Annotated in this window: 55 protein-coding genes (1 of these 55 only partly in view); 27 read left to right on the forward strand and 28 right to left on the reverse strand. The window is 41.0% G+C overall.

The genetic code is table 11. The features are described from left to right. Positions 1-40: 40 nt before the first annotated feature. Together MB09_RS12980 and MB09_RS12985 are read right to left on the reverse strand one after the other, a co-directional pair. Complete coding sequence (locus MB09_RS12980; protein ID WP_045081349.1) at positions 41-2,221, reverse strand: TonB-dependent receptor; 2,181 nt, start codon at positions 2,219-2,221, stop codon at positions 41-43. 132 nt (positions 2,222-2,353) lie between these two features. Continuing rightward, entirely contained in the window at positions 2,354-2,593 is a 240-nt protein-coding gene (locus MB09_RS12985) for a hypothetical protein (RefSeq protein ID WP_045081350.1), read from the reverse strand. 19 nt (positions 2,594-2,612) lie between these two features. Here MB09_RS12985 and MB09_RS12990 point away from each other — a divergent pair, with 19 nt between their 5' ends. Beyond that, entirely contained in the window at positions 2,613-5,093 is a 2,481-nt protein-coding gene (locus tag MB09_RS12990) for an ATP-binding protein (protein ID WP_045081351.1), read from the forward strand. A 2-nt stretch (positions 5,094-5,095) separates the two neighbouring features. Here the strand turns inward: MB09_RS12990 and MB09_RS12995 are convergent, their stop codons facing one another. The 9 genes from MB09_RS12995 to MB09_RS13035 all read right to left on the reverse strand — a co-directional run bounded on the left by MB09_RS12995 (position 5,096) and on the right by MB09_RS13035 (position 12,200). Beyond that, a complete protein-coding gene (locus tag MB09_RS12995) occupies positions 5,096-6,457 on the reverse strand; it encodes a sigma-54-dependent transcriptional regulator (protein ID WP_045081352.1) in 1,362 nt (453 codons plus the stop codon). Positions 6,458-6,581: 124 nt separating this feature from the next. Further along, the gene (locus tag MB09_RS13000) at positions 6,582-7,016 is read right to left on the reverse strand and encodes a hypothetical protein (protein WP_052671396.1); all 435 of its coding nucleotides are present in this window, start codon (positions 7,014-7,016) and stop codon (positions 6,582-6,584) included. 214 nt (positions 7,017-7,230) lie between these two features. Continuing rightward, positions 7,231-7,635, reverse strand: coding sequence for an alternative ribosome rescue aminoacyl-tRNA hydrolase ArfB (gene arfB / locus MB09_RS13005; RefSeq protein ID WP_045081353.1), 405 nt, complete (start codon positions 7,633-7,635; stop codon positions 7,231-7,233). After that, entirely contained in the window at positions 7,632-9,176 is a 1,545-nt protein-coding gene (locus MB09_RS13010) for a DUF4301 family protein (RefSeq protein WP_045081354.1), read from the reverse strand. The genes arfB and MB09_RS13010 overlap by 4 nt, the downstream gene beginning before the upstream one ends. 101 nt (positions 9,177-9,277) lie before the next feature. After that, positions 9,278-9,808, reverse strand: coding sequence for an AAA family ATPase (locus MB09_RS13015; protein ID WP_084709128.1), 531 nt, complete (start codon positions 9,806-9,808; stop codon positions 9,278-9,280). Beyond that, the gene (gene pnuC, locus MB09_RS13020) at positions 9,805-10,443 is read right to left on the reverse strand and encodes a nicotinamide riboside transporter PnuC (RefSeq protein ID WP_045081356.1); all 639 of its coding nucleotides are present in this window, start codon (positions 10,441-10,443) and stop codon (positions 9,805-9,807) included. The genes MB09_RS13015 and pnuC overlap by 4 nt, the downstream gene beginning before the upstream one ends. Next, positions 10,427-10,687 carry a thiamine-binding protein gene (locus tag MB09_RS13025; RefSeq protein ID WP_045081418.1) on the reverse strand — a complete coding sequence of 87 codons (261 nt, stop codon included), beginning with the start codon at positions 10,685-10,687 and terminating at the stop codon, positions 10,427-10,429. Before MB09_RS13025 ends, pnuC begins: the two co-directional genes overlap by 17 nt. Before the next feature lie 157 nt (positions 10,688-10,844). Next, entirely contained in the window at positions 10,845-11,561 is a 717-nt protein-coding gene (locus tag MB09_RS13030) for a phosphoglycerol geranylgeranyltransferase (RefSeq protein WP_045081357.1), read from the reverse strand. 3 nt (positions 11,562-11,564) lie between these two features. Next, entirely contained in the window at positions 11,565-12,200 is a 636-nt protein-coding gene (locus MB09_RS13035) for a 4'-phosphopantetheinyl transferase family protein (protein WP_045081358.1), read from the reverse strand. Between the two features lie 93 nt (positions 12,201-12,293). Between MB09_RS13035 and ahcY the strand changes: the two genes are divergently transcribed. The 4 genes from ahcY (at position 12,294) to MB09_RS13055 (ending at position 16,149) form a co-directional block, all read left to right on the forward strand. Continuing rightward, positions 12,294-13,610: an adenosylhomocysteinase gene (gene ahcY, locus MB09_RS13040; protein ID WP_045081419.1), complete on the forward strand. Its 1,317-nt coding sequence runs from the start codon at positions 12,294-12,296 to the stop codon at positions 13,608-13,610. Between the two features lie 107 nt (positions 13,611-13,717). Further along, entirely contained in the window at positions 13,718-14,188 is a 471-nt protein-coding gene (locus MB09_RS13045; protein ID WP_045081359.1) for a very short patch repair endonuclease, read from the forward strand. Further along, complete coding sequence (locus tag MB09_RS13050; protein ID WP_045081360.1) at positions 14,181-15,320, forward strand: methionine aminotransferase; 1,140 nt, start codon at positions 14,181-14,183, stop codon at positions 15,318-15,320. The genes MB09_RS13045 and MB09_RS13050 overlap by 8 nt, the downstream gene beginning before the upstream one ends. Positions 15,321-15,372: 52 nt before the next feature. Beyond that, a complete protein-coding gene (locus tag MB09_RS13055) occupies positions 15,373-16,149 on the forward strand; it encodes an amidohydrolase (protein ID WP_045081361.1) in 777 nt (258 codons plus the stop codon). On the opposite strand, the gene MB09_RS13060 is transcribed toward MB09_RS13055, so the two are convergent. Further along, complete coding sequence (locus MB09_RS13060) at positions 16,136-17,740, reverse strand: Ig-like domain-containing protein (protein WP_052671397.1); 1,605 nt, start codon at positions 17,738-17,740, stop codon at positions 16,136-16,138. The genes MB09_RS13055 and MB09_RS13060 overlap by 14 nt on opposite strands. Before the next feature lie 79 nt (positions 17,741-17,819). Further along, positions 17,820-18,482: a ComF family protein gene (locus tag MB09_RS13065; protein ID WP_045081362.1), complete on the reverse strand. Its 663-nt coding sequence runs from the start codon at positions 18,480-18,482 to the stop codon at positions 17,820-17,822. Between the two features lie 83 nt (positions 18,483-18,565). On the opposite strand from MB09_RS13065, the gene MB09_RS13070 reads away from it, so the two are divergent. Both MB09_RS13070 and MB09_RS13075 read left to right on the forward strand, forming a co-directional pair. Next, positions 18,566-19,453 (forward strand): hypothetical protein, encoded by an 888-nt coding sequence (locus MB09_RS13070; RefSeq protein WP_045081363.1) that lies wholly within the window; start codon positions 18,566-18,568, stop codon positions 19,451-19,453. Positions 19,454-19,594: 141 nt separating this feature from the next. After that, positions 19,595-21,133, forward strand: coding sequence for a glycine--tRNA ligase (locus tag MB09_RS13075; protein WP_045081364.1), 1,539 nt, complete (start codon positions 19,595-19,597; stop codon positions 21,131-21,133). 47 nt (positions 21,134-21,180) lie between these two features. On the opposite strand, the gene MB09_RS13080 is transcribed toward MB09_RS13075, so the two are convergent. Both MB09_RS13080 and MB09_RS13085 read right to left on the reverse strand, forming a co-directional pair. Next, the gene (locus MB09_RS13080; RefSeq protein WP_045081365.1) at positions 21,181-21,549 is read right to left on the reverse strand and encodes a hypothetical protein; all 369 of its coding nucleotides are present in this window, start codon (positions 21,547-21,549) and stop codon (positions 21,181-21,183) included. Between the two features lie 36 nt (positions 21,550-21,585). Continuing rightward, positions 21,586-25,050: a hypothetical protein gene (locus MB09_RS13085; RefSeq protein WP_045081366.1), complete on the reverse strand. Its 3,465-nt coding sequence runs from the start codon at positions 25,048-25,050 to the stop codon at positions 21,586-21,588. A 194-nt stretch (positions 25,051-25,244) separates the two neighbouring features. Here MB09_RS13085 and MB09_RS13090 point away from each other — a divergent pair, with 194 nt between their 5' ends. Then, positions 25,245-26,048: an exodeoxyribonuclease III gene (locus MB09_RS13090; RefSeq protein WP_045081367.1), complete on the forward strand. Its 804-nt coding sequence runs from the start codon at positions 25,245-25,247 to the stop codon at positions 26,046-26,048. Positions 26,049-26,092: 44 nt separating this feature from the next. Next, the gene (locus MB09_RS13095) at positions 26,093-27,130 is read left to right on the forward strand and encodes an NADP(H)-dependent aldo-keto reductase (protein ID WP_045081368.1); all 1,038 of its coding nucleotides are present in this window, start codon (positions 26,093-26,095) and stop codon (positions 27,128-27,130) included. Between the two features lie 69 nt (positions 27,131-27,199). Here the strand turns inward: MB09_RS13095 and MB09_RS13100 are convergent, their stop codons facing one another. The 3 genes from MB09_RS13100 to radA form a co-directional block, all read right to left on the reverse strand. Beyond that, positions 27,200-28,564: an acyl-CoA dehydrogenase family protein gene (locus MB09_RS13100; RefSeq protein WP_045081369.1), complete on the reverse strand. Its 1,365-nt coding sequence runs from the start codon at positions 28,562-28,564 to the stop codon at positions 27,200-27,202. Positions 28,565-28,630: 66 nt separating this feature from the next. Continuing rightward, positions 28,631-29,764 (reverse strand): M23 family metallopeptidase, encoded by a 1,134-nt coding sequence (locus MB09_RS13105; protein WP_045081370.1) that lies wholly within the window; start codon positions 29,762-29,764, stop codon positions 28,631-28,633. 111 nt (positions 29,765-29,875) lie between these two features. Further along, positions 29,876-31,237 carry a DNA repair protein RadA gene (gene radA, locus MB09_RS13110; protein ID WP_045081371.1) on the reverse strand — a complete coding sequence of 454 codons (1,362 nt, stop codon included), beginning with the start codon at positions 31,235-31,237 and terminating at the stop codon, positions 29,876-29,878. A 47-nt stretch (positions 31,238-31,284) separates the two neighbouring features. Here radA and MB09_RS13115 point away from each other — a divergent pair, with 47 nt between their 5' ends. Continuing rightward, the gene (locus MB09_RS13115; RefSeq protein ID WP_045081372.1) at positions 31,285-34,146 is read left to right on the forward strand and encodes a sensor histidine kinase; all 2,862 of its coding nucleotides are present in this window, start codon (positions 31,285-31,287) and stop codon (positions 34,144-34,146) included. Further along, entirely contained in the window at positions 34,146-34,799 is a 654-nt protein-coding gene (locus tag MB09_RS13120; RefSeq protein WP_045081373.1) for a response regulator, read from the forward strand. Before MB09_RS13115 ends, MB09_RS13120 begins: the two co-directional genes overlap by 1 nt. A 2-nt stretch (positions 34,800-34,801) precedes the next feature. Here MB09_RS13120 and MB09_RS13125 read toward each other — a convergent pair whose 3' ends face one another. The 4 genes from MB09_RS13125 to panC all read right to left on the reverse strand — a co-directional run bounded on the left by MB09_RS13125 (position 34,802) and on the right by panC (position 38,210). Next, the gene (locus MB09_RS13125; RefSeq protein WP_045081374.1) at positions 34,802-35,950 is read right to left on the reverse strand and encodes an alpha/beta hydrolase; all 1,149 of its coding nucleotides are present in this window, start codon (positions 35,948-35,950) and stop codon (positions 34,802-34,804) included. 78 nt (positions 35,951-36,028) lie between these two features. Further along, entirely contained in the window at positions 36,029-37,000 is a 972-nt protein-coding gene (locus MB09_RS13130; protein ID WP_045081375.1) for a lysylphosphatidylglycerol synthase transmembrane domain-containing protein, read from the reverse strand. A gap of 1 nt (position 37,001) precedes the next feature. After that, positions 37,002-37,352 carry an aspartate 1-decarboxylase gene (gene panD, locus MB09_RS13135; protein ID WP_045081376.1) on the reverse strand — a complete coding sequence of 117 codons (351 nt, stop codon included), beginning with the start codon at positions 37,350-37,352 and terminating at the stop codon, positions 37,002-37,004. 12 nt (positions 37,353-37,364) lie between these two features. Then, on the reverse strand, positions 37,365-38,210 hold the full coding sequence (gene panC / locus MB09_RS13140) for a pantoate--beta-alanine ligase (protein ID WP_045081377.1): 846 nt from the start codon (positions 38,208-38,210) through the stop codon (positions 37,365-37,367). A 129-nt stretch (positions 38,211-38,339) separates the two neighbouring features. Here panC and MB09_RS13145 point away from each other — a divergent pair, with 129 nt between their 5' ends. The 4 genes from MB09_RS13145 to MB09_RS13160 all read left to right on the forward strand — a co-directional run bounded on the left by MB09_RS13145 (position 38,340) and on the right by MB09_RS13160 (position 43,330). Continuing rightward, a complete protein-coding gene (locus tag MB09_RS13145) occupies positions 38,340-39,149 on the forward strand; it encodes a glycogen/starch synthase (protein ID WP_045081378.1) in 810 nt (269 codons plus the stop codon). A 176-nt stretch (positions 39,150-39,325) separates the two neighbouring features. Beyond that, complete coding sequence (locus MB09_RS13150; RefSeq protein ID WP_052671398.1) at positions 39,326-40,870, forward strand: DUF4270 domain-containing protein; 1,545 nt, start codon at positions 39,326-39,328, stop codon at positions 40,868-40,870. Between the two features lie 9 nt (positions 40,871-40,879). After that, the gene (gene glmS, locus MB09_RS13155; protein ID WP_045081379.1) at positions 40,880-42,727 is read left to right on the forward strand and encodes a glutamine--fructose-6-phosphate transaminase (isomerizing); all 1,848 of its coding nucleotides are present in this window, start codon (positions 40,880-40,882) and stop codon (positions 42,725-42,727) included. A 27-nt stretch (positions 42,728-42,754) separates the two neighbouring features. Next, positions 42,755-43,330, forward strand: coding sequence for a hypothetical protein (locus MB09_RS13160; protein WP_165586710.1), 576 nt, complete (start codon positions 42,755-42,757; stop codon positions 43,328-43,330). 116 nt (positions 43,331-43,446) lie between these two features. Here the strand turns inward: MB09_RS13160 and MB09_RS16220 are convergent, their stop codons facing one another. Further along, positions 43,447-43,623, reverse strand: a complete 177-nt coding sequence (locus MB09_RS16220; RefSeq protein ID WP_165586711.1) for a hypothetical protein — start codon at positions 43,621-43,623, stop codon at positions 43,447-43,449. A gap of 138 nt (positions 43,624-43,761) precedes the next feature. Between MB09_RS16220 and MB09_RS13165 the strand changes: the two genes are divergently transcribed. The 4 genes from MB09_RS13165 (at position 43,762) to MB09_RS13180 (ending at position 47,532) form a co-directional block, all read left to right on the forward strand. Further along, on the forward strand, positions 43,762-44,478 hold the full coding sequence (locus tag MB09_RS13165) for a sulfotransferase-like domain-containing protein (RefSeq protein ID WP_045081381.1): 717 nt from the start codon (positions 43,762-43,764) through the stop codon (positions 44,476-44,478). Positions 44,479-44,535: 57 nt separating this feature from the next. Beyond that, a complete protein-coding gene (locus MB09_RS13170) occupies positions 44,536-45,432 on the forward strand; it encodes an aminotransferase class IV (RefSeq protein WP_045081382.1) in 897 nt (298 codons plus the stop codon). Between the two features lie 242 nt (positions 45,433-45,674). After that, positions 45,675-47,180, forward strand: a complete 1,506-nt coding sequence (atpD, locus tag MB09_RS13175; protein WP_045081383.1) for a F0F1 ATP synthase subunit beta — start codon at positions 45,675-45,677, stop codon at positions 47,178-47,180. Between the two features lie 76 nt (positions 47,181-47,256). Then, on the forward strand, positions 47,257-47,532 hold the full coding sequence (locus MB09_RS13180; protein WP_045081384.1) for a FoF1 ATP synthase subunit delta/epsilon: 276 nt from the start codon (positions 47,257-47,259) through the stop codon (positions 47,530-47,532). Positions 47,533-47,626: 94 nt separating this feature from the next. On the opposite strand, the gene MB09_RS13185 is transcribed toward MB09_RS13180, so the two are convergent. Beyond that, positions 47,627-47,935 carry a type II toxin-antitoxin system RelE/ParE family toxin gene (locus tag MB09_RS13185; RefSeq protein ID WP_045081385.1) on the reverse strand — a complete coding sequence of 103 codons (309 nt, stop codon included), beginning with the start codon at positions 47,933-47,935 and terminating at the stop codon, positions 47,627-47,629. Next, positions 47,928-48,164, reverse strand: a complete 237-nt coding sequence (locus MB09_RS13190; RefSeq protein ID WP_045081386.1) for a type II toxin-antitoxin system ParD family antitoxin — start codon at positions 48,162-48,164, stop codon at positions 47,928-47,930. The genes MB09_RS13185 and MB09_RS13190 overlap by 8 nt, the downstream gene beginning before the upstream one ends. A gap of 162 nt (positions 48,165-48,326) precedes the next feature. On the opposite strand from MB09_RS13190, the gene MB09_RS13195 reads away from it, so the two are divergent. Together MB09_RS13195 and MB09_RS13200 are read left to right on the forward strand one after the other, a co-directional pair. Beyond that, positions 48,327-49,181: a cupin-like domain-containing protein gene (locus MB09_RS13195; protein ID WP_407637648.1), complete on the forward strand. Its 855-nt coding sequence runs from the start codon at positions 48,327-48,329 to the stop codon at positions 49,179-49,181. Between the two features lie 38 nt (positions 49,182-49,219). Beyond that, on the forward strand, positions 49,220-49,738 hold the full coding sequence (locus MB09_RS13200) for a DUF6646 family protein (RefSeq protein ID WP_407637649.1): 519 nt from the start codon (positions 49,220-49,222) through the stop codon (positions 49,736-49,738). 66 nt (positions 49,739-49,804) lie between these two features. Here MB09_RS13200 and MB09_RS13205 read toward each other — a convergent pair whose 3' ends face one another. The 3 genes from MB09_RS13205 to MB09_RS13215 form a co-directional block, all read right to left on the reverse strand. Next, positions 49,805-50,281 carry a regulatory protein RecX gene (locus MB09_RS13205; protein WP_045081389.1) on the reverse strand — a complete coding sequence of 159 codons (477 nt, stop codon included), beginning with the start codon at positions 50,279-50,281 and terminating at the stop codon, positions 49,805-49,807. A 208-nt stretch (positions 50,282-50,489) separates the two neighbouring features. Beyond that, positions 50,490-52,034 (reverse strand): Rne/Rng family ribonuclease, encoded by a 1,545-nt coding sequence (locus MB09_RS13210; protein ID WP_045081390.1) that lies wholly within the window; start codon positions 52,032-52,034, stop codon positions 50,490-50,492. Positions 52,035-52,388: 354 nt separating this feature from the next. Continuing rightward, on the reverse strand, positions 52,389-52,679 hold the full coding sequence (locus MB09_RS13215) for an HU family DNA-binding protein (RefSeq protein ID WP_014782104.1): 291 nt from the start codon (positions 52,677-52,679) through the stop codon (positions 52,389-52,391). Between the two features lie 129 nt (positions 52,680-52,808). Here MB09_RS13215 and mutY point away from each other — a divergent pair, with 129 nt between their 5' ends. The 6 genes from mutY to MB09_RS13245 all read left to right on the forward strand — a co-directional run. Continuing rightward, positions 52,809-53,873 (forward strand): A/G-specific adenine glycosylase, encoded by a 1,065-nt coding sequence (mutY, locus tag MB09_RS13220; RefSeq protein WP_045081391.1) that lies wholly within the window; start codon positions 52,809-52,811, stop codon positions 53,871-53,873. A gap of 59 nt (positions 53,874-53,932) precedes the next feature. Then, complete coding sequence (locus MB09_RS13225; RefSeq protein WP_045081392.1) at positions 53,933-54,892, forward strand: hypothetical protein; 960 nt, start codon at positions 53,933-53,935, stop codon at positions 54,890-54,892. Positions 54,893-54,996: 104 nt separating this feature from the next. Then, positions 54,997-55,452 (forward strand): single-stranded DNA-binding protein, encoded by a 456-nt coding sequence (locus MB09_RS13230; protein ID WP_045081393.1) that lies wholly within the window; start codon positions 54,997-54,999, stop codon positions 55,450-55,452. A gap of 21 nt (positions 55,453-55,473) precedes the next feature. After that, positions 55,474-56,796: a gliding motility-associated protein GldE gene (locus MB09_RS13235; protein ID WP_045081394.1), complete on the forward strand. Its 1,323-nt coding sequence runs from the start codon at positions 55,474-55,476 to the stop codon at positions 56,794-56,796. Then, the gene (gene gldD, locus MB09_RS13240) at positions 56,783-57,346 is read left to right on the forward strand and encodes a gliding motility lipoprotein GldD (protein ID WP_045081395.1); all 564 of its coding nucleotides are present in this window, start codon (positions 56,783-56,785) and stop codon (positions 57,344-57,346) included. Before MB09_RS13235 ends, gldD begins: the two co-directional genes overlap by 14 nt. A gap of 91 nt (positions 57,347-57,437) precedes the next feature. Further along, positions 57,438-57,671: the 5' portion of a DUF4199 domain-containing protein gene (locus MB09_RS13245; RefSeq protein WP_045081396.1), read on the forward strand. It continues 222 nt past the right edge of the window; only the first 234 of its 456 coding nucleotides appear in the window; its start codon is at positions 57,438-57,440; its stop codon lies beyond the right edge, outside the window.

Genomic DNA, 57,671 nt, shown 5'->3' on the forward strand with positions numbered 1-57,671 from the left:
CGCGCGCCTCGGCAGACAGACGGAGCCGAAAAAACAGCAGTTAAAACTTCACTGTAGCTCCCACTAAAAAGTTAATCGTCGCCTGCGGATAATATCCCGCGCCTTCAACGGTAGTAACGGTTCCGGGATTGCTGAAATCATCATCATAAGTATAAAAGTAGCCGTTGGAAATATATTCCACGTTAAAAATATTGTTCACCAAGGCTGAAAAAACTACTTCCTTTACCCACGGAAGCGAGTCCAAAGTGTAAACAATGTTAAAGTCATTCACGAAATAACTGTCCAATTTTGAAGCTTCGCTGTCAATATTGCCCATATATTGTTCGCCCACAAATTTTGAAAGAAAGCCCAATTGCAAGTTCTGGATTGGCGAATATTCCAGCATATTTCCTGCGACTACCGAAGGCGAAAAGGAAATATTTGTATTGCCAAGATTTACCAAATCCCCATCGCGGGATGTGACGAAATCCACATTTTTATTGGTGCTCAACGCGATATTTGGCAGGGTTCTCAAATTTTTAAGAAGCTGTATTTCAGCATCCACTTCCAGTCCCAAACGGTAGCTTTTTCCGCTGCTGGTTCGTAAGGGCGCGCCCACATCGTTCAGTTCGCCGGAGAGTACCAATTGGTCTTTGTAATTCATATAATAAATATTGGTGTTGACCTTTGCCTTTTCGGTGGCGAATCGCCATCCAAGTTCAAAATCGTCCAACTTTTCGGGCGTAACAATTCCCTGTTCGTAATCATTTCGTGAAGGCTCGCGGTGCGCCTTTCCATAGGAGAAATAGAACTGGTTTGAAGGATTTAATTTATAGGTCAATCCCGCTTTTGGGTTGAAAAAGGAATAGTCTTCATCTACGGTCAAAGCTTCCAAATCTGAAGTAATCCCCGAAATATTATAGTTCAAAAACCGTCCCTGCAAATCGCCGAACACGCTCCACTTTTCATTGATTCGATACGTTGCTTTTGAAAAAACGGTGAATTCACTTTTTTCGCCATTCCCTTCGTAATAACGGTCCCGTATTTCAGAATCGCTGGCGTAGCGCGCCCAAATTACTTCGCCAAAATGGTCGCCGGTGTAATAGCTGTAAAACGCCCCGCCCGTAAAATCAATTTTGTTGTTTTTGTAATTCACGTTCGCATTCGCCGCGTAAAAATCGTTATCGAGCCAGCGGCGGCGGATTAAATCGGTTGTATTTATGGTATCACCGCCAATTTCTATGGGTTCAAAACCGTAGGTTTCAAAATCTTCATTCTCTTTGTATTGTTCAAAATACCCTTCACCTTTTGTATAATTTAAAGAAACATTGGTGCTCCAATTATTGCTGAAACGCTGGTTCCAAAGCAATTGATAATGGTCTTGGGCATAATTATCTACTTCGTTGTCATAAAACTGAATATTTCCATCTTCATCGGTGTACATTCCGGCAGAATTAAAGGTGCGGTCGTTTTCAAGCTTTTCGGGGTCTTCCAAACCGTTCCACGATTGGTAAGTTTCTTCCCTGCCGCCGAAAACCAAGGCTTTTATCAAAGTATTTCTATTTACAAAAGCACCTTGCAGAAAGTATGATTTCAAGTCGGAACTGGCCCGGTCAATATATCCGTCGGATTGAATGGTTGACAACCTTCCCGCTAATTCAAAATGCTCGGAAAGCAAGCCAGTACTGAACTTTATATTGTGCTTGTGTGTATTATAACTTCCGAAGGAGTTGGCAATTTCGCCATAGGCTTCCTCCGAAACGGCATCGCTCAACAAATTCAAGCTCGCGCCAAAAGCGCCCGAACCGTTGGTGGAAGTTCCCACGCCGCGTTGCAACTGCAGGCTTTGCACCGAGGAAGTAAAATCGGGTAGATTGACCCAAAACGTGCCTTGGCTTTCGGAATCGTTATACGGAATTCCATTCAGCGTAACATTTACGCGCGAAGCATCGCTCCCACGAACACGAATGTAGGTATAGCCAACGCCAGCGCCGGCATCGCTCGTGGTAACCACCGACGGAAGATAGTTGAGCATATACGGAATATCCTGCCCGAGGTTTCGTTTTTCGAGCTCCTCTTTATCGAGGTTTGAGTGGGTAATTGGCGAATCGGCATCTACGCGGACGGCCTGTACCAAAACTTCGTCCAAGGCTTCAATTTTTGTGGAATCCTGTGTTTTTTCCTGCGCGGAAACGGTAATAAAAAGAGAAGTAAAAACTGTGGTAATCAATAACTTTTTCATTCGTAAAAAATAATTTTATACGAATAAAAGGGGCGTTATTCTTGGTTTGTTAAATGGTTTATATAAAAAAACCCTGAAAACATTGCGTCGTGCAATATTACAGGGGGTTCCTATTTGTATCCCTTGGCGGCATTACCCGCCCAGGTTCTTTGGGTATAATCTCAGCCTTTTGAAGTTGGAATTTTGAGCGACGAGCAACGAAATAGTTTCGTAACTCGTATCTTCAATTTCGTACTTCCAAAAGCACCCCTTTGAGATGTTCGGCAAAAGTACATTTCTTTTTTCAATTTCTCCAAATACTTCCGCATCGTTTTCGATTTCGGTTTCGATTTCGATTTTTTTTACTATATTCTTAATACTTCCCCGTTTCATTACTATTTACATTTGAACGATGGCCACTTCAAAAAACAAATTCACCTTTAAAATCATCCTCAGCTACCTTGTTTTGGGGGCTTTGGCTGTGTTGGTAGGCTTTTTTTTATATTCTGAATTCAAAAATTTCACTGCTGAATCAAGCGAAACCACAGGTGAAAAAAAGTTTATTGAAACCGGAACACTCATCAATTTGGTTTACGAGACCGACGGATTTTCGAGGCTCGCGCTTTTAACCGAAAGCGATGAAGATTTTGAAAAATATATGGCGAAAACCGATTCGCTTTTCAGAAAAATAGACGAGATAAAATCGCTTACCACCAACGATTTTCAGCTAAAACAATTGGACAGTGTAAAAACGTTGCTCAAGGAAAAGAACCGAAACATTGAACAGTTGCGAATTCTTCGTTTGACGAACCAAAAAGATACTTCGCTGGACGATATTATGCGCGAGGTGCGTAAACTGGAAGCTTCCGTAGGCTTGAATTCGGTGGAGTCGTTAATCAGAAATCCGTCAAAATTGAAACCGCGCGAACGCAGGATTTGGCAGAAATATGCCGATTATCTCAACAGTGATGCCGCACGCGACACATCCACTGTCAAGTCGAAAACCGTAGATTCCATGCTTGTCGCCGCACGGTATATTGTTGCCGAGGCGAAAAAGGAAAATTCTCGAATTCGCGAATCGTTGATACAAAAAGAGAACGAATTGATTCGCAACGATCTCAATATTTCGGAACGTTTGCGCGAGATTATCGCCAGTTTTGACCGTGAAATTACAAAAAACAACAATCTGGAAAAGCAGCAGCGGGCAAAATCCATGGAACGCACCAAGAAAATCCTGAAGTTTGCCGGAATTTTGGGCGGTATCGTGGTTTTGCTGTTTTCGTATTTTATTCTTTCAGATTTTTTTAGGGCGGAACGGTTTAAAAAGAATTTGGAAGAATCCAAAAATTATGCGGAATCGCTTTTGAAAAGCCGCGAACAGCTCATTTCCACCGTAAGCCATGATTTAAAAACGCCTTTAAATACCATCAGCGGCTATTCCGAATTGTTTGAAAATTCAAACCTTTCCGAAAAGCAGAAATACTATTTAGGGCAAATCACTTCCAGCTCGCATTTCATTTCACATTTGGTGGATGATTTGCTGGATTTCTCCAAATTGGAAGCGGGAAAATTGCCCATTGAAAGCGTTCCCTTTTCTTTGGAAAATATTATCGTTGAAGCCGGAAATGCCGTAAAACAGCAGTTTCCGCAGAAAGCTGTCGATTTGAAGTTTTCCATTTCGCAGGAAATTAAAAGCAAAATTTTTGAAAGCGACCCGCTGCGGATTCGGCAGATCATAAATAATCTCGTCGGCAATGCTTTTAAATTTACCGAAAACGGAAGCGTTGAAATTAAGGTTGAAGAACTTGACACTTCGACTGCGCTCAGTGTTCCAAAAATTTCCAAAATAAAAATCTCCGTAATCGATACTGGAATTGGCATTTCCGAAGAAAAACAGCAGCTTATTTTCAATGAATTTACGCAGGCCGAAACCGAGATTGCCCACAAATTTGGCGGCAGCGGTTTGGGGCTTGCCATTTCAAAAAAACTCACCGAGCTTTTGGGAGGAAGCCTAAAGGTGGAAAGTGTTTTGGGGGAAGGAAGCAACTTTATTTTAACCCTTCCGCTGAAAAATTCAGATAGGATTTTGACGAAAACCATTCCGAAGGAAAACATTTCTTTTGAAGGTCTGAAAGCCGTAATTATTGACGATGACCAGTCGATTCGCGCACTTTTACAGGAAATTTTTGAGCAGTTGGGCATTGCTTCGGAAGCATTTGAAAGTTACGAACAACTAAAAACCTCAAATTTTGGTTCCCGAGCTGAATCACGTCCCGACTTCATTTTAACCGACATCCAAATGCCAAAAACCGACGGTTTTACAGTTTTGGAAAAACTGAAAAATGGCGAAATAAATTCCTATAAAAATCAGCCCGTAATAGCAATGACAGGAAGTAGGGAGCACAGCCGCGATTTCTACCTCAAAAAAGGGTTTTCTGAAATGCTGCCGAAACCCTTTTCAAAACAGGAACTCGTTGCAGTTTTGGAGCGCATTTTCCCAAACCGCAGGAATTTTTCGGAAGAAAATATTGTGGATGAAATTTTCAAATCAAATTCCGCAGACAATGAAAAATTCGACCTTTCCCTTTTAAAATCCTTTTTAAATACGCCCGAAGCCTTGGAAGAAGTGCTAAAAGTTTTCAACGCTCAAACCGAAAAAGATCTGCAGCAAATCAAAAATTCAATTGTTGAAAATGACACAAAAACTATTTCTGAAATTGCCCACAGAATGCTCACGATGTTCCGCCAAATAAGGGCAAAGGAAGTAATTCCCATTCTCGAAAAAATGGAGGATTACACTGCCGAAACAGTTGAACCTGTGGAAATGAAGATGGATTTTGAAAAGCTTATTTTGAACATTCGGGATTTACAAAATGCGCTTTCTAATAGCTGATTTTACAAATCTATTTGATAATGCTCCAGTTTGTTATAAAGCGTTTTGCGGGTAATGTTCAGCAGTTTTGCGGCTTTGGTTTTATTGAAATCGGCTTCCTTTAAAGCGTTCAAAATAAGTTGTTTTTCATTGCTTTCCTTTGAAAAATCTACGGTTTCCTTTTTCGTATTTTCAGCAAACAAAACTTCCCGCGGAATCACTTCCAACGGAATCAATCGGGAATTGGTCAACAAAACGGAACGCTTGATTACGTTTTTCAATTCACGCAAATTGCCCGGCCAAGCGTAGTTTTTAAAGGCTTCTTTCACTTCTTTCGAAAGTCCGATTACTTCCTTTCCCAAAGATTTATTTGCTTCATTTAAAAAGTATTCAATAAACAGAAAAAGATCCTCTTTCCGTTCGTGCAGCGATGGAATGTGGATTGAAAATTCATTCAAACGATGGTACAAATCTTCCCTAAATTTCCCCTCGGAAACGGCTTTCAGCAAATCTTCGTTGGTTGCGGAAAGGATGCGCACATCCACTTCAATTTCGGTATTGCTGCCCACGGGTTTTATGCGGCGTTCCTGCAAAGCGCGAAGTAATTGAATTTGATTTTCGTATGAAAGATTACCGACTTCATCCAAAAATAATGTGCCGCCGTCTGCCGCTTCAAAATGTCCTTTTTTGTCATTTACCGCGCCGGTAAAACTTCCCTTTACGTGGCCGAAAAATTCGCTGGCAGCAATCTCTTTCGGAATGGCACCGCAGTCCACGGCCACAAAATTTTTATCTTTTCGGGAACTATAATTGTGGATTGCCTTTGCGGCAACTTCCTTTCCAGTTCCGCTTTCACCTTGAATAAGAACGCACATATCCGTTGGCCCGACCAGCTTTAAATATTCGTTGAATTTTTTGGATGCTTCGCTGATGCCGATGACAAATTTGGGCTTTTCAGAAGTTGGTTGGGAAGCAGGTTGTTTCGGCTCAACAGTTTCTGAAACGGGCTCTTCCGAAGATTCCGTATTTTGAGAATCCGCTTCAATAATCATCAGCAATTCCTCGGGCCGGAACGGTTTCGAAATATAGTCCAAAGCCCCTTTTTTTATGGCTTTTACCGCGGTATCCACTTCGGCATAGCCCGTCATTAAAATCACTTTGGTGTTTGGGGAATTTTTTTGGGAAAATTCAAGCAAGTCAAGACCCGAATCGTCCGGCAGCTTTAAATCGGTTATCAGCAAATCGAACTTGTTTTCAGAAATGATTTTTCGGGCATTTTCGCCTGAAAGCGAAACAGAGACATTAAAACCTTTTCGTTCCAAAAAAGAGGTGAGCATCTTTCCAAAAGCTACATCGTCTTCAACTATATGTATTTGCTGCGCCATTATATTTTGTGAGACCGTAAAAATAGTGAGTATATGGCTGGGCAAACTTTAAATTTATCATAAAAAAAGGCGCCCAATTTATGGACGCCTTTCCCAGAAGTATTGAATCTAAAATACCTGCAGCTTACTGCTTCTTTAATTCATTTTTAATCCACTCGCCTTTTGCGTTTGCATACACCGTTGCTTTTTTGGCATCGGCAGTGGCAAGTTCGATTTTATAGTCTCCCTGTGCATTCACATAAGCCTTAGAAATAGTGGCACCGCTAAAATCCTTAGCTACGGCATCTTGAACGGTTTGTGGCACTTCAGAAGCCTTTACTTCTTTATAGTCTTGGGCAACATCAGCTGCTGCGATTTCAGCAGTTTCGGCATCTGTTGCAACTGTAGCTTCGGTTTCAACAACAGCATCGACATCTTGGGCAGCTTCAATTCTGCTTTCCACTTGCGCTTCAACGGCAGTTTGTTTTTGCTCGTTCATAGCAGTTGGCTCTTTATCTTGCGCGGTTGCTGCGGTTAAACCTCCCAATACGATTGCTGTGCTTAAAATTAACTTTTTCATTGTTTTTTGTTTTTAAAAAATTATTTATTCGTTTCTAAGTTTGTTTGTTGCCTTGTATATAGAAAAAGTAGTGCCATAGAAAATATGGAACAGAAAAAACCAGCAAATAACTACAAAACAGCTGTTTAAGGAATATTCTATTGTTTTGAATTTTAAGAAAAGTGTGTAACGGAAAGAACAGTTGTATAAAAATTACACAGTTTTTGTATAAGCACTATTCAATTTTTGGTGGTTTGCGATTGGATTTTTTTAAAGCGTTCTCTTTTTTGGATTTCAAACGTCTTTCAATCGCGCCTTTTGAAGGTTTTGTTTTTTTTCGCGGTTTTGCGACTTTAAGGTTTTTTTGAAGCAATTCAACAAGCCTTTCAATAACGATTGCTTTGTTGCGGTACTGGCTTCGGGTTTTGCCACATTGCAGGGTAATTATCCCTTCGGAAGAAATTTTTGTGGAAAGTTTGTTGTGGATTCGTTCCTTTTCAGTTTCCGAAAGTGCTTCGGAAGTTTCCAAATTAAAGGACACCTCAACTTTTGAAGCCGTTTTGTTCACGTGCTGCCCGCCCGGCCCACTGCTGCGGATGGCTTTAAAGGAAAGTTCAGAAATTAATTGCTCCGTGTTCATTGCGGTTGGTGTACAGGGTTCAAAAGGTCGTTTACCGTTTTTACGGGATTGAAGGTGATGAGCGGTATTTCCACGAAAACCGTGTTCCAGTTTGCCATCGCGCCGTTCCAAAGTCCGGGCAACTCCAGTGCTTTTATGGGTTTGCCATTATAAGATTTATTCGAAATAAAACCCGCATCGGGGTCAGAAAACTGAAGCAAATCATACTTTTCGCCTTTATAATTTCGCAGGCCGCAGACCAAATCCACCGGATTGAAATGTGTGGCCTTTTCAACCAATTCCCTTTGTTGCGGATTATTGGTATCAATCTGGCTCATTTCCACGATTTGATAGGAAAGGTGTCCGTTCTTGTCTTTTATAAGAAATGGGCCGCCGCCGGGAGCACCCGTATTTTCAACCACACCGCAAACGCGGATGGGCCGTTCGAGGGCTTTTAAAATTTCCTCTTTATATATAGGAGTGTTTTTTATGAAAAGTTCTCGGGAAATAAAGTCCGAAGCGTTTTTCAAAACTTCTTCCGCCCCGGCGGACAGGTCAGAAGGATTTGCAGCGTGAAGTTTTTCCACAAAACCGAAGATTTTTTGCTGCAATGAAAGCAATTTTCCGGCGAGCACTTTTTTCTGAAAAGCGATGGTTTCCACATAATTTTGCGAAACCACGTTGTCAATATTTTTTATGAAAACGATGTCGGCATCCACTTCATTCAAATTTTCCAAAAGCGCGCCGTGCCCGGACGGACGAAAAACCAAATCGCCATTTTCATCTAAAAAAGGTTTGTTTTCAAGGGTTGCGGCAACTGTATCGGTTTCCTTTTTCTGAAAGGAATATGAAATATTGAACTTTACGCCTGTTTTATTTTCAATGGTTTCCTGAATTTCATGGTATCGTTTTTTAAACTTTTCCTCGTGTTCCGCGGAAACCGTAAAATGTAAATTGGCTATACCGTTCGCGCTTGCATAAAATGCTGCTTCATACAATTGCTCGCCAAAAGCGGTAACATAATTTTCACCGTATTTGTGAAAAGGAACGAGACCTTTGGGCGTGTTGCTGAAATTCAGCCCGTTTTCTTCCAGCATTTCCTTTACAAAGAAATAGTAGCGTTTTCCTTTTTCGAAATTTTTAAAATCGGGGAATTTCGCTTCCAATTTATCTTTCACCAAAGGAGAAAAAGCAAATTGTTCGATTGAATCAAAAAAGATTTTTAAGTTCTTGTTTTCTCCCTTTTGAAGAAACGCATCGATGTCTTCATTTTCAAAATCATAAATCTCCAAAAACTGATGCAAAAACTTAAACATTCGCGTAGCAGCGCCCGAAGCTGGCACAAATTTCAGCAAATCAAGTTTGTCTTTTTCAGCTTCAAAAAGCGCTACAAAATGGTTTTGTTCCGTTTCTGAAAATACCGCAATGCCATTATCCGCTGAAGCTGGTTCAACTACATTTGCGAAGGGGATTCCTTCCATAAAAATTTCGAGTTGTCGCGTTACCTTAGCTTCGGAAAGCCCATGATTCTTTATTTGTTGTATGTTTTTTTCTGTAAACATTTTTGAATCCTAATTTTTTCTTTGTGTTCTCTGTGTCCCCGCATGCTGCGGGCAGGTTTGTGGTGATAAAACCACAGAGGCACAAAGGACACGGAGATTTTCTATCTATCCAATAAAGCGTCAATTATTTGAACTGCTTTTTTAAACCTCTGCTCCTCGTTTCCCTTTAAAATTTTATACGGGAAACCTTGTTTTTTCAATTCGGCCTCGAAAATACGAAACATTTCCTCGCGGTTGTTTGGACGGTCGCGCAAAATATCCGGCTCCCAAGGCGTGTCAACATAGGTCAAAAGATAGATGCTGTAATTGGCTTTGGTTGCTTCGGTTTTTATTTCCGAAGGACAAAATCCGTCGTAATAATATTCCGAATAGACCTTTAGTTCGAGCAAATTCGTATCGCAAATCAGCAGATTTTCAGCCTTTTGCGAAGCTTCTTTTTCAAGTTGCAATTGCCCTTTTGCAATGGGAATTAAATCTTCCTTTTCAACCAATTTCTTTTCGGAATCCCACTTTTTTTGAAGGTATTCCCGCATATATTCCGGCACCCAAAGCGTTTTGTAATGCGCCGCCAATTGTTTTGCCAAGGTAGTTTTGCCAGTAGATTCGGGACCGTATAAAACTACTTTAATCAATTCAGCAGACTGGTTTCGGGTATGTTTAGGTTTCTTTTCCACGCGCGGTATCCGTATATTGAAATAACGACAAAAAGCATAAATTGGAAGGACGTAAAAATCAATCCCTTATAAAAATATAGGGGTATCGAAATTACATTTCCCACCAGTAAAAAAAGCCAATTTTCTAATTTTTTACGAGCCAATAGCCACATTGCCACAAAAAAGAGCGCGGTAGTTAGCGTGTCCACATAAGCAGTCCAACTGGTCCATTTCTCGAAAATTTCATAAATAATATAAATAAAAAGCAAAGTAGCCACAAAAATCAAAAGGCTGATTTTCTTTTCTTTTGGAGTTGTAATGGTTATTGGCGTATAATGTTCGGCATCAACTTTTCGGGTCCAGATGTACCAACCGTAAATACTCATTGAAAAGTAGTACGCATTTATTATCAAATCGCCCAAAAGTCCGTAATAGGCTAATATATAGACAAAAATGGCGGTGCTCAAAATTCCGGTTGGATAAATAAGAATATTGTCCATTTTGGAAAACCAAGCACTGGCCAAGGCCAGTATTACCGCAATGATTTCAAGGATTACGATATGCCTTGGCACCGCTTCGTATTGCTGAAATAGCCAATCAAAAATGGGGCTCATAGTCGCTGCGGTCTGATTTTACTATTTTGATGTAAAGCAAACCTCTTTCCACGGCTTCCAATGCGACTTTCATTTCCTTTTGCAGCAAATTCATCACCGCATCATAATCGCCGTAAACCTGTGTGCTTAGCGGATTTTCCAATACTGTAAGACCAGAGTTTCGAAGGCTTTTTATAAAATTGATTATTGCGGGTTCGTAATCGTCCTGTAACGGAGTTAGTGTGAGTTCTACTGAGATTTTCATTTTTTCATTTTTTTTCAAAACTACGATTTTAAAAAGTTTTCAGTCGCAGTCACAGTTTGCAGTTTTTGGAATTTGGTTTTTTAAGATTTGGAATTTATTCAAATGCCGTTCCCATCACAATCTCGTGGCTTCGGCTCCGCTCAGCCACCGAGACCGGTCATTGAGCGGAGTCGAAATGACTTTTTTCAAACGCCGTTCCCATCACAACCATATCCGCTCCAGCTTCGTAAGCGGTATTGTTTTGTGCTTCGGTTTTTATTCCGCCGCCAACTATTAAAGGGATGTTGATAGCTTTTTTTACTTCGGAAATAATTTCGGGTTTTACGGGAAATTTTGCGCCGCTACCCGCTTCCAAATAAATAATTTTTGCCCCTATAAATTGGCCTGCCAATGCCGTATGCACAATGTTTTCAATATTTTCCTGCGGAAGGGGTTCAGTATTCGTCACTTTTGAAACTGCCGAACCATTGCCGCCATCAATCAAAATGTAACCTGTGGAAATAATTTCCAATGAACTATTTTTCAATTTTGAAATGGACTTTATCTGTTGTCCCACCAAATACTCCGCGTTCCGCCCAGAAAGCAACGTTAAAAACAAAAGCGCATCGGCAAAGTGCGTAATATGCGACCAGTCGCCGGGAAATAGAAAGATTGGCAATTTTGTTGCGACTTTCAACGCTTTTACGGTTGCTTCGGTTTCGCCATTTGCAACGGTGCTTCCACCCACAAAAAGATGGGTGGTTTGCTTCGGTATTTTTTTCAGAAAAGAATCGGTTTCAGAACTATTGAATTTATCTGGGTCAATCAAAATGGCGAGCTGCCTTTCCTTTTCGGCTATCGATTTCAGAAGATTTTTATAAAAAATGTCTTCCATCTGCTATTTTTCAGAAATAAGGGCATAGGCACAAGTGAATTCCTCAAACTCCAGAAAATCTACATCGTATGTTTGTTCCTTGTCCTCGTAAGTCACCGTAGCAGTGGTTTTGGTGTCATCGAGTCTAAAGTCTTCCACATAAATATGTTCCAAAAAGCTCACGCCTTTTTCGGCAAAACTTTTATAAAGTGATTCCTTCGCACACCAAACGATTGTCAGTTTTCGCATTAGGGCGTCTTCATTGGCGATGGTTCGGTATTCTTCGATTGGAGTGAATTTATGCGCTATTTTTAGGATTTTGTTGCGCTGCTTTTCAATGTCTATTCCCACTTCAATATCGCTAATGATTATCGCCGCAAAATTGAAGGAATGGGTAATGGAAATATGCTTATCGCCCGTTAAATGGGGCTTTCCGTTTTCGTCATAATACAAATCCTGGTCCGTATATCCTTCCAGAGCCATCAAATGCCGAATGCTCATAAACCCGCGACGGTGCAGGTCGCTTTTCATATTGTTTACTCGGTTTGCACAATTTTGGGTCAATTGGATTCCTTCGGAAAGTGCTTCAAAAGACTCTTCAATCTTCCAAATGAAGACTTTAGTGTGGGGATTTACTGTTATAGTTTTGTAAAGTGGCATAAACTTTTAAAGGATATTGTGTACTTTTGCGGACTGAAAAACAGAAATTATTTTTAACAAATGCCCGCTTTTAAGGGTATAAATATAACAAATATGTCAACGAAAACTGTGCCTTACACGGCGTTTAAAGTAAAAGATATTTCCCTGGCAGACTGGGGAAGAAAAGAAATTGAGCTTGCCGAAGCGGAAATGCCGGGGCTTATGAGTTTGCGTGAAGAATACGGAGACGAGCAGCCTTTGAAAGGTGCGCGCATTGCGGGATGTCTTCACATGACCATTCAAACCGCGGTGCTTATTGAAACTTTAGTTGCATTGGGGGCCGAAGTTACTTGGAGCTCCTGCAACATTTTCTCTACACAAGATCACGCTGCCGCTGCAATTGCTGCCGCTGGAATTCCGGTCTATGCTTGGAAAGGGATGACCGAGGAGGAATTTGACTGGTGCATTGAGCAAACGCTTTTCTTTGGCGAGGACCGCAAGCCGTTGAATATGATTCTTGACGATGGTGGCGATTTAACCAATATGGTCTTGGACAAATATCCAGAGCTTGCCGCTGGCGTAAAAGGTATTTCTGAAGAAACTACCACCGGTGTTCACCGTCTTTACGAGCGCGTGAAAAAAAGAACCTTGCCAATGCCGGCTATAAACATTAACGATAGCGTTACCAAAAGTAAATTCGACAACAAATACGGTTGCCGCGAAAGTGCCGTTGATGCCATCCGCCGTGCTACTGACATTATGATGGCAGGAAAACGTGTGGTTGTTTGCGGTTATGGCGATGTGGGCAAAGGAACTGCCGCTTCGTTTAAAGGTGCGGGAAGTATCGTTACCGTTACCGAAATTGACCCCATTTGTGCGCTACAAGCTGCAATGGACGGATTTGAAGTAAAAAAATTGGAAACCGTTGTTGGCAATGCTGATATTGTAATTACGACAACTGGAAACAAAGACATTGTTCGCGGAGAGCATTTTGAAGCGATGAAAGACAAAACCATCGTTTGTAACATTGGGCATTTTGACAATGAGATTGCTGTAGCTTGGTTGAAGAAAAACCACGGCAACACCCATGTTGAAATTAAGCCACAGGTGGATAAATACACCATCAACGGAAAGGACATTATCCTTCTGGCCGAGGGCCGTTTGGTAAACCTTGGTTGTGCTACGGGTCACCCAAGTTTTGTGATGAGCAACAGTTTTACCAACCAAACTTTGGCGCAAATCGAGCTTTGGAAAAATGGCGAAAACTATGAAAACGAAGTTTATATGCTTCCAAAGCATTTGGATGAAAAGGTTGCGAAACTTCACCTTGAGAAAATCGGGGTTGAACTTACCGAGCTTACTGAAGAACAAGCCGAATACATTGGCGTTACTGTTGAAGGGCCGTTTAAGCCTGAGTATTATAGATATTAGACGTTAGATTTTAGACCTTAGATTGAAACCCTTGCAACTGTGTGAGGGTTTTTTTATTGAAAAATATTTAACTTTTAAAAAGCCAAGATTATTCATACTTTAAGTGAATGATTTATGAAGAAGAAAAAATAAAAGTCCCAAGATTCAATGAAGAATCCGGCTTCTACACCACAAAAAAGCGCTCAAAAATGATGGGCAAAATTCGTGGGAAGAATACCAAGCCGGAACTGCTCTTTAGAAAAGCGCTTTGGAAAAAAGGTATCCGGTATCGCGTGGATAGCAAAATACTGCCAGGAAAACCCGATGTTTCCATCCAAAAATACAAACTTGCCATTTTTATTGACGGCGAGTTTTGGCACGGTTACAATTGGCCCGAAAGAAAGGAGACTTTAAAAAGCAACCGCGGTTTTTGGATTCCAAAAATAGAACGAAATATGCAGCGCGACCGCGAAGTGAACAAACAACTCGAAGAAATGGGCTATACCGTGTTTCGGTTTTGGACCAGCGAAATAAAGAACAACCTCAACAAATGCATCAACGATATTTTGGTGTATATAAATACTGGACAAAATGATTAACTCAAAATTACCCAATATTGAAACCTCCATCTTCGCCAAAATGAGCAAAATGGCGGCAGACCACAACGCCTTAAACCTCTCGCAGGGATTTCCAAATTTCCCCAGCGACCCCGCTTTAAATGCCCTGGTGGACCAAGCGATGAGCGACGGTTATAACCAATATGCCCCAATGCCCGGAGATTTTGGGCTGCGGATGGAAATTTCAAAGAAAATCGAAACTCTCCACGACCGTTTTTATAATCCCGAAACCGAAATCACGATTACTGCGGGAGCCACACAGGCTATTTTCACAATAATCGCGGCTACAATTAGCAAGGGGGATGAAGTGATTATTTTCACCCCAGCTTATGATTGTTACGCGCCAACAGTGGAATTGTTCGGCGGAAAGATTGTCCCAATTCAACTTAAACCTCCTTTTTATAGTGTGGATTGGCAGCAAGTTGCGGATATGATTTCTTCCAAAACGAAAATGATTATCATCAACTCGCCACACAATCCAAGTGGGATGCTGTTTTCAAAAGAAGATATGCTCGAATTACAAGATTTGGCAGAAAAAAATGATTTGTTGGTTTTAAGCGATGAAGTTTACGAACACATCATTTTCGATGGCAATGTGCATCAAAGTGCATCGAAATTTGAAGCTTTGGCGGAGCGAAGTTTTGTAACGGCTTCCTTCGGAAAAACATTCCACAATACGGGCTGGAAAATGGGCTATTGCGCCGCTCCTGAAAACTTGATGAAGGAATTTCAAAAAGTGCATCAATTCGTAGTTTTCTGCGTAAACCACCCCATCCAAAAAGCATTGGCAACTTACTTAAAAGACGAAAATCATTATTTGAAACTTTCGAATTTCTATCAGCAAAAGCGCGATTTTTTTCTGCATTTAATGGAAGGTTCCAATTTCAAAATTGTTCCTTCAAAAGGCACGTATTTCCAAATGCTCGATTTTTCGGAAATTTCAACTGAAAACGATATCGCTTTCGCGGAAAGACTTACGAAAAAACACAAGATTGCGACCATTCCCACTTCTGTTTTCAACGAAGGCAGAAAAGATTTTAAACAGATTCGGGTTTGCTTTGCCAAAACCGATGAAACGCTTGCGGAAGCTGCAAAAATCCTTCGCGAATTATAGGATTATTTTGTATGTTGGTATTAAAAGGAAACCGTACTTTTAAAAGAAAAAAATGAAAACCGATTTAAAAATAACGCTTGTTCAAAGTGAACTAATTTGGGAAAACGCATCGGCCAACAGGGAATTGTTTTCAAAAAAATTCCAAACCTTTGAAGGGGAAACGGATTTGATAGTCCTGCCCGAAATGTTCACTACCGGATTTTCGATGAATGCCAAAAAACTTGCCGAACCCAATGACGGCGAGAGTTTAAACTGGATGATTTCCGAAGCCCGGAAACACAACTGCGCCATTACCGGCAGCGTGATTATTTCAGAAAATGACAAATTCTATAATCGCCTCTTTTTCGTTTTGCCCGATGGCACTTATGAAAAATACGACAAAAAGCACACCTTCACCTTGGCGAAGGAAAATGAAACATACACCGCAGGTAACGAGCGTTTAATCGTAAATTTCAAAGGCTGGAAAATCTGCCCGCTTATTTGTTACGACCTGCGTTTTCCCGTGTGGTCCAGAAATACTGAGGATTATGACGTTTTAATTTATGTAGCCAACTGGCCAAAAGTGCGTACCGTTGCTTGGGATACGCTGCTTCGCGCACGCGCCATTGAAAATATGAGCTACTGCGTGGGCGTAAACCGCGTGGGTTTTGACGGCAATGATCACGAATATGTGGGCCATTCGGCGGTTTATGATGTTTTGGGAAAACAGGTTTCCCCTTCCGCTTTTGATGAGTTTATTGAAACCGTAACTTTATCCAAGGAGCACATTGAGAGCAACCGGAAGCATTTACAGTTTTTGAATGATCGCGATAAATTTACTTTAACCTAAAAGTTTCATTCAAGCTCCAATTGGCACGTATTTCGAGTTGCGTAGGGTAATAGATAATTCGCTCGGGCTCCCTGCGGTTTAGGAAGCTGCCGGGGTCCCACCTCCCGTTTTCATTGGTATCGTAAATAATTCTGAGGAAATATTTATTCGGCGAAAGCGCTTCGAAAAACACCTCCCTATTTTCCGAAAGATATTCTGAGGTTACCAAATTGTATTTGGCATCCAATAACTGCACAATTACGGGAAACCGTTCCACATTTTGCAAGCTAAGGTTCAAGGTGCCGTAATCGCTTTCCAATCGGGTGTTTACGTTAAAAGTGAGGGTGTCATTCGTCTTCTCAAAAAAATCTGTCAGCGCTCCTGGAAAGAGTTTTATCAGATAGCTTTGGTCTTCGGTTTTTGGAAAAGATACTTCGGCCCAGTTGTACTTTTTATTTAGTTTAACAGTCGTTTCAACAAAAGAAGAATCTTTCGCCATTACTTGAAATTGTTCGGCATCAAAGGTTACAAGCGGCGTATTGGCGCGCAGTTTAAAAGTATCCTTCAATTTTAAGGTTCCGGTTTTCAATGCAGAAATAGTCAATGAATCTTTAAATAGCTCGCGCATTCGCACGGTAGCGGTATCAATAAAACTTCCGTTAGTCACTTTAAAAATCAGTGAATCTGTTTCAATGGCAGGCTTAAACCAATAATGCAATGTGTCCTTTTTTTCATCTTTAAAAACTGCGGAAGTATACTCTTCTTGCATTTCAGAAAGCATTTCAATATTTAAAGTGTCCGCACGACCCTCATACCCGAAAACGATATGGTTTTTACCTACTTGGCTTGCCCTTCCAAACTTATATTCGGGTGTTTCCTTAAAAAGTGTGAGCGTATAAGTTGAATCTGTGGGGAGAGTAATCAGTTCTCTCTCAAAACCTATTTTGTCGTTTTGCGGCTGAAAGATATAATCGTTGTTCTTTTCCTTCAATGCCAAAAGCAGGTATTTTCCTTCCTTTAAATTGGTGAGTTCAAAAACTCCCGTACTGTCTTTGGTAACGGTTATGTAAGTTGGTTTTTCAGAATAAATAATGGAGTCGGTAAAAGTTTCATTTACTTCATAAAGCATTACAGTGGTTGGAATTTCCGGGGCAATAAACTCTGCATCCCTCACCCGTCCCGAAAGTTTTAGACTGTCAATATAACTCCCCGTGGAAAAAATGTATTTGTAGTAATCAAACTTGTTCTCCTCATTATTGTCCACAATACTGTTTCCAAAGTTGAAGGAATAGGTAGTGTTCGGCTTTAGCGTATCAAGTATCTTAATCTTTAGGGTTTTTGAGGTGCTCAGCGGCGTGATGATGGGCGCATACTTCATCGGTGGCGAAATGATGAGCTCTTTGTTTACATCCTTCAGTTTTATGTATTCATCAAACCTGATTTCTATTTCGTCGCCCGTAAAATTAGTGGTGTAATTCTCTGGACTGCTCCTTACAATTACTGGGGGAATGGTATCCCGCGGCCCGCCCGATGGAGATCCTTTTTTTGCACAGTCAACGAATGACAAAATCATCAAAAAAGCTATGGGAATGTAAAGCAGGCGGTGTTTCACTTAGTATTCTTTAAAATTTTGTGGCGCTGCGGCGCGGGTTCAAAATTAAACAATATGTAGCAACAATTTACAAATAACTTTAGGCTACTGCAATTGTGGCGATGCTTATACTTACATTTTCACCTTTCAGCAGTTGGAGCGCGCATTTTTCCAGTGTGGCGCCCGTGGTTATTATATCGTCAACCAATAAAACGTGCTTGTTATTTATTGCTTCCAGATTTTGGATTGAAAAAACCTCTTCGGCCTCAAAACGCAGTATTCGGGTTTTGAAAACCTGTGAGCCCGATTTTGAAATTTTTATCAAAACATCGTCGCGGTAGGGAACATCCAAGGCTTTTGCTATTTCATTTCCAAAACCTTCCACTTGGTTAAACCCACGCTTTTTCAATTTCTGTTTGTGGAGCGGGACCGGAATCACCAGATCTATTTCTTTATAGCAATCAATTTCAGATAATTCTGCTCCTAACCATTTTCCGAAGAAATAACTTATTTCCTTTCTGCCCCTGTATTTTAGGTTGTGCAGCAATTGCTGTGTCAAACCCCTTTTCTGAAAATACGCCAAGGCCGTGGCATTTTGCACCAGAAATCTTCCGTAGAATTTATCTTTTAGGCCGGAGTTTCCTGTTTTGTGAAATGAAGCGATGGGCAGCGAATGGACACATTCAGTACATAATACATCTTCCTGTTTCAGCAATTGTTGCTTACAGCCTGCGCAAACCTTCGGAAACAGTAGATTTAACATATTTTAAGAATTTTTACCATTTTGTAAACGTTTGTTAAAGAAATACCTACCTACTTTTACCACCTAAACTTAACTTATTAATTATGAGTACTGAAAACGAAAACAATAGTGGCAAATTCAAGATTCTGATTGGGGTTCTTTCAGTCTTGCTTATTGCGCTGGCCGTCTATACTGTTACCCTCTTTAACGATAGTAAAAATACGGTATCAAATCTAGAGATGCAAAAGGCAGACATTGAGCAGGAACTTGAAGGACTGATTGCCAATTATGATGAAGTTATCAAGGATAATGAATTGAAAGATAAAGACCTATTGGCTGCCCGAGAGCGAATTACCATTCTATTAGATTCAGTGAAAGATGCCCAAGCCAATGTGGCCCTTATTGCGAGATACAAAGCTGAAGTGGGAAGACTTAAGCAGGAACGTGCCATGCTTTTTAAACGTGCCGATAGTTTGATTGCCGCAAACCAACGACTGGCTATGGAACGCGACAGCACCTCGACCGAGCTTCAAAACACACGAATGGTGGTAGATTCGGTAAGCCAAGAAAATATGGCCATGAACGAAACCATTAAAAAAGGATCTATCGTAAAAGCAACCGACCTTCGCGGAGAAGCGGTAATCATTAGAAACAGCGGAAAAGTGGTTGATACCAAACGCGCCAGCCGAGCCGATAAGATTAGAGCCTGCTTTACTTTGGCGCCCAACGCAATCGCACAAAAAGGTGATAGAACTTTATATGTTCAGGTTATAAACCCCCGCAATAAAATGATGGGCGATGATGCTGTAAAGCAATTTGAAGAAAAAAACATCAACTATAGCAGCTCCACGAACGTATTTTATGAAAATGATGAACTGGACGTATGCATTTTGGTAAATTCCAAGGAATCCGATCTTATAGAAGGACGCTACACCATCAATCTTTTTGACGGTCCAAATTTAGTTGGAACCACTACCATGGAGCTTAAATAAAGGCTCGTTAATTTCCTTGAATAAGGAAGTTGATTTCAGAAATAGACTTTAAAACCATTGCTTTATGGGCAATGGTTTTTTCTTTGTAAAAAAACACGTTCCCATCTTCGGGAGTTAAGGGGCATTTCCTATTTTTGCGCTATGGCAAACAACGACGATCAATTTAAGAAAGTAGTCTCCCACGCAAAGGAATATGGCTATATTTTTGCATCCAGCGAAATCTACGACGGCCTCAGCGCGGTATATGATTATGCCCAAAATGGTGTAGAACTCAAGAAAAACATTCGCGAATACTGGTGGCGAAGCATGGTCTATATGCACCAGAATATTGTGGGAATTGATTCCGCAATCCTGATGCACCCCACAACCTGGAAGGCTTCCGGCCACGTTGATGCTTTCAACGACCCGTTGATTGACAACAAGGATTCCAAAAAACGCTACCGAGCCGATGTGCTTATTGAAGATTACGCCGAAAAGCTGAACCAAAAAGCCCAAAAGGAAATTGAAAAAGCCAAAGGCCGTTTTGGCGATAGCTTTGACGAAGCGCAATTTGTAGCTACAAATCCACGTGTTGTAAGATATCTTGAAGAACAGCGCACCGTTTTGGAACGCATGGCCCGTTCGCTTGAAAAGGAAGACTTGGCAGATGTAAAGGCTTTGATCGAAGAACTTGGAATTGCCGATCCCGAAACCGGTTCAAAAAACTGGACAGAGGTGCGACAGTTCAATTTAATGTTTGGCACCAAACTGGGCGCTTCCGCCGAAAACGCCATGGATCTTTACCTCCGCCCGGAAACCGCCCAAGGTATTTTCGTGAACTTTCTGAACGTGCAAAAAAGCGGAAGGATGAAAATTCCTTTCGGAATCGCACAAACGGGGAAAGCCTTCCGCAACGAAATTGTTGCGCGACAGTTTATCTTCCGTATGCGCGAGTTTGAACAGATGGAAATGCAATTTTTTGTACGCCCGGGCGAAGAGCTGAAATGGTATGAATACTGGAAAGAAACCCGATTAAAGTGGCACCTTTCGTTAGGTATGGGTGAAGAAAACTATCGTTTCCACGATCACGAAAAATTGGCGCATTACGCGAATGCCGCGGCAGATATTGAATTCAACTTTCCTTTCGGTTTCAAAGAATTGGAGGGAATCCATTCCCGCACCGATTTCGATTTAAAGGCACACGAAAAATTCTCTGGAAAAAAACTCCAATTCTTCGATCCGGAACTCAATGAAAGCTACGTACCCTACGTGGTTGAAACCTCAATAGGCCTTGACAGAATGTTCCTTGCCGTTTTGAGCAATTCGCTACAGGATGAAACTTTGGAGGATGGAAGCGTGAGAACCGTTTTGAAACTTCCGGCTATTTTGGCACCCGTAAAAGCTGCGGTTTTACCTTTGGTGAAAAAAGACGGTCTGCCCGAAATTGCCCAAGAAATAATTGACGAACTTCAGTGGGATTACAACGTAATCTATGACGAAAAAGATGCCGTGGGAAGACGCTACCGTCGCCAAGACGCAGCTGGAACGCCATTCTGCATTACCGTGGACCATCAAACTATTGAAGACAATACCGTAACGATTCGTTATCGCGACACTATGGAACAGGAACGAATCTCTATTGCAGAGATTTCAGAAAAAATGAAGGAAACCATTTCGTATAAAAACTGGCTTTCCGAATAATTTTTTTAAGTGGTTAATTCTATATTTTGAAGGAGGAGGATATTTGGTTATCCTCCTTTTTTTATGTCAACTATTTCTGCGGGGGTTGCTTTATCACATCGGTTCATTCTTCGTAAGCCGTTAAATTTTATCCATACTTTCTGTCCGTCCACTTTAAATTTTTCCTCCAAATTGATGGGATCCAAATAGTAAAATTCCATTTTATCGCCCGGCATCTGTATCGTGTACGGGCAGTCGCCTTCCTTGTCGGAATATACAATTGTCCCCAACATATAACCCTCCTCTATTAATTTTTGTGGATCAACAGTTTCTTCCGTGGAAGTTGTTTCCTCTGTTGAAGTATTCTGGGTTTGCTTTTTCGTGGAACCACAGGAAAGAATTATTGTCGAAAAGAATACAAGAATCGTTTTTAACATAAAATCGCTTTTAAATGATTTATGAAGATACAAAAATTAAAAATACGCCCGCAACTGAATACTGCCCGTATGGATCGTTTTGGTAGTTTCGCTTTTTCTGCCAAAATAGGAAAGATTGGCATCCAAATATTTCGTGATCCGTTTTTGAAAAAGCAAACGCCATGTAAAATTGGTGCCGGGTTGCAAGCCTTCCAACATTTGGTAGGCCACTGGCGAAAATGGACTGCCCTCAAACTTATTGGCGATATAATTGAATTCCCCATTTATCGAAATTTTTTCGGCATTGGTATATGCGAAAGAAAAACCTAATGTTTGCTGGTTCAACTTTTCCATCTCGCCCAATTGGTTGTCTTGGTTTGCAAATTCATAAAAAACATCAAATCGCGTTTGTTGGCTCAATAAATAGGAAATTTTTGGATTGAATTCATAGGAATCGAGACGGTAATTTCTATTCGCAAAATTTTCCGAAAGGCTTTCATTGCTGCCCGTTGCGCCCTTTAAATTCAACAGCCAGCTTTCCCAAAATTTATGGTTGAAGTTGAGTTGGTGACTTTTCAGATTATTTCGTTGTAAACCCACAGCGAGCAGATTATCTGCCGAAGTAGATATAAAAGTATAACTCGTAGTGAAATGCTGTTTTCCGCGGTTAAAAAATAGCGCATTTCGAAAATTAAGCGTCAATCCCAGTTGGTCATCGCCGCCATCTTCAAACGGATTGATGTTGAAACCGTCGTTTTTCCGCTTCACTTTTCGGTCCAAAACATAGGAAGTCTGATTGTAAAAATGTGAAAGTACCTTTTTGAACCCTTCTTTATTCGACCAGTTTTGCGGATTCAGCGTAAGGATTTGACTGAACTTATTCTGCCGGATTTTTATAAAAACCTGATTGGGAAGCAACACCCGAATATATTCGGCTTGGTCCTGAAACTGCGCCACTTCAAATTCCTCCAATTCCTGAATGCCGTTGTTGTTGTAATCAATCCAAGTGTAAACGCCCTGCCCCGGCTCGGTTTTTACATAGGTAAATTCCTGCTGCGGAATCACTCCGTTGTTGGACTCCAATGCGGTATTTAAACGAATTCCGCCGTCAAACAGTGCTTGGTTGTAAATAATGCGCGAGTTGAGCGAACGTTCGGTCTCCCGCTTGTCGATGGTTACGGGCAGCGTATCGTTTGGGTCAATACCCGTTCCCGAATTGGGTTCGTATTTCAGCGTTCTGTAATTTGCAAAGGCCGAAAGCTGCGTGTTTTCAGTATTTATTAGTCGCGATTTTAAATAATAGGTGTTCGATGAATTTACCTTTTGCAGCATATTGTTCCGAACGCTGTCATTCACCCGAAACTGATAGCCCGCCTCAACAAAAACCTTCGTACTGTCGCCAATGCCAGAAAAAGCCTCGAATGCCGCGAATTTCTGGCTGATGGGCGAAATGCTATCGCGGGAAACATCCTTAATCTGGTTGTCTTCCATAGCCACTTTGCCGCCCACCCATGCCTTTTCAAAAGAATAGGTAGTCGTGTTGTTCAGTCTGATAAATTTGGAGGAAATGGAATCGGCTTTGCTGTTCAGAAAACTGCCGTAGGTCTGCAATCGCAAGTTTTTAAGTTTTATTGCTGAAGAAATCACGTGCCGCGTACCGTTGAAATTTTCAGAATAATTCAAATTTTGGAATTCATAGCGCCCGCCGCCGATTTTCGGGTGTGAGACCTCCACGCCCGATATTACAAAACTTTGATTGCCCATCGGGTTGATAAGGTTCCAATCGCGGTTGAATTCAATATTATATAATCTTTCGATGGTCCTAAAGTCTTTTTGAACAAAATCCAACGAGCCGAAACCGTCAATTTTTAAAGTATCGGCCGTGGTCAACAAACGCTGTTTAAATGCCAACCTTCCCGCGAAACCATCATTATTGTTGTCGTCAATATCACTAAAAAGGTTGAGGTCGTTTTGGCTGCCCGCAACCTCAAAATCGATACGCGTCTTTTCCGAAGGGTGAAAGCTTCCGTTCACACCGCCCACCTGCAATTTTACGGGAGCGTTCAGCCGAATAACCGGCGCATAATTGCCCTGCGGAATACCGTTTTCAGGCGCTACATATTCAAAAATTCGGCTGATGGCGTTAGTCTCACTAATCACATAATCGCCGTTATTGGGTCCTACTAATGAAAACCGCACGCTGAAAAGTTCATCTTCGGGATTGCTTGAAAACACGAAAACTTCCTCTCCATTGATGATTTCCTTTTTATAGAGAATTTTGTTTTCGGAATACGTATCGGGCACGGCCGACGGGGCTGTCATCAAATCCTTATCATCGCCCGCGGCCTGTAAAATAGCCACCTGTTCTTCGGTGAGATTTTGTTGCAAAGGTTGGTTTTTTGCGTCGTTTTCAGAATAAACATATACGCCCAAATCAAGGTTTTCACTGGTATAATTCCCCCCGCCGTAGCCAATAAAACGCGTATAACTTCTATCAGTATATTGATATTCCACAGAAATGCGCATATTGCTGGTTATGGGATAGGTTGGGTTGAATTTTATCTCGCCCGCGTTGTAATCTATTACGTAATCCTCGTTTTCGCCGCGTTTCAAAAGGAGACCGTTCACATAAACCCTTTCACTACCAGAAACCACCAAAATGTAGAGTTCGCCATTGGGACCGACCAATTTGTACGGCCCTTGGTTTCCCTCTTGCCCAATAAATTCACTTTTCGCAAAAACACCGCGCACCAAGGCCCCGGAAGCATAGGCCGAGATTTTTGAACCATCTTCATTATTGAACGTTCCGCCAAGAGATATGCCCTGTACTTTTTTGGTAAATCTGCCGAAATAGCTATTGCTGTTCTGCAGATCGATATCGCCTGCGCGGATGTTCCAATTATCGCCAAAAAGTTCGATGAATATCTGGTCAAATTCATTCAGACTTTGGGAGTAGCCGCCTTCCTGCGTAGGAATATTGGCATCCTGAATCGATGCCCGAATGGAAACTTTCTCGCTCAACTTTCCTGTAATCTGAAGGTCAAGTTCGCTGTTCACCACTGCGTTTTGATTGTTCCCAATGGTAATGCCGCGCGAAATACTCCCCGAAGTATTCAACCCATCAAAAGGGGTAAATGTGCTTTTATTGGTGCTTTCGTCGAGCGAATACAACTTATCGATTTGCCCCGTGTTTTCAACAATAATTTTTGGGTCGATGGCGAAATATTCCCGCGTTAAAAATTCCGGATACTGCAAATATTGAATGGTAAGCGAATCCTGCTGTTGCTGCAATTCTTCGGTAAAAATTATGATTCCTTTTTTGAAGTCTATTCTATAACTGAAAGGGCTTGGCGAATTTCCATCTTTGTCAAGTATTGCGAACCGTTTCGGATTAATGCCCAAGCTGTCCAAAACCACGGTATCTTTCACCGCAACCTTCTTCTCTTTATAATTTGAAGTAATGTCCTGCGCATAGCCAGCGGCTATAAGAAAAAAGAAAAAGACTAACGGGTATAACTTCATCAACTATAAAACTAAACACTTGGGTTTTTATTTTGTCGGATATTTTTTGATAACCTTTTTGGAAATGGTTAGCGTAAAAATACAATCTTATTTACTTTAGCTACTCATATTATCTCGGTGTACTCTGTGCCTCTGTGGTAAAAATATTCCAACCACAAAGGCACAAAGAGCACAGAGAATTAATTCTTTAAGATTTGAAAATCATTTCATACAACGTAAACGGAATCCGCGCCGCGATGCGCAAAGGCTTTATCGATTGGTTGAAAGCCGCAAACCCGGATGTTATCTGCCTTCAGGAAACAAAAGCCAATTTCGACCAAGTGGAAATCGAGGAAATTGAAAAAGCAGGTTACCCCTATCATTATTGGTACAGTGCCATAAAAAAGGGTTACAGTGGAGTGGCGATCCTTTCAAAAATAAAACCGAACCATATAGAATACGGCACCGGCATTGAATATATGGACGCCGAAGGAAGAAACATCCGCGTAGATTTTGACGATGTTTCGGTGATGAGCCTGTATTTGCCAAGCGGCACAAATATTGACCGTTTGGAGCACAAACTTACCTATATGGCCGATTTTCAGAAATATATTGACAAGCTGAAAAAGGAAATTCCAAACTTGGTAATCTGTGGCGATTACAACATTTGCCACGAAGCGATTGATATTCACGATCCCGTCAGAAATAAAAATGTTTCCGGTTTTTTACCCGTTGAACGGAAATGGCTGGACGGATTTATGAAAAGTGGATTTATTGATAGTTTTCGTCATTTCAACAAAGAACCGCATAATTACACCTGGTGGAGCTACCGTGCCAACGCCAGAAACAACAACAAGGGTTGGCGAATAGATTACAATTTGGTCTCGAAACCGTTATTGGATAACCTAAAACGAGCCGTAATCCTGCCCGATGCAATGCACAGCGACCATTGCCCGCATTTGGTGGAACTCGAATTCCCGCGAAGGCGGGAATCCCGTGAACCAGAACTAAAAGATTAACCTTTTTACCAAATAAAAAGATTCCCGCCTGCGCGAGAAATGCTATGAAATACACAACCCTCCCAAATACAGATTTAAAAATTAGCAAACTCTGCCTTGGCACCATGACTTGGGGCCAGCAAAATACCGAAGCCGAAGCCCACGAACAGTTGGATTTCGCCATTGAAAAAGGCATCAATTTTATTGACTGTGCCGAAATGTATCCCGTGCCCGCAAATCCAAAAACACAGGGAAGAACGGAAACTTACATCGGCAATTGGTTTGCGAAACGGAAAAATAGGGAAGAGCTGGTTTTGGCCACCAAAATTGCAGGCCCGAGCCGTTCGATGGACCACATTCGCCAACCGTTGGATTTCAGCAAAAAATCTTTGGAGGATGCCATTAATAAAAGTCTGAAACGTTTGCAAACAGATTATATCGATTTGTACCAGTTGCATTGGCCGGAGCGCAACACCAATTATTTTGGGCAGCGTGATTATAACCATAAGGATGATGAAAGTTGGAGCGATAATTTTGCTGAAGTTTTAAATGATTTGGAAAGTTTTGTAAAAACGGGAAAAATCCGCCACATCGGACTTTCAAACGAAACGCCATTCGGTGTAATGCGTTGCCTGGAAGAATCTCGAAAAGGAAAGTTGAAAATTGTTTCAGTTCAAAATCCTTATAATTTGGTGAATCGGAAAGATGAAATAGGTTTGAGTGAAATACTTCAGCGGGAAAATATTGGTTATCTACCCTATTCGCCCTTAGGCTTTGGAACGCTCAGCGGAAAATATTTAAACGGAACCGCTGATGAAAATTCGCGTATAAATCAGTTTAAACAATATACCCGTTACAGCAGCAAACCCGCATTGGAGGCCACTGAAAAATATTATGAAATCGCCAAAAAACATAATTTGAGTTTTGCACAGATGGCGTTGGCTTTTATTCTTCAGATGAAATTTGTGACCGCGCCAATTATTGGCGCCACTTCCATCGAGCAACTTTCAGAAAATATTGGAAGCATCAACGTTTCGCTTTCCAAAGAAATTTTAAAGGAGATTGATGCCGTTCACAACCAAATTCCTAATCCGGCACCTTAGTCCCCCTGCCCCCCTAAGGGGGAACTCTTGCACTACTCCTCCCCTTCGGGGAGGTCGGGAGGGGCTTTTTTACACAAACGCACTATAACCAGTAATTGCTCGACCCACAATCAACGAATTGATTTCCTTGGTTCCCTCGTAACTGTAAATAGCTTCGGCATCGGCTACAAAACGGGCAACGTCATATTCCAAAAGTATTCCGTTGCCGCCCATAACTTCACGGGCCTGGCTTACCACATCACGGGTTCGCATACTGCAGAATACTTTAGCCAAGGATGCATGTTCATCGGTAAGTAATCCTTCATCCTGCAATTCTGAAAGACGGAAACACAGGGTCTGCATTGCCGTGAGATTGGAAACCATTTCCACTAAATGATTTTGCACCAATTGATAGGAGGCAATCGGTTTTCCGAACTGTTCACGTTTTTTTGTGTATTTCAGCGCGGCTTCATAAGCACCTCTTGCGCAGCCCACGGCCTGCCAAGCTACTCCGGCCCGCGTCATTCGCAATACTTTGGCCGTATCTTTAAAAGAATCGCATTTTTGAAGTCGGTCGCTCTCGGGAATTCGGCAATCCGTCATTGTAATCAAAGCGTTTTGCACCGTGCGGAGCGCCATTTTGTTTTCAATCTTTTCGGCCTTAAAACCCGGATTTCCTTTTCGAACCAAAAACCCTTTTACTTGGTCGGAAGCTTCGTCACGCGCCCAAATTATTGTAACGTCTGCGAATGTTGCATTGCCAATCCATTTTTTTTGTCCGTTTAAAACCCATTCATCGCCTTCTTTTCTGCAAGTAGTCCCCAGACCGCCTGCAACTGCGGAACCAACTTCGGGTTCCGTAAGTCCAAAAGCGCCAATAAGTTCCATTTTTGCCATTTTCGGGAGCCATTCCTGTTTTTGCTCCTCGCTGCCGCAGATGTAGATGGAACCCATAGCCAAACCACTGTGCACGCCAAAAAAGGTAGAAATGGAAACATCCACCCGCGCCAATTCCATTGCAATAATTCCTTCCATAACGTAGGTTTCATAAGGCGTTCCGTAGCCATCATAGGTAAGTCCGCAAATGTTCAATTCAGCCATTTTCGGAATAATCTGAAAAGGAAATTCGGCTTTGTTCCAATATTCATTGGCAATCGGCTTTATTTCATCCTCCATAAAATTGCGCACTTTTATTTGAAGTTCGCGCTGTTTAGGTGTGAGTTTTAGCGCCATATCATAAAAATCGCCATCGATGGGCGGCAATTTGTGCTGCCCTTTTTTTCCGCCTTTATGTTTCAACATTTTCATCAATCCCGCCAATTGACGATCATCGAGTTCACCGACGGTTTTCATAATTTCTGAAAGATCTACTTTTTGCGAAAGTTTCCCCAACGCGTCAAGATCAATTTCTTTCATTAAATGGAGGGTCTGTTTTATTTTCGAAAAGATGGACATAATGGTTTTTTTGAGAATTGAATTCTAAAGATACCATTATGCGGTTTTCTTAAGGCTAAAAAAAAGTTAATTTGGAGGAAGCGGTGTTATCACGGTTTCGTTTACATAGCCTTTTAGGCTATCTGCAGTTTGAATGTGAAACCATTTTTGGTTTTTCCCCAAAACAATTATGGTGTCGTTCTTTTTCAGGCTTCCGAATTGTTTAAAAACCGAAGCAGGTCCTTTTCGAACGTCAGCTCTATTTTTTAATGTAATGGCTTTTGTTATTGCTGAGGGCATCTCGCTGGTTTGAATCTCTGTTTTTTTAATAAAGGAAAGCGGATTTATTGCACCTTTAGTTTTATAAATCCCGAAATGAAGATGCGGTTCGGTGGTTTTTGCATTGCCCGTATTACCTACAAAGCCAAGGGTATCCCCCATTTTCACCTTTTTTCCTTCGACAACGGCGATGCTATCCAGATGTGCATAATATATAGTTTTTCCAAAAAGGCCGTCTTTCAACCAAACTTGTTTTCCTCCCAAACCTCGTTCACCAGTGGAAGAAATTATTCCGTCACTTACAGCAATTACAGGTGTTCCTCGGTCTGCAAAAATATCTACTCCTTCATGGGAACGACTACCGGTATCGCGCGGATCTGCCCAAAAACTTTGAATGCTTTTATTATTTGCGCCGCTCACTGGAAACGCATAGATAGGTTCCGTATAAATTTTTAGCACGAAAGGGAATTGCAGTTTCATTTGTGGCTGGACAATAACTTTATAAAAACCCGAAGTTTCAATTTCCTGTGAGAGAAATGCTTTTTTGTCTTCGGAAGATTTCAAAAGTTTGAAAGATTTCAGGGAATCGGTTTTCGCCTTAAAAAGATCTACAAAGACCAAAGCGGAATCGGGCTGTTTCTCAACCTCAACTACAATCCGTTCACCTTCTTTCAACTGAATGTTATAGCTGTAAACGTTGAAATTTTCTTCGGAAAAAACGCCGCTTTCGGAATAGGGCAAGGTGATTTGAATACTGTCGCGTTTTGCGGTTTCAAAAGCATTTTTCCACCGAAGCAATAGCGAATCATTTTTTGAAAAGTTGCGTTCGTAGACCTCGCGGGCCGTGGGTTGCACGATTACATCGGCAGCTTTGCGCACTTGCTTGCAGCCAATGAATACCGTCCCGAAAAGGAATATGATAAAATAAATTCTCAAATTCATAGCGAAACTAAAATACTTAAAGTCCCCCAAACCCCCAAAGGGGGAACTCTTGCGTTAACCCCTCCCCATAGGGGAGGCTGGGAGGGGACTTTCTCTCTTCGGATTAAAAAGTTACCCAAAAAGATGGTGCACCACGTCGTGCACTTTTGCTACTTTAATGATATTTATGTGAAAATTTTGCTTCGGGATTTTGCAATATTTTGAAATAACGATGGAAGTAAACCCAAGTTTTTCGGCTTCCAAAATGCGTTGCTCCACACGGGTAACGGGGCGCACTTCGCCTGCGAGACCTACCTCAGCGGCAAAGCACAGGCGCTTGTCGATAGCAATGTCAATATTTGAGGAGAGTACCGCGGCAACTATCGCCAAATCTATTGCGGGATCGTCAACGGTTATTCCTCCGGTTACGTTCAAAAAAACATCTTTTGCGCCAAGTTTGAAACCTGCCCGTTTTTCCAAAACGGCGAGAATCATATTCAACCGTTTGGCGTTGTAACCTGTGGCGCTTCGCTGTGGCGTACCGTAAACGGCGCTGCTCACCAGGGCTTGAATTTCTATCATCAACGGGCGCATGCCTTCCAAAGTCGCGGAGATTGCCGTACCGCTTAAATCTTCGTCATTTTTTGAAATCAAAATTTCCGAAGGGTTTGAAACTTCTCTTAAACCGCTGCCCTGCATTTCGTAAATTCCCAATTCGTTGGTACTTCCAAAACGGTTTTTATTGGCACGGAGGATTCTGTAAATATGGTTTCGGTCGCCTTCAAACTGCAAAACCGTATCAACCATATGTTCCAAAATTTTTGGGCCGGCGATGTTTCCATCCTTGGTGATGTGGCCGATTAAAATTACTGGCGTTGCGGTTTCCTTTGCAAATTTTATAAGCTCGGCGGTAGTTTCACGAATTTGCGAAATGCTTCCGGCAGTGCTTTCAATATAATCTGTATGCAGGGTTTGGATGGAATCGATCACCACAATATCCGGTTCAATTTCTTCAATATTTCTGAAAATATTTTGTGTTTTTGTTTCGGTTAAAATGAAACAGTTTTCAGAAATAGGCTGGATTCGTTCTGCCCGCATTTTAATTTGCTGGGCACTTTCTTCCCCGGAAACATACAGCGTTTTATAGGGCAACTGAAGCGCAATTTGAAGCATCAAAGTACTCTTCCCAATTCCGGGTTCGCCGCCCAAAAGCGTTAATGAGCCGGGAACCAATCCGCCGCCTAACACGCGGTTCAGTTCGTTGTTTTTTGTATTCAACCGAGCTTCCGCTTGGGTTGAGATTTCAGAAATACGCTGTGGTTTTGCAACTCTTTTGGAAGTACCTTCGGAAGCTTTCCAACTCACCTTTTCGGCTTTTTGGATTACTTCCTCGGCAATAGTGTTCCATTCCTTGCAGGAATTGCACTGCCCCTGCCATTTGGCATATTGCGCGCCGCAGTTTTGGCAGAAAAATGTTGTCTTTGTTTTGGCCATAATAGTTTCGCTAAAATAAATATATTTACGCTACAAACCTTCGCTAAATGAAATGCTTCTTTGCCACATTATTTTTTTTGTGCGTTTGTTCTTTTTCGGTTACTGCCCAACGCTATCAATTTAAAAAATATAAAACGGAGGAAGGGCTGGTCAACAATGAAACTTTCGCCATAATACAAGATAGCCAGAACAGAATTTGGGTTAGCACCACGGGGGGAATAAGTTGCTTCAATGGAAGGACATTCAAGAATTATACTACGGAAGATGGGCTCGCGTCCAATATTGTTTTCAGTCTTTTTGAGGATTCCAGAGAGCGTATTTGGGCCGGAACACTGGATAACGGAGTTAGTATTATTGAAAACGGCAACATCACAAACCCGGCAGGAATAGATTTTGATCTGTTGGGTAGTATCACCCATATTCTGGAAGGAAGGGATGGAACAGTCTATCTCATTTTTGTAAAAGGAGTAGCCACTTACAAAAACGGAAAACTAGACTATTTAATTAAGGACAGTCCAGAAAATCCTATTTCAGGGCTCCAACAAGCGGCTTGGTACAATAGCAATACACTCTTTATAGCTTCTTCAAGACGTGGAATCTTTAAACTTACCTTAAATCCTTTAAAGCTTGAGAACATTTACAACGAGAGTGACGGTGTGAATAACATTTGTTATTCGGTTTTGGTGGATGCAGAAAAAAACATTTGGGTAGGCGCTTATGGCGAATTATATAAAATTTATAACGGGGAACTAACCAAATACAGATTTAAGGAGGAAGATTTTGATAAAAACCGGGTGTATGGGATTTTGGCAAATAGTGAAGGCGAACTGTATTTAACTTTGGAAGGAAACGGTTTTGGAATTTTCAATAAACAAACGGGCGATTTAAAAATCATTAATGAGGCCCAAGGCCTGCCGACTCCTTATCTCTATAGGATGATAAAGGATACAGAGGGCAATTACTGGATGACCAGCTATGGGGAAGGAATTATCCGATTTCGGGATAATGCCTTTAAAATTTATGATGAAACCCAAGGGCTCCTTTCGGTAAATGATGTAGCGGAATGGGACGGCAACTTGATAATAGCCACAAATGAAGGGGCGAAGATTTTGGAAAACAGCGAACATATTCGTCCTATGGGGGAGGCCGTTCCTATAAAGAATCTGTTTGTCACTCCTGAAGAAAACCTGCTTTATACTACCAATACGGCAGTTTTTGAATTTTCCAAAACAGGCGTCAGTCCCAAACTTATTGATGAAGGATACTATAATTTATTGTTTAGGCAAGAGGATAAAACATTTCTATTTGGCACCGATAAAATAAAAGTGGTGGCCCCGGATTCTACCTACTTTATAAATTCACATAGATCCATAGCAATACAGCCCATTGCGGACCGGTTCATTTTGTGCAAAATAAGTGGCCTCTTTCAAATGGATGACTCAAAAATAGACACCATTCCCGGGCTACATCCAAAATCACATAATGATTTCAGAAGCCTGGATGCCATAAACAAAAACGAAGTGCTGGCGGGCAGCGAGAAGAAACTCTACCACATAAAACTTGTGAACAATGAATTTAAGGTAAAGACCTTTGATATGAAACGATTTCCATCGCTTACCCAGTTTCGGGCGTTGAAGGTTGATGGCAACAATCTTTGGTTGGCAGGGCGAGATATGCTTCTGAAGGTTAATCTTAAGCTTTTACTCGAGAAAGATACCATCATTGCCAAAAAATTCAGTACCGTGGCCCATTTTCTGGAAAATGATATTGACTTCAATTCGCTCATAATCCGGAATGACAAATCCATTTTTGTAACCTCATTAAGCGGAATTTTAGCTTTTAACGAAAAGGAGTACCTTCCTAACACACAGCCTCCGAAGTTGGGAATCTCTGAAATCCTTTTGTTTTCGGAACCTTTGGATGATAGTCTTTACAAAACTGAAACAGGAACCGTACTTCCCTATCAAAAAAACTATTTGAGTTTTTCTATGGAAGCCATAACGTTCACCAATCCTGAAAACGTAAAATATCAATACAGAATGAAGGGCCTTCGTGATGGTGACGCATGGTCGCAACCCACCAAAGACCCCAATGTGGTCTTTTCTTACCTGCCTCCGGGCGAATACACTTTTGAATTTATTGCGGATAATGGGGATGGGGTATGGCAGGACCAACCTTATCGATATTCGTTTGTGATAACCGTTCCGTTTTGGAAAACTTGGTTCTTTTGGGTCTCACTTTTATCGATTGCTTCCGTTAGCATATTCATTTTTTATTATTATAAAACCAAGGCGGAAAAGAAAAGAAATGAAGCCTATACCCACAATTTGATAAAAGCCCAGGAAGCGGAGCGCACGCGCGTAGCCCGCGAACTTCACGACAGCGTGGGGCAGAAATTGATGCTTCTTACCAAAAAAACAAAAACCAATGGTAATCTGGAAATGGAATCGTTGGCAAACAATACCTTGCAAGAACTGCGTGCCATTTCAAGGGGTCTGCATCCCGCGATCTTGGAACGCCTGGGTCCTACTGCCGCTATCCGAAATATGGTGGATGAGGTAGATTCCAATACCGATATTTTCTTTACCCATGAAATTGATGACATAGATGCTTTGTTAAGCAGGGAAGCATCCTTACATTTGTATAGAATTATTCAGGAAGTGTTGAACAATATGGTGAAACATGCCGATGCCAAAGCCGCTTCCGTAATAATAGAAAAGAAAGAAAGCACCATTGAAACCACGATTGCCGATAACGGAAAAGGTTTTGAAATGTCCGAGAAAATAAAATCCGGCACTAGCCTTGGAATGAAAACCCTCTTGGAGCGTGCAAAAATTTTGCACTCAAAGATTGATATAAAGAGCCAACCCAATAAAGGCACCACCATAACACTAACCATCCCTATATAATGTTTGATAAAAAAGACATTTCCATTGTTATTGCGGATGACCATCCTATGATCCTTAAAGGATTGCACGATGAGCTGAAGGCACACAATTATAATGTTTTGGGACAGGCCGCCAATGGCATGCAGGCATTGGAGCTTATTTTAACGCACAATCCCACCCTTGCATTATTAGATATTGATATGCCTCTCCTCACTGGTTTTGAGGTCATAAAAATGGCCAAGCAAAAAAAGGTGGATACTAAATTTATAATATTATCCTTCCACAAAGAAAATGATTATCTCATTCAGGCAAAGGCCCTTCAAATCAATGGTTATCTTTTAAAGGAAGACTCGTTTCTCGAAATTGAAAATTGTATTGAAAGTGTAATGAACGGTGAAATATGCTTTAGCAGTTCGTTCGCAGCTTCATCATTGGCGACGGTTTCCGAAGAAATGAAACGCATCAAACTATTAACCCCTTCAGAAAAAACCATTTTAAAATTGGTAGCAGAACAAACCAGTAGTAGTGAAATTGCCGAAAAACTTTTCATATCAATCCGAACCGTGGAAAAGCACAGAAGTAACATCATCATGAAATTGGAAATTGAGAACACCACCTCAAACGCCCTGACCAACTGGGCATATTTGCACAAAAACCTGATTATGGAACTTTAGGCTTAATAGCCAAAGTCGGTTTTAATCTTATCTGCACGGTCCAGTAACTTATCAATGGTTATAAAATCCACCTCTTCTTTATCGTAGGCGCCTTGAAAGATTTTCATCGCTTTTTTTGGTTCGCCCGTTTCTTCGTAGTAACGCCCCAAATAATAATCGCCCAGCACCGTGTCTGGGTACTGTTTTTTGGCAAGAGTTGCTATTTCACGCAAGGATTCCCATTGTTTTCGTTTTTCTGAAGCGGTCGCCGTGGCTATAAAATCATTCACACGGATATTATTTGTTATCCCGAAAAGGTCCTCGATCACCTTATATTTATCCAGCAAATACTGGCTAATAGGCGTATCCATTTTCAACAATACCTCAGAAAATTCCTTTTTGCTGATGGGTCTATAGACCGAAAATATCTTTTCCAGCGCATTCGGAATGCCACGTCCGCCAAGGGAGTAATGCGTCGCGCCCTCAAAATTGTCGTAATAATAATTAAAAGACTTACTCTTTAGCCCGCTCAGTTGACTATTAAGATCTTCGGAAGCCTCCATCAGCCCTTTAATGTCATCGGTGCCCGTAGCCAAATAATAAAAAAGTTTGCCTGGTATTTGGGGAATCCGCTCCACCAGTCGCTCTTCCATCATTGGAGCCATATCCGGACTTAGGTTAATGTAACCATTTAGCAGCGGTGGATCCTTGAACAAATAGTAGTTCAAAAAGTTCGCGGTAAAATCATGGCCCACACCTATAATGAATTTTGCGGTGCGATATTTTTTGTCAATGTATGGAATCAGTTCCAGACCGATAAATTCAAAAAACTGTGCGCCCTTATCGCTGGGCATAAAGGTATTGTCGTCATATGAGCAGTCTTCATAGCGCGAATTGCCCTGCATTACGCCCACCACAATAGATTCGGGCATATCTTCCCAATAGCTGAAATAATCTACATTTCCAGCCACGGGCTCAAAAAGATAATCGGCATCCAGCACCAAGACAATCGGATATTTCTTCTCAATATTGGCGTCATAATTTCTTGGAAGCTGAATCTTCAACCTTCGCGACTCGCCGAGTCTGGTAGAATTGAACTCTTCGTAAATGGTTTGGGAAAAGGAAGCGAAATTAATGAATACGCAGATAGCGAAAAGTAGGTGTTTCTTCATTGGTAGATTTTTTTAGCTGCGGAAAGATAACAAATTTTGAATTTGTGGTTTTTTCCAAAGAAAAATAAATCAGAAAAATTACAACTTTAAACGTTTTCTGTTGTAAAGCGGCAGTAATAGCAAAGAAAGCACGCCAAAGAAAACAATGGAAGAAATGTTTGAAATCCAAACTATCCACCCAAAAGCAACACCCACAGTTTTGGCAACGCCGAACACGGTTAAAATTCCAGCGACGGCAGCGGGATAAGTTCCGAAGCCACTATTTGTAAAAGCAAAGGTGAAACTTCCCACTACGAATGTAATTATTATCGTGCCAAAAGAGATATGGGTAGTATCGGGCAGGGCGTGCAACGCGGTATAAAACGAAAGTAAATAAAGGCCCCAAATTATCACGGTGTGCACGAGAAAAGCGGCTTTCCGTCGCATTTTCAAAATGCTGAAAATCCCTTCCTTTAAACCGATCACAAAATTTTTCAGCTTCTTGTTGATGTTTGATTTTGAAAATTTTATGTAAAGTGGAATACTTATTCCAACGAAAACAATTCCAAAAATAATTACATATAAAAGGGATGGTGGAATGCTTTGAACAACGTATTCATATAAAACATCAAACTTTATTGCCAGTGCCAAAACCGTGAAAAAGAGAAGGAAAATTAGATCGACCACCCTTTCAGAAATTATAGTGCCGAAGCCCTTTTGAAAAGGAACTCCTTCATATTTATCCAAGATAATACCTCGAGATACCTCGCCGCTTTTCGGAATAAAAATATTCATCAAATAAGCCACCGAGATTGCCATAAAATTATTGGCCAATTTGGTTTTATAGCCTAAAGGCTCCAGCATAAAACTCCAGCGATACGATCTAGAGAGGTGGCTCAATACGCTCAATGCCACTGAGAGCAATACAAAGCCATAATCGGCATCGGCAAAATATTTTTTCGTTTCCTCCAACTGCTGCGGCGTGAAGGATTGATAGATATACCAAATCAGGAAAACTCCCAATCCCAACGGAATTGCAATCTGCAAAAATTTTGAAAGGGAGCGGCTCAATTTAGCGGAGTAGGTTTGTTTCCTCGTTTGGGAAAACCAAGGCAGGTTTAAAGGCTTTTGCCTCTTCCACTTCCATCAAAGCGTATGTGATAAGTATAAGCACATCGCCAGGAGCAACGCGTCTGGCGGCGGCACCGTTTAGGGTTATTTCGCCACTTTTGCGTGGGCCGGGAATGGCATAGGTTTCAAGGCGTTCGCCGTTGTTGTTGTTTACTATTTGGACTTTTTCGCCTTCAATAATGTTGGCGGCATCCATTAAATCTTCGTCAATAGTGATGCTACCGATGTAATTTAGATCGGCGCCGGTAACTTTTACCCTATGGATTTTAGATTTTACTACGTGTATTTGCATGGTGCAAAGGTATTAATTTAAAGGCATATTGTCTATTAGCCGAACATCGCCCGCAAATGCCGCGATAAAAGCCCTGTATTTTGAGTCTTTGTTTTTTCGGATTGCGGTTTTGAGCGTTTTTTCGTTGGCTATTTCAAAATATTCCAATTTCAAATTCGGGTTTTGCAAAAACCGTTCCGTAACCAATGCGTTCAACCCTACAAGGGATGTAGAACTGAATTTTTCCCGAACTTCCTTTAATGTTTTATAAATTGTTGATGCTTCCTCAAATTGCTTTGCGTTTAGTCGCTTGTTTCGCGAACTCATTGCAAGTCCATTCGCTTCACGTAAAATGGGACAACCCACAATTTCTACGGGAAGTTTTTCAAGTGCGACCAATTTTTTAACAATCTGCAATTGCTGGAAATCCTTTTCACCGAAATATGCCGTGTCAGGTTTCACGATCTTTAAGAGCTTACTGACAATGGTCCCCACTCCGTCAAAATGTCCTTTCCGGTGCTTGCCCTCCATTTCGTTCTCAAGATTTCCAAAATTGTATTTTTTTGCCGCAACCGTACCATCATACAGATCTGAAACCTCTGGTAAATACACAATTACTTCTCCTTTTAACTTATTTAAAAGAGAAATATCCTCTTCGGGTGTTCGGGGGTATTTTTCAAGATCTACCGTATTGTTGAATTGGGTGGGATTTACGAAAATACTCACCACAACCACCGTATTTTCACTTAAAGCCCTCTCAACCAAAGATATATGCCCCTCGTGCAGCGCTCCCATTGTTGGAACAAAACCTATTTTGTCGTTTTTTGATACGGAAGACAAGGTTTGCACCAAGGTTTCTTTCTGGGTATGTATCACCATAAATTTGCGTTAAGAGCGGGCAAAATTAATATATTAAAGACAATCTACATAAATTTTCGTAATTTTGCGTGTTTTTAAGCGCCTCGAGACATTGGGGCCCATTGCACTAATTCCTAAAAAACCCAATAGATGAAAGATAAAAGAGTCTTGTATGTGTCTTCCGAAGTTATACCCTATCTTCCCGAGACCGAGATTTCTTCAATGTCGTTTGAAGCTCCGCGAATGATCAACAACAATGGCGGCCAAATTAGAATCTTCATGCCACGCTATGGCAATATTAACGAAAGAAGGCACCAACTGCACGAAGTAATACGCCTTTCTGGAATGAACCTGGTAATAAATGATCTCGATATGCCCCTTATAATAAAGGTGGCCTCTATCCCCAAGGAGCGCATCCAGGTTTATTTTATTGATAATGAAGATTATTTTAAAAGAAAAGCTACTTATGCCGATGAAGACGGCAATTTTTATAAAGACAATGATGAACGCGCCATTTTCTTTGCCAAGGGAGTCATTGAAACCGTGAAAAAATTGAACTGGGCGCCAGATATTATTCACGTGCACGGTTGGCTGGCTTCTTTTTTGCCCTTGTACCTGCGGAATTACTACGGAAACGAACCTTTGTTCGAAAACAGTAAAATTGTTACCTCGGTGTACAATCAAGGTTTTGAAGGAACGTTAGCTAAAAACACTATAGATAAAGTAAGGTTTGACGCTATAGATGATGGAGCAATCACGGAACTTGAGGAACCCAATTATGTAAACCTGATGAAAATAGCCGTCAAGAATTCTGATGCCGTAATTATCGGTTCGGCCGAAATACCTAAGGAGCTCGAGGATTTCATTAACACTTTGGATAAACCCGTGTTAAAATATCATAATATGGAAAATTTTTCCCAAGCATATTTAGATTTTTACAGCGCGAAAGTTCTAAAATAAATTCTTCAAAAATCTGTTGAAATATTCGCGGAACATTTCACTCCTAAAATAATTAATATAAAGTGATTAAAAGCCCTCCACCAAATATCATTCAAAAAAAGGATGCATAATCTCGAGGCTTCATTACTTTGCAGATTGCAGTCAAAATATACTGCATTATCAAATATGTTATCTCTATGAAAATAAAAAATTTGTTGCCCGTTGCAGGTGCTATTTTCTTTTTAATAATTGCATTCTCTTCTTGCCAAGAGGATATTTCAACAATAGGCTCTGAAGTATTGGGAGAGGAAACCCCCAATGGTATCCTCGATGAATCGCAAACCGTAATTTCGTATAGCCGAAAACTCGGTCCCGTACAAAGCAACAGGCTGCCGGCATATCAATTTGGGGTTTATAATGATCCCGTTTATGGTAAATCTACGGTAAATCTTTTGTCGCAGCTTACCCTTTCTTCAAACGATCCAAAATTTGGAGAAAACCCGAAAGTGGATAGCGTGTTTGTGTATCTGCCCTATTTCAGTACCGGCACTACCGTAGATAGCGTTACCACTTATGAACTGGATTCCATCTATGGCAGTTCGCCCATTAATGTTTCCGTATTTGAATCAAAATACTTTTTAAGGGAATATGATCCAAACACAGGATTTGAGGAATTTCAAAATTATTATACCAATCAAGGCGAAACCTTTGAAGACTTTTTGGGTGAGCAATTGGGGAGCGTAGAGAATTTCATTCCTACCAGAAATGGCTATGTTATTTATGATGGGGAGGACAGGGAAGAACAAATTGCACCAGGCCTACGGATAAAGCTTGATACCACCTTCTTTAGAACGAATATTATCGAAAAGGAAGGAAGTCCAGAATTGCGCAATAGCAATAACTTTAAAAACTTCTTAAGAGGGCTTTACTTTAAGGTAAATTCCTCCACGGACGATGGCAGTTTATTCATCTTTGATGCAAAAAAAGCTTATGTATCCATCTTTTACAGTTATGATAGCGAAACCGACGCTGGACAACGTGAGGATAAAGTGTATAAGTTAAACTTTAATGGGGGTATCAGCGTCAACACCTTTACCAACCAACTGCCCGGTCCGATACAGACAGCACTCGAGAATCCGAATATACAAACCGGTGAAGAAAACCTTTACCTTAGAGGGGGCGATGGAATTATATCGGTGGTGGAGCTTTTTGGAAAGGACAATGACAATAATGGCGTTGCGGACGAACTCCAAACACTTCGCGATAAAAAATGGCTTATCAATGAAGCAAACCTCATTTTTTATGTGAATCAGGATTTAATGATAGGCGGAGCTACCGAACCAGAAAGAATATTGATTTATGACCTGAAGAACAGTAATGTTTTGGCAGATTACAATCTGGACCCGACAAATGGTCTTGAACCTGTAAATGCCTTGGCAAACCATTTCGGGAAGTTGCAGAGAGGAAGCGATGGCAATGGTGAATACTACAAGCTGAAAATAACCGCCCACGTGAGTAATTTGATAAACAAGGATAGTACAAACGTACCTTTAGGAATTGTAGTTTCGCAAAATGTATTGACCAGAACAACGCAAAAACTCCAAAATCCTATGGAGCCCAATATTAAAGAAGTTCCATCAAGTATGGTAGTTTCACCCGAGGGCACCATTTTGTACGGTAATGCTACCTCTAATCAAGACAAAAGACTCAAGCTCCAAATTTATTATACTGAACCAAATTAAAACCTAGTTATGTGTGGAATTGTAGGCTATATCGGCAAAAGAGAAGCATATCCCATTATCCTCAACGGTCTGAAACGTTTAGAATATCGAGGATATGACAGTGCGGGAATTGCCCTTTTCGATGGTACTGATATTCAACTTTGCAAAACAAAAGGTAAGGTTGCAGATCTTGAGGCAAAGGCAGGACGCGAAATTACCTTAAAAGGAAATCTCGGCATTGGCCACACCCGTTGGGCAACCCATGGAGTTCCCAACGATGTGAATAGCCACCCTCACTATTCCAACAGCGGCGATCTGGTAATTATCCACAATGGTATTATTGAGAATTACGATTCCCTTAAAAAGGAATTGAAAAAAAGAGGATACACTTTCACCTCAGATACCGATACCGAAGTATTGGTAAATCTTATTGAGGATATTCAGATAAACGAAAAAGTAAAACTGGGAAAGGCTGTCCAAATTGCGTTAAACCAAGTGGTAGGCGCTTATGCCATCGCGCTTTTCGATAGAAAAAAACCAGATGAAATTGTAGTTGCCAAATTAGGAAGTCCTTTGGCAATCGGTATTGGCGAAGACGAATTTTTTGTGGCAAGCGATGCTTCGCCTTTTATTGAATTCACAAATAACGCCATCTATCTTGAGGATGAAGAAATGGCAATAATACGTCTGGGCCGCGATGTAAAAGTGAGAAAAATTAAGGGCGATAAATTGGTTGCGCCTTACGTACAAGAACTCCAGCTGAACCTTGAACAGATTGAAAAAGGCGGCTACGACCATTTTATGCTAAAAGAAATCCACGAACAACCCGCGGTGATTAAGGACACCTATCGCGGCCGATTGCTGGCGGAAAAGGGCATCGTTAGGCTTGGCGGACTTGAGGATTACATAGAAAAGTTCATCAATGCGGATCGTATTGTCATCGTGGCTTGTGGAACGTCTTGGCATGCGGGATTAGTGGCTGAATATATTTTTGAGGATTTGGTGCGCATACCCGTAGAGGTAGAATACGCTTCCGAATTCCGGTACAGAAACCCAATAATTTCAGAAAACGATGTTGTCATCGCCATTTCACAAAGTGGGGAAACCGCAGATACCCTTGCCGCAATAAAACTTGCAAAGTCAAAGGGCGCATTTGTTTATGGAATTTGTAATGTAGTCGGCTCTACCATTTCCAGGGAAACACATAGCGGTACCTATACGCACGCCGGACCAGAGATTGGGGTTGCGTCAACTAAGGCGTTTACTACGCAGATTACCGTTTTGGCAATGATTGCGCTTCGTTTGGCCAAAGCCAAGGGCACAATAAGCCAAACCGATTTTATGCTTTATTTGCGCGAATTGGAGCTTATTCCAAACCACGTAGATGAAGCCCTGAAAACTGAAGATAAAATCAAGGAAATTTCAGCCGTCTTTAAGGATGCACGCAATTTTCTTTACTTGGGAAGAGGTTACAACTTCCCGGTAGCTTTGGAAGGGGCGCTGAAACTAAAGGAAATTTCATACATACACGCAGAAGGCTACCCCGCAGCAGAAATGAAGCACGGGCCAATTGCGCTGATTGATGAACATATGCCAGTGGTAGTGATTGCCATCAAGAGCGACCACTATGATAAGGTAGTTAGCAACATTCAGGAAATCAAGGCGCGCAAAGGTAAGATTATAGCTGTAGTTTCCGAAGGCGATACCGCCGTAAGGGAAATGGCTGATTATGTAATGGAAGTGCCGCACACCCCCGAAGCTCTGTCGCCATTGGTTACCACCATTCCGCTGCAATTGCTTTCATACCACATTGCCGTAATGCTTGGCCGTAATGTGGACCAACCGCGTAATTTGGCGAAAAGTGTTACCGTGGAATAGTAATGGTTGCAAATTTCACTTTTTAAGTTGATGAAATTTCAAAGGCCATCCTTCTCTTTTCCGAAAAGTATTGTTTTAGCATTTCTGGCATTGTTCACCTTTTCCTGCATCCCGCTACAAATAGCCCCTAACATTGATGGTGCAAAAATTTATAAAGGAAAAAAATTCAAAAAACAGCTTCCGAAACAGCATGTTTACGTGTTTGAAGACCCGAAAGACACCAATGAATTTTATACTTATATCAACGCAAAGTTTGATATTGATTATGACATAGGAGGTGGAAACGTACCCATAACCATAAATAACAAAAAACATTATCTTACTTTCTACGAAGTGGAACGGAACACCAAAACCGTAAATTTGGTTCCCATTGCCGTAGATCTGGCGAACGAGAGTAAAGGCAACGAACCTGTTTTTGAAGCTATATACACCTCTCGATCCGGCTCGTGGTATATTGCTTTAACAGTTACAGATGATGCCTTCAACGACAATTTGAAAGAAACCGATCCTTCCCATAAAAGTATTTTAAGATATCTTGATAATCTTCGGCTTGAGTATCTTTCCACCGCAAATTATATGGAAATATACTTTAAGAATCATTAGCCTAAAAGACTTGGAAATTTCTGGTTAAATCTTCCCAAAGCCACTGGAAGGTTATTATTCTAGGTGTTTAACTTTTCCAAATTGGATTCCTCTTTACCCATTAGGCGTTTTAAATTTCAACATTTTTCCTTCTTTCCCTTTGCGAAATTTGCGAGAAGGGTGTGTATAACCGAATAAGCAATTAAAATCCCGAAAAACGAATATTCCACATTGTCGTGGCCTTTAAATAATATAGCCGTACTAAGCAAGAACGCGGCCCAGATAAGTGCGTTTATTAAAATAATTTTCTTCATTTCCTAAAATATTTATTGGAATGGCTTGATTATAAACTTTCGGTTGGTGCCAAATTGTTCGTTGCCATTCTATAGCTTATATGTAAATCTTTTCACCAAATTGTTACAAAATTCTTTTCAGTAGTTTATTTTTAAGCTATGAAAGTCATCAACCTCATCTCCGGTCCCCGAAATCTTTCAACGGCGCTAATGTACTCTTTCGCACAACGTGAGGATATGACGGTTTTGGACGAACCTTTTTACGGCTATTACCTTCAAAATGCTTCCTTGGAAATCGAGCATCCCTCCCAAAAGGAAATCCTTCAAACGATGGAACTGAACGAAGAAAAAGTAATTGAAAACATCAATTCACTTCGAAAGCAGAAAAATGTTTTCGTAAAAGGAATGGCGCACCATTATTTGACCGATTCGCCAAATTTTATTTTGAATTGGGAAAATGTGATTCTAATTAGACATCCAAAAAAACTGATTGCCTCTTTTTCAAAAGTAATCCATACGCCTACCCTAAATGACATCGGCATCAAAAAAGCTTCGGAACTATTTTTATTTCTGAAGAAAAACGGAAAAACACCCATTGTGATTGACAGCGATGAACTCTTGAAAAATCCAAGAAACTATCTGAAAAAACTCTGCAATTTATTGGAAATACCTTTTTCGGAAAAAATGCTTCGATGGAAAAAAGGCGGCATTCCCGAAGACGGCGTTTGGGCGAAACATTGGTATAAAAATGTGCACAATTCCGAAGGTTTCGCTGTGCAAAAAAGCAGCTCACAACCTTTGCCAAATCATTTGGAACCGTTGCTGGAAGAGGCTTTGCCTTATTACGAAATTTTAAAAAGCAATATTTTAATTTAAAACATAAACCACCTTCAACGCATAACCCTTAACACTTAACTCTCAACTTCAAAAAAAATGCTTCAAAAATCCAATCCCAAAAACGACAACATCCAAGTATTTATAAAAGACAAACTCTATCCCCGCAGTGAAGCAAAAGTTTCGGTTTTCGACAGCTCCGTTCAAGGCGGCGATGCCGTTTGGGAAGGCTTACGCGTATATCCCGAAGGCGTAGTCTGCTTAGACAAACACTTGACCCGTTTGCAAGAATCCGCAAAAACACTGGCGTTTGTGGATATTCCTTCCAAGAAATTCATCAAAAAAGCAATAAAACAAACCCTCGACGCCAACGGCATGAATGACGATACGCACATCCGCCTGACGTTGACCCGGGGCGAAAAAATAACCAGTGGCATGGACCCGCGGCTCAACCAAAGCGGTTCCTGTTTAATCGTTTTGGCAGAATGGAAACCGTTGGTTTATGATAACGATCACGGCATAAAAGTAATAAGCACCAGCCAACGCCGAAACTCGCCTCAGTTTTTGGACAGTAAAATACATCATAATAATTTGCTCAATAATATTATCGCAAAAATACAGGCAAACGTTGCCGGAAAAGACGCCGGATTGATGCTGGACGACCGCGGCTTTATAGCGGAACTTAACGGCAGCAACCTTTTTATGGTGAAAAATGAAAAGGTTGTTACGCCTTTTGCACACGCCTGTCTTCCCGGAATAACACGGAATTCAGTTATAGAAATGTGTAAAAAGCACGATATTGAAATTTCCGAAGCAGATATTACCCTATCCCAATTCTACAATGCCGACGGCGTTTTCGCAACGGGAACGATGGGCGAGCTTACCCCCGTTGTTGAAATTGATGGACGCAGCATTTCCAAAGATGATTCACTTCAGAAAAAAATAATTTCACTTTTCAAAAAAGAGGTTCGTGGATTATGTGAGAAGCTCGATTAACTTTGACAAAGTTTAAAACTTTGTCAAAGATGATTTCACGAAGGAAACTAAAGAATAGTGCGTAAAGCTTGGATTTTACAAGACCTGACAGGTTTTTGAAACCTGTTGGGTCTTTCCAGCATAGTCCCCAAATTTTTTAAACATTTCCATTGCAAATTTCATTCAGAAAAAACTATCTTTGCACCGTTCAAAACAGGGGTGGTTTTTTTGCCCTTAGATAACTAAAAAATAAACAGTTACTCATGTCACAAAGTACAGGAAAAGTTGCACAGATTATTGGCCCGGTAGTTGACGTTGCGTTTGATAGCGGATCGGAACTTCCAAAAATATACGACTCGTTGGAAGTAAATAACAACGGAAACCTTTTGGTTCTTGAAGTTCAATCTCACATTGGTGAAAGCATGGTTCGTACCATATCAATGGATTCTACTGACGGTTTAAGCCGTGGTGTAGACGCTGTTGCAACTGGAGCACCTATCCAAATGCCAATTGGGGATGCTGTTTACGGTCGTCTATTCAACGTAATTGGCGATGCAATTGACGGTATTGGAAACTTGCCAAAAGCTGGCGATGCTGGTCTTCCAATTCACCGTGAGGCTCCAAAATTTGAAGATCTTTCAACTTCTACCGAAGTTCTTTTCACAGGTATTAAAGTAATCGACCTTATTGAGCCTTACGCAAAAGGAGGTAAAATTGGTCTTTTCGGTGGTGCTGGTGTAGGTAAAACGGTACTTATTCAAGAGTTGATTAACAATATTGCGAAAGGCCACGGAGGTCTTTCTGTATTCGCAGGTGTAGGAGAACGTACTCGTGAGGGTAATGACTTGCTTCGCGAAATGCTTGAATCCGGTATTATTAAATACGGCGACGATTTTATGCACTCTATGGAAAATGGTGGATGGGATCTTTCAAAAGTAGATAAAACTGCAATGAAAGAATCTAAAGCTACTTTCGTATTCGGACAGATGAACGAGCCACCCGGAGCACGTGCACGTGTTGCGCTTTCAGGTTTGACTATTGCTGAGTACTTCCGTGATGGAGCTGGCGAAGGTCAAGGGAAAGACGTTCTTTTCTTCGTAGATAATATTTTCCGTTTTACGCAAGCGGGTTCTGAGGTTTCTGCACTTCTTGGGCGTATGCCTTCTGCGGTGGGTTACCAGCCAACTTTGGCAACAGAGATGGGGGCGATGCAGGAACGTATTACTTCAACTAAAAGAGGTTCTATTACATCTGTACAGGCGGTTTACGTACCTGCAGATGACCTTACGGATCCAGCGCCGGCAACAACGTTTGCCCACTTGGATGCTACAACCGTACTTTCACGTAAAATTGCCGAGCTTGGTATTTATCCTGCGGTGGATCCATTGGATTCTACCTCTCGAATTCTTACCGAATCAATCCTCGGAAAAGAGCACTACGCTTGCGCACAAAGAGTAAAGGAGCTTTTACAGCGTTATAAGGAATTACAGGATATCATCGCGATTCTCGGGATGGAAGAACTTTCCGAAGACGATAAACTGGCAGTAGGCCGCGCGCGTCGTGTACAGCGTTTCCTTTCACAGCCGTTCCACGTGGCGGAGCAGTTTACAGGTATTCCTGGAGTCTTGGTAGATATTAAGGAAACCATTAAAGGTTTCAATATGATTATGGATGGCGAACTGGATCATCTTCCAGAAGCAGCCTTCAACCTGAAAGGAACCATTGAGGAAGCCATCGCCGCTGGTGAGAAAATGCTTGCGGAAGCTTAATTAGATATTAGACTTGAGACATGGGATATTAGATATTTTCTCACGTCTCATATCTCACATCTCAATACTAAAAAATATGTACTTAGAAATAGTAACCCCCGAAGCATCCTTAGTTGCCGGTGAAGTAGAAAGCGTAACCGTTCCTGGCGTGGATGGCGAATTCCAAATGCTGAACAACCACGCTCCTATTGTTTCCGTTTTGCAGGCAGGGAAAGTGAAATTTAAAGGAAATCCAACCATTGCAGAAGGTTTTCAAAAGAAATTCACTCAAGAGGACGGAAAATGGGTACTGCAAATTTCTGGCGGCACTGTTGAATGTAACAACAATCGTGTGATGGTTTTGGCAGATTAGGCTGAAGCCAGTTCCAAAAAATTAAATCCCAAATTCCATTGCGAGCATTATGCGGCAATCTGGAGTTTGGGATTTTTGTTTTCGTAAAGGGTCTTTATTCAAAATAATCCTTTACGTTTTGACTTTGGTGCAAAACCCTGATAATTAGAATGGCATTTTTAGTAACTGAATAAAATACGAGATGTGAGCCGAAAGGGATACTTCGTATATTATGGCCAATATCATCTCTCAAAATTCCTTCAAATGGGAAAGTAGTCAATTGCTCAAAAAGTGATTCTAACCCAAGAAAATATTCAAGCGCTTGATCTAGTCCAAACCGACCTTCACCATAATCGAATATTTCATCAATATCAATTTTTGCATCGTAGGTAAGGGAATACAAATCTTTGCGTGAATCAGCCATTTATATTGTATTTCCGTTTCTTTTCCTCTAAAATATCTTTCATAGAATACGGGCTAATCCCACTATCAATACCTTTTTGTATTTCTTTACGCAGGTTTTCAAGCTTTTGATGGTTTATTTCATGAAGGCGCAACGCTTCCCGTACCACTTCGCTGGCATTCATATAATCGCCGGACGCTACCTTGTCATCAATATATTTTCGTTGTTTTTCTGTTAAGCTTACATTCATGATTTCCTGTTTTTAAATATATCCAAATGTACGATTTATGTCTAAAATTGACAAATATGGACATTCGAAATAAAGTCACCTAGATTAATTTTACTTAAAGTTATATTAACATCAGGCTTAAAATCTATACAGGATTTGTAAATTTGAAGGTCGAAAATAATTATGCAGCTACAACAAATAGACAGGGTAAAAACCATTACCAAGGAAGACTTTCTACAAAACTATTTTAAGCCCCAAAAACCTGTTGTTATTGAACGGTTTATTGAGGACTGGCCTGCATATACCAAATGGAATTTGGATTATATGGCCGATGTTGCGGGCGATAAAATGGTACCACTCTACGACAACCGCCCAGTGAGCCACAAGGATGGTTTCAACGAACCGCACGCAAGGATGAAAATGCGGGAGTATGTGGAATTACTTAAAAAAGAACCCACCAAATACCGCATCTTTCTGTGGAATATTTTAAAGGAAGTGCCTCAACTTCAAAAGGATTTCAAATATCCCGATTTTGGATTGAAATTGATGAAAGGCCTGCCCATGCTTTTCTTTGGAGGAAAGGATTCCTATACATTTATGCATTACGATATCGATCTGGCAAACATCTTCCATTTCCATTTCCAAGGTAAAAAGGAAGTGATTCTTTTTGACCAAAAGCAAAACGATTACCTCTATAAAATCCCGCATTCACTAATTACCAGGGAAGACATAGATTTCCACGACCCCGATTATGAAAAATGGCCTGCGCTGAAAAAAGCCAAAGGCTATATTGCCAACTTGGAGCACGGCAACGTTCTCTATATGCCCGAAGGCTACTGGCACTATATGCGCTACATAACTCCAGGGTTTTCCATGAGCCTGCGCGCCATACCACGAAACCCCAAAAACTTGGCAAAAGCGGTTTACAACATTGCCTTTATGCGCTATTTTGACCAATTGATGCGAAAGCTGAAAGGCCAAAAATGGATTGATTGGAAAAACGAACAAGCCATCGTTCGCACTCATAAAGCGTTATAATTACTGAAGAAATCACTACCTTTCCTTTAAATTTTTTGATGATGAAGTTATTTTCAACCATTTTCGCACTTCTTATCGTCCAACTCACCTTTGCGCAGGCCTATTCAGGTACGGGCGATGTGAAATTTCAGTTGGGCGCCAATTTTCAAAACAACGGTACCGGAATTATGGGCAGTTTGGATTTTGGCGTGGGTGAGAACATTTCCCTGGGCATTGCATCCGCTTATCTTTTAGGGATTGATAAAGTAAGCGATTTGGACGGCAATGAAAAACCCTTTGCGGAATTTAAAGACCGTTTCGATTTCCGGGGTCGCTTCAATGCAAACCTGGGCAATGTTATAAATGTGGACCCGAATTTTGATGTGTATCCCGGACTTTACGTGAGTTTAAAAAACTTTGGTGGGCATTTGGGCGCGCGGTATTTCTTCACCAGCGGTTTTGGGGTTTTTACGGAGTTTAGCGCCCCCTTTGCAAAATTTAACACAGATACCTTAACCCCTGCTGAAAAGCTTCACAACCAATTCGCCGTAAATTTGGGGGCTTCGTTCAATATTTAAATTTTTGCTATTTACAATTTTTATTGCCGCTGGGGCAAATTTTCAACTCGTGCCCAAGCAAAATTCTTATTTAGAAATCTCTCCAACCTTCCCATAAACCAACTCCGGCTCCCACCCGCGATAAAAAAGATAATCCGCCAGTTTTTTCCGCCTTTTTTGAAGGTCCTTTTCCAAAGCCAATTGCCGCAAACGCTTTTCCGCAAGGGCTTCAAAGGTTTTGTAGTATTCGGAATCGGGTATCTCCTTTAGGGCGATCTGAATATTGTATTTTGAGATTTCGCGCCGCTTCAATTCGTTTACAATTCTGCTTCTTCCCCATTGCTTCGTTCTGAACTTTCCACGTGCAAAGGCCTGTGCAAAGCGGGTTTCATTTAAAAAATTGTGCCGCAGTAAATGATCAATTATTTGATCTACCGCTTCAGGGATCATCCGCATTTCATACAGTTTTTGATGCACTTCCTTATGGCAACGCTCTTGGTATGCGCAGTAGCGCTCCATTCGCTTGGTAGCTTCATCAACGGTGTATGTTTTGTGGGTGTTCAATTCTTTAAAAAATAGTTCGTTACTCCTATGTGTGCTTTGTGTTTTCTTGGTGCGCTATGTGGTAAAATTAACCACAAAGGACGCAAAGTTTTTCACAAAGAGCACAAAGAAAATTTTATAATTGGGACAAAAGTTGCGAAACTATCTCAGTAAAAAGACTGGGCACAAAAAAACCCCTTCCGAAGTAAGTCTTCAAAAGGGGTTTTGGTTATTTTATCAATTCACCATCTTTATCGTGAAAGTGATATTCAAGATACGTATATGCATCCCGAGGCTGGATTTTTACCCATTTCTTGTGCTCCAAAAACCATTTGGTGCGCACACTTGGGAAACCTTTGGTTAAAAAGGCCGCTATAAAAGGATGCGTGTTTAAAGTTATCTTTTTATAGTCTTTTTTAAAGAGACGTTTTACCTCTTCGTTTATTCTATTTACAACAATGATGGGCGCTTCAATTTCTCCATCAATAACGTTGCTGGGATCTTCCTCGCGCGTTTTGATGTTCATCTCAGGCCTAACGCGTTGGCGGGTTATCTGTATCAACCCAAATTTGCTCGGCGGGAGAATTTTATGCTTTGCCCTATCGTCCTTCATTTCTTCGCGAAGGTGGTTGTAGAGTTGTTTGCGGTGATTGGCATTTGCCAAATCAATAAAATCTACTACAATAATTCCTCCCATATCGCGCAACCTTAGCTGTCTTGCCACCTCGGTGGCTGCAATCAAATTCACCTCCAGCGCTGTGCCTTCCTGCGTTTTCTGCTTGTTGCTTCGATTACCGCTGTTCACGTCTATTACGTGCATGGCTTCGGTATGTTCTATTACCAGATAAGCACCTTTGCTGCCTGATACTGTTTTTCCGAAGGAAGTTTTGATCTGTCTTTCTATTCCGAATTTCTCAAACATCGGAACATTGCTGTCATAAAACTTTACGATATTTTCTTTTTTCGGTGCAATTTCCTGCACATAATCTTTTATTTGCAAGTAAAGGGTTTCATCGTCAATATGTATTGCGGAGAATGAATCGTTAAACATATCGCGGATGATGGATGCTCCCCTGTTTAGCTCGCTCAGCACTTTTGAAGGGTGGTGCGCCCCTTGTAGCTTCTTACACATCGCCGTCCAGCGATCCATAAGGTTCTGTAAATCTTTGTCCAGTTCTGCTACTTTTTTGCCCTCGGCAACGGTTCTGATAATTACGCCAAATCCTTTTGGTTTTATGCTTGTTATCAAGCGTTTTAACCTGTCTTTTTCTTCATTGCTCTCTATTTTTTGTGAAACGGAGACGCGATCTGAAAACGGGACCAGTACAATATATCTTCCGGCTATGGAAAGCTCGGAACTTATACGTGGCCCTTTGGTGGAAATGGGTTCTTTTACAATTTGAACCAATATGGATTGATTGCTCTTTAAGGCATCGTTTAGGTTGCCGTGCTTATCAATCTCTTTTTCGAATGGAAAATTATTTAAGGTATAATCCTTTAACTTACCGGAGCTCACGCTTTTCACAAATTTCAATTGCGAAAGTACTTTTGGCCCGAGATCGTGATAGTGTAAAAAACCATCTTTCTCATAGCCCACGTTTACAAAGGCGGCGTTTAAGCCAGGGACCGTTTTACGTATTTTGGCAAGAAATATGTCGCCAACCGTAAAATTGTTGTCCTCTTCCTCTTTGTGGAGCTCTATAAGCTTTCCATCCTTTAAAAGGGCAAAATCAACTTCTTGTGAACCGGACCTAATAAATAATTCGTAGTTCACGTTACATTAATTTTGTTGCCCCGAATTCACTTCGGGACTAATTAAACAATATTTTTCACAGATTTATATAAAATCCGGCGAAACTGCACCCAAACCAAAAGCCGGTTGCTGCAATCTCATTTTCAAAGAACGATTTTTCGTTTGATTTATTCGGAAATAGCGCCAAAAAGGCAAAATTTCCAAAACACTTTTAAAACAGAAAAAGTAGTTTAGAAACTACTTTTTCTTTTTGTGGCGGTTAGCGCGACGACGCTTTTTACGCTTGTGGGTCGCTACCTTATGTCTTTTTCTTTTTTTACCACTTGGCATACTAAAGTCTTTTTTAATGCTCCACCAAAGTGGAACGGGTTAGAATTATTTTACGTCCACGTTGGTCTTTACACCCTCAACAAAAACTTTTGCTGGTTTAAAGGCCGGAATATTGTGAGCTGGTATTTTGATTGTTGTGTTTTTTGAAATATTTCTTCCAGTTTTTTCAGCTCTTGTTTTGATGATAAAACTTCCAAAACCTCTTAAATACACGTTGTCTCCACCCTCCAAAGAATTCTTGACTTCTTCCATAAAGGTTTCAACTGTAGCTTGTACTTCATTCTTTTCCATTCCTAGCTTTTCTGAAATCTTCGCTACGATATCTGCTTTCGTCATTACTTATTAATTTTAATTATTATTCTTTTACTAGATTTTTTTTAGAGACCGCAAATATACATATTTTAAAATCAATAATTCAAACCTTAATCCTTTAAAATTTAAAGGGATATAGATTAATTTTACCCAATGCCCAAAATAGCTCCATATTTCTCCAAAAAACTCATTGTGTGGTATTTACAGAACAAACGCAATCTACCCTGGCGCAATACAAATAACCCATACCACATTTGGCTTTCAGAAATTATGCTGCAGCAAACGCGTGTTTTGCAAGGTCTGCCCTACTATTTAAAATTTATTGAAGCCTATCCAAAAGTTGAAGATCTGGCCAGCGCTCCCGAAGATGAAGTTTTAAAACTATGGCAAGGCTTGGGTTATTACTCCCGTGCAAGAAACCTGCACGCAACAGCAAAAAGGGTTGCCAATGAAATGGAAGGTATTTTTCCTAACAATTACAAGGATTTGCTGAAGCTGAAAGGCGTGGGCGATTATACCGCCAGCGCCATTGCAAGTATTTCCTTTAACCAGCCCGAGGCCGTGGTCGATGGCAATGTGTATCGCGTGCTTTCCCGGTTTTTTGGAATTTCCACTCCCATAAATTCCACCGCCGGACAAAAGGAATTTAAACAACTCGCGCAAGAGCTGATAGTCAAAGAACAGCCGGGCACCTTCAATCAGGCCATTATGGAGTTTGGCGCGCGTTACTGCGTGCCGCAAAATCCCGATTGCGAAAACTGCATTTTCAATGACAGCTGTGTAGCCTTTCAGCAGAAAAAGGTGGCGCAACTTCCCGTAAAGATTAAATCGAAGCCTGTAAAGCAACGGTTTTTCAACTACCTGGTAATACTTTCGGAAAACGAGCGGACCGTTTTGCAACAGCGCAACGGGAAAGGAATTTGGCATAAACTGTATGAGTTTCCGCTGATTGAAACTTCAAAAGAAATTGAGGTTTCAGAATTGCAAAAACTTCCACAGTTCCAAGATTTTTCCGACAAAATAAACATTCGGAACATTTCACTTTATAATGAAGAAGCCGTGGTGCACAAACTTTCGCACCAGCATCTCAACACACGTTTTTGGATTATTGAGACTCTTGACGAAACCGAAAGCTCCGTCGCCATTTCAGAAATAGAAAGCTATGCCGTGCCCGTGTTGATTGCAAATTTTGTTTCGGAGTTTTTTGAAAACTACTGACTCGATTTAAACCGCAAAAATCTACATTATAATGTATCTTTAACTTTTCTGAAAAAGCTATGGAACTATTAAATAGAATTCAATGCCCCGCCTGCGGAGCAACCTCATCGTACTCTGAGACCGAGCCAGGGCATTACAAATGCGGCTACTGCCTTTCCAATTGGGAACAGCTAAGCATTCTTCCGGAGAAAAGCAACGAGCAGCAATTTTTAGAAAAATGCGAGGCGATTTTTGATGAACAGCAAAAGCTGACCCCGGACCGACCAAAATATTTTGAACGTTCCTTTGCCAACATCACTACCTTTTATTCGTTCTTTTCTGAAATAAAAACCCCCGCATATCGGGAACAACTTTTGCCGAAATTCAACACATTGGTGGACAAACAGATTGAAGAATTTGCCAAACAAAAAATTGACGCAGCCGTGGATCGGGATAAAATATTCTCCAGCTACCCCGATAAATTTGTTTTGATAATTTATCTCGCGGAACTAAACTATATGTCCGCCAAGGCAATGGCCCTGACTTTTAATGAAAAGGACAAGCTGGAAGAAGCCGTCCTAAAATTAACCAAGGCCCAAAATCTCTTCGGCCCCTCAATAAATGAGTGGCAGCCAAAAATATCAAAGGCCATAGTGGGCATATTGCAGCGTTTGGGGGAGCAGGAAAGAACTTTTGACTACATCCATTCGTTATTTAAAAATCAAAGCATTCCTGCCTTCAAAGCTTATCATCACAAAAGCAGCGGGTTTTTGCCAGATGAAGAGGATATTGCCCATTTCAGGGAAGACCGCAAAGCATATTCCGATGATGTAAAATATCTTTTTGAGGACATTATTTTCTCAGAGGAATACATAAATTGGGAAAGCAAGATTATGAAGGAAGCGGAAACTAAATCCAATATGGAGAAACCTACCGAGATTTCAGAGGAAGATATTGAAACCGCACCTGAAGTTTCCGTCAAAACGGATGAAACGGCAATTCCCAAAAAACCTTCCTTTTGGCAAAAACTGTTTGGTTAGCATTGAAAATGAAGTGAATCTATAATTTCCGCGATTTAAAATCTTAAATTTCCTTATATTTAAAACGCAAAATCTACCTTTGCACAAATAGAAAAATTACAATTATGAGTGGAACATTGAACAAAGTAATGTTGATTGGGCATACCGGCGATGATGTGAAAATGCATTATTTTGAAGGCGGAAACAGTTTGGGCCGTTTTCCGCTGGCAACCAATGAAACCTATACAAACAAAACCACAAACGAACGTGTAACCAATACGGAATGGCACAATATTGTGGTACGCAACAAAGCTGCGGAAATCTGCGAGAAATATTTGAAAAAAGGCGACATGGTCTATATTGAGGGTCGTCTAAAAACCCGTAAATGGCAGGACGATAAAGGAATGGATAGGTACAGCACAGAAATACACTGTACAGATTTCACATTTTTGAGTCCAAAAGGCGAAAGCAGCAGTGCTGCCAATAACAACGCAGGACAAAATACGCAAAGACCGCAGCCTTCTTCGGGACCACAAAACAACAATCCAGTTTCGGAAGAAGAGGATGATCTTCCTTTTTAACGTTTAACTAAAACCATCAACTTGGACACGGAACCCCCTGGTTTACTTTTCTTTTTTGACGTTTTGGATATTACCCAAATTACAAGTGGCGTAATGCTGATTGCCCTTTTGGCTTGTTCGGCCCTTATTTCGGGTGCCGAAGTAGCTTTCTTTTCCTTGACACCTTCTGATTTTGAAACCAACGAAGAAAAAGGGATCGCAAAAAAACTGGGAATCGTACAGCGATTGCTTGCAAGGCCAAAAAAGTTGCTGGCCACCATATTGGTTGCCAACAACTTCATAAATATTGCTATCGTACTCCTCTTCGATTCCTTAAGCGATGATTTGTTTTCAGGAATAGAATCAAATTTTTATGGGATTGACGTGCGCTTCATAGTAGAAGTGGGCGTTGTAACCTTCTTTATTTTGCTATTCGGCGAGATTCTTCCGAAGATATACGCCAACCGCAACCGCATTTCGTTCGCGGTTTTCATGGCGCAACCGTTGAACGTTTTGGACACTTTACTATCGCCTATTAGTTTACCGATGCGTTCGGCCACTATTTATCTTCACGACCGCTACGGAAAACAGAAATCAAACATCAGCGTAGATCATTTATCGCAAGCGCTCGAGCTTTCAAACCAAGACACCACTTTTGAGGAGCAGAAAATCCTACAGGGCATTGTAACCTTCGGAAATACAGACACCAAGCAGGTAATGAAAAACCGGATGGATATTTTCGCGCTGAACGAGGAACAGCCTTTCAAAGAAATTCTTCCGGAAATTATCCAGCACGGTTACTCACGTATTCCCGTCTATAAGGATAGCATGGACAACATTACAGGAATTCTGTATGTGAAGGATTTAATTCCCTATACCGATCGAAAAATTTTGGATTGGAAAACCCTGAAACGCGAAGCATACTTTGTACCTGAAAACAAAAAATTGGACGATCTGCTCAACGAATTTAAGGAGATGAAAATGCACCTCGCTATTGTTGTAGACGAGTATGGCGGCACGAGCGGACTGATTTCATTGGAAGATATTATCGAGGAAATCGTAGGCGAAATTAGCGATGAGTTTGACGATGAAGACTTGATTTTTTCAAAGCTTGATGACAATACGTTCGTTTTTGAAGGAAAAACTCCGTTGAAAGATTTTTACAAGGTAATAAAACCAAAGGATCCCGAAACATTTGAAGATGAAAAGGGCGAGGCGGAAACGCTTGCGGGTTTCCTTTTGGAAATTTCAAAAGGCTTTCCAAAAAAGAACGAAGTAATATCCTTCCACAATTATGCGTTTACAATTGAAGCGTTTGAAGGCAAGCGCATCAAACAAATAAAACTTACCATTGAAAATCAATAAGCTCGTTTTTTATATACTCTCAAGCCTCTTTATCCTTGCTTCCTGCGAGGACGATGTTTTGGTGAAACCCTCGGCTATGCTGCGATTGGACTATCCCACTCCTTCTTATCGCACAATTAACACGGACTGTCCTTATTCCTTTTCAGTGAATAGCATTACCAACGTTATTGGGAAAAAAAACTGCGGTGTAAATATAAGCTACCCAAATATGAAGGCCACCTTGTATATAACCTATCAAAACGTACGCGACAACAATCTCGATTCCTTGTTACAGGACGCTCAAAAACTAGCTTATGATCACACTATAAAGGCAAATAGCATCCCCGAGCAACCCTATGTGAATCCAGATAAAAAAGTGTACGGAATGTTTTATATGATAAATGGCAACGCCGCTACCCAAGCCGAATTTTATGCCACGGACAGCATCAATCACTTCTTGAATGGGGCGCTGTATTTTGATGCGAAACCAAACTTCGATTCTGTTTATCCCGCAGTGGTTTATCTTCGCGAAGACATCCGTAAATTGATGGAAACCATTACTTGGAAATAACCCAATTTAAACTGAGCTTCCAAAAAGTTAACAAACCCTTTGCAAAAGGTTCGTCAAGTTTTTGTAACTTTTGACTGTAAAACCATTGATTATGTTCAAAGTATATTCCAGTTACGGTGTTTGGGTTGCAATTGTTCTTATTGCATATTTTCTTCTCTTAAAATTAATTGGCCTTCACCAATATCCGGTATTGAGCGCTGTAAACGGAATTATTTTTGGCATTGGAATTTATATGGCATTGAAGAAATATGCTTCCCGAAAAAATAAATTTCAATATGAAAAAGGATTTGAAGTAGGTTTGCTTTGTGGTGGAATAGCCTCTATA

The sequence above is a fragment of the Aequorivita vladivostokensis genome, assembly GCF_000952855.1.
Lineage (GTDB): Bacteria > Bacteroidota > Bacteroidia > Flavobacteriales > Flavobacteriaceae > Aequorivita > Aequorivita vladivostokensis.

Bases quoted from the DNA above. Each gene is read 5' to 3' on its own strand.
- MB09_RS12980 (WP_045081349.1), bottom strand. From the start codon at position 2,221: ATGAAAAAGTTATTGATTACCACAGTTTTTACTTCTCTTTTTATTACC.
- MB09_RS12985 (WP_045081350.1), bottom strand. From the start codon at position 2,593: ATGAAACGGGGAAGTATTAAGAATATAGTAAAAAAAATCGAAATCGAA.
- MB09_RS12990 (WP_045081351.1), top strand. From the start codon at position 2,613: ATGGCCACTTCAAAAAACAAATTCACCTTTAAAATCATCCTCAGCTAC.
- MB09_RS12995 (WP_045081352.1), bottom strand. From the start codon at position 6,457: ATGGCGCAGCAAATACATATAGTTGAAGACGATGTAGCTTTTGGAAAG.
- MB09_RS13000 (WP_052671396.1), bottom strand. From the start codon at position 7,016: ATGAAAAAGTTAATTTTAAGCACAGCAATCGTATTGGGAGGTTTAACC.
- arfB (WP_045081353.1), bottom strand. From the start codon at position 7,635: ATGAACACGGAGCAATTAATTTCTGAACTTTCCTTTAAAGCCATCCGC.
- MB09_RS13010 (WP_045081354.1), bottom strand. From the start codon at position 9,176: ATGTTTACAGAAAAAAACATACAACAAATAAAGAATCATGGGCTTTCC.
- pnuC (WP_045081356.1), bottom strand. From the start codon at position 10,443: ATGAGCCCCATTTTTGATTGGCTATTTCAGCAATACGAAGCGGTGCCA.
- MB09_RS13025 (WP_045081418.1), bottom strand. From the start codon at position 10,687: ATGAAAATCTCAGTAGAACTCACACTAACTCCGTTACAGGACGATTAC.
- MB09_RS13030 (WP_045081357.1), bottom strand. From the start codon at position 11,561: ATGGAAGACATTTTTTATAAAAATCTTCTGAAATCGATAGCCGAAAAG.
- MB09_RS13035 (WP_045081358.1), bottom strand. From the start codon at position 12,200: ATGCCACTTTACAAAACTATAACAGTAAATCCCCACACTAAAGTCTTC.
- ahcY (WP_045081419.1), top strand. From the start codon at position 12,294: ATGTCAACGAAAACTGTGCCTTACACGGCGTTTAAAGTAAAAGATATT.
- MB09_RS13045 (WP_045081359.1), top strand. From the start codon at position 13,718: ATGATTTATGAAGAAGAAAAAATAAAAGTCCCAAGATTCAATGAAGAA.
- MB09_RS13050 (WP_045081360.1), top strand. From the start codon at position 14,181: ATGATTAACTCAAAATTACCCAATATTGAAACCTCCATCTTCGCCAAA.
- MB09_RS13055 (WP_045081361.1), top strand. From the start codon at position 15,373: ATGAAAACCGATTTAAAAATAACGCTTGTTCAAAGTGAACTAATTTGG.
- MB09_RS13065 (WP_045081362.1), bottom strand. From the start codon at position 18,482: ATGTTAAATCTACTGTTTCCGAAGGTTTGCGCAGGCTGTAAGCAACAA.
- MB09_RS13070 (WP_045081363.1), top strand. From the start codon at position 18,566: ATGAGTACTGAAAACGAAAACAATAGTGGCAAATTCAAGATTCTGATT.
- MB09_RS13075 (WP_045081364.1), top strand. From the start codon at position 19,595: ATGGCAAACAACGACGATCAATTTAAGAAAGTAGTCTCCCACGCAAAG.
- MB09_RS13080 (WP_045081365.1), bottom strand. From the start codon at position 21,549: ATGTTAAAAACGATTCTTGTATTCTTTTCGACAATAATTCTTTCCTGT.
- MB09_RS13085 (WP_045081366.1), bottom strand. From the start codon at position 25,050: ATGAAGTTATACCCGTTAGTCTTTTTCTTTTTTCTTATAGCCGCTGGC.
- MB09_RS13095 (WP_045081368.1), top strand. From the start codon at position 26,093: ATGAAATACACAACCCTCCCAAATACAGATTTAAAAATTAGCAAACTC.
- MB09_RS13100 (WP_045081369.1), bottom strand. From the start codon at position 28,564: ATGTCCATCTTTTCGAAAATAAAACAGACCCTCCATTTAATGAAAGAA.
- MB09_RS13105 (WP_045081370.1), bottom strand. From the start codon at position 29,764: ATGAATTTGAGAATTTATTTTATCATATTCCTTTTCGGGACGGTATTC.
- radA (WP_045081371.1), bottom strand. From the start codon at position 31,237: ATGGCCAAAACAAAGACAACATTTTTCTGCCAAAACTGCGGCGCGCAA.
- MB09_RS13115 (WP_045081372.1), top strand. From the start codon at position 31,285: ATGAAATGCTTCTTTGCCACATTATTTTTTTTGTGCGTTTGTTCTTTT.
- MB09_RS13120 (WP_045081373.1), top strand. From the start codon at position 34,146: ATGTTTGATAAAAAAGACATTTCCATTGTTATTGCGGATGACCATCCT.
- MB09_RS13125 (WP_045081374.1), bottom strand. From the start codon at position 35,950: ATGAAGAAACACCTACTTTTCGCTATCTGCGTATTCATTAATTTCGCT.
- panD (WP_045081376.1), bottom strand. From the start codon at position 37,352: ATGCAAATACACGTAGTAAAATCTAAAATCCATAGGGTAAAAGTTACC.
- panC (WP_045081377.1), bottom strand. From the start codon at position 38,210: ATGGTGATACATACCCAGAAAGAAACCTTGGTGCAAACCTTGTCTTCC.
- MB09_RS13145 (WP_045081378.1), top strand. From the start codon at position 38,340: ATGAAAGATAAAAGAGTCTTGTATGTGTCTTCCGAAGTTATACCCTAT.
- MB09_RS13150 (WP_052671398.1), top strand. From the start codon at position 39,326: ATGAAAATAAAAAATTTGTTGCCCGTTGCAGGTGCTATTTTCTTTTTA.
- glmS (WP_045081379.1), top strand. From the start codon at position 40,880: ATGTGTGGAATTGTAGGCTATATCGGCAAAAGAGAAGCATATCCCATT.
- MB09_RS16220 (WP_165586711.1), bottom strand. From the start codon at position 43,623: ATGAAGAAAATTATTTTAATAAACGCACTTATCTGGGCCGCGTTCTTG.
- MB09_RS13165 (WP_045081381.1), top strand. From the start codon at position 43,762: ATGAAAGTCATCAACCTCATCTCCGGTCCCCGAAATCTTTCAACGGCG.
- MB09_RS13170 (WP_045081382.1), top strand. From the start codon at position 44,536: ATGCTTCAAAAATCCAATCCCAAAAACGACAACATCCAAGTATTTATA.
- atpD (WP_045081383.1), top strand. From the start codon at position 45,675: ATGTCACAAAGTACAGGAAAAGTTGCACAGATTATTGGCCCGGTAGTT.
- MB09_RS13180 (WP_045081384.1), top strand. From the start codon at position 47,257: ATGTACTTAGAAATAGTAACCCCCGAAGCATCCTTAGTTGCCGGTGAA.
- MB09_RS13185 (WP_045081385.1), bottom strand. From the start codon at position 47,935: ATGGCTGATTCACGCAAAGATTTGTATTCCCTTACCTACGATGCAAAA.
- MB09_RS13190 (WP_045081386.1), bottom strand. From the start codon at position 48,164: ATGAATGTAAGCTTAACAGAAAAACAACGAAAATATATTGATGACAAG.
- MB09_RS13195 (WP_407637648.1), top strand. From the start codon at position 48,327: ATGCAGCTACAACAAATAGACAGGGTAAAAACCATTACCAAGGAAGAC.
- MB09_RS13200 (WP_407637649.1), top strand. From the start codon at position 49,220: ATGATGAAGTTATTTTCAACCATTTTCGCACTTCTTATCGTCCAACTC.
- MB09_RS13215 (WP_014782104.1), bottom strand. From the start codon at position 52,679: ATGACGAAAGCAGATATCGTAGCGAAGATTTCAGAAAAGCTAGGAATG.
- mutY (WP_045081391.1), top strand. From the start codon at position 52,809: ATGCCCAAAATAGCTCCATATTTCTCCAAAAAACTCATTGTGTGGTAT.
- MB09_RS13225 (WP_045081392.1), top strand. From the start codon at position 53,933: ATGGAACTATTAAATAGAATTCAATGCCCCGCCTGCGGAGCAACCTCA.
- MB09_RS13230 (WP_045081393.1), top strand. From the start codon at position 54,997: ATGAGTGGAACATTGAACAAAGTAATGTTGATTGGGCATACCGGCGAT.